Consider the following 57,671-nt stretch of genomic DNA (forward strand, 5'->3'; position numbering starts at 1 on the left):
CCAGCCACATTGCTGCACGGATCAGCGCGCGAACAACGGCTTTGGTTGTGTTGGGGTTTTCTTCAACGAAACCGTCTGTCAGGCCGAACACTTTTTCAGGGTTGTTCTTCCAAAGCTGATAGTCGGTGATGACCGGCACGCCGATCCCTTTGAACACCGCCTGCTGGTTCCACGGTTCGCCTACGCAATATCCGTGAATGGTGCCCGCCTCCAGCGTTGCTGGCATCTGGGGCGGAGGGGTTACGGACAGGAACACATCCGCGCCGATCTGGCCGGAAATATTTTCAGGACTGTAATAGCCCGGATTGATCCCGCCTGCGGCCAGCCAGTAGCGCAGTTCGTAATTGTGGGTGGACACCGGAAAGACCATTCCCATGTTGAAAGACTCGCCCTTGGCGTTGAAATCCTCGATCACCGGAACAAGCGCCTGTGCCGAAATCGGATGCTGCGGGCGGCCGTCTTCCATCGACGGAATATGTGGACGCATCATGTCCCACACTTCGTTCGACACCGTAATGCCGTTGCCGTTCAGGTCCATGGAGAATGGAGTCACGATATGGGCTTCTGTACCATAGCCGATCGTAGCGGCCAGCGGTTGCCCGGCCAGCATATGCGCCCCGTCAAGCTGGCCATCGATCACACCGTCCAGCAGAACTTTCCAGTTGGCCTGCGCCTCCAGCGTTACAAAGAGACCTTCGTCAAGAAAGTAACCCTGTTCGTAGGCCACGGCGAGAGGGGCCATATCTGTCAGCTTGATGAAACCGAATTTCAGCTCGTCCTTTTCAAGGTCCAGAAGCTCGGCAGAGGCCTGGCTGAACAGTGCGGTTGTGGCGGCGAGTCCTAAGAGAAGTCGTCTCATGTTGTATCCTTCGGGGGTTGCCGGTCAAACAGGAGGAAGACCGGTAAAACGCAAAAAAAGGCCGATCACTAACCACCGACATCATCGGTAGAAAGCGAGCGGCCTTGCTCAAAGCATCCCTGTCATTGGGAAAAATTCGTTACGTTCCACACCGTTGTGGACGTAAGGCCGAGTATGCTGCAATGCAGCGGGAACTCAAGAAAAAATTTGGCCTTCGCCGAAATTTCCTAACAAGCCATTGAATAATATCCATAAAAAACCCTACTTGAGTGCGGGGTCGAAGATCTGGCCGTCGAAAAACTGGTTCGGCATGAGGGTGAGCGCGCCTCCGGCAGAGGCCACGGGCATGGCATGGGGAATCGCGCCTTCAACTTTTTCCGAGGCTCCGGGCAGATCGGGGTCCAGCCGGCCAAGATGCATCCGGTGCAGGTCGGTGCGGAACACTTTTGCAACTTCGTCCAAGTCGAAACCGGATTCGGCTGCAAGGGATTTTGACAGGTTTTGTGCGATCCATTTTGCCTGACTGCGCCATGGAAAATTGACCGCTCCCTTGTGAAATTCGAGGAACCTTTCGACGTGTCGCAACTCTCCCTGACCCGACAATGTCAGATGTCCCGAAAGGGCACGGTCAATCAGTTCCGAAGGCACATCAAGATAGGCTTTGCGCGACAGCAGATCGCTGGCAGCGGTGCGGGTGCTCGGATCGGCCAGCCAGCGGCCCGCCTTCCAGACCGCACGCATAAGACGCCCCAGCAAATCCGGTTCGCTGGCGGCCCAGTTGGTGCGCGTGGCCAGAACCTTTTCGGGCGCAAAGCTCCAAATCGCACTGCCCGGAAGAAGCAGCGCACCGGCGCCTTGCTCTACCGAAACAGAGCCCCAGGGTTCGCCTACACAAAACGCATCCACATCACCGTTAGCCAGCGCGCTTGCCATCAGGGGCGGCGGGACTGTGCGGATTGCCACACCTTCGGTGCCGAGCGCCGAGGCCCGTGCCCAGTAGCGAAGCAATTCCACATGCATTGAAAACGGGAAGGGCACGCCAAACACAATCGGCCGCGGGCTGGCCTGCACCAGCGCTGCTGCAGCCGCCATCGGATCGCTGAAGTCAAACCCGTATCCGGTGCGGCGCAATTCTTCTTCCAGCCGTTTGCCCACGCCGATTACGTTGCCGTTCACAGAGAGCACCGACACAGCCGAAATTTCGGTTGTGACACCCCCCAGCCCCATCGCCATTGCAACCGGCATGGGGGAGAGCATATGGGCTGCATCTACGCGGCCAAAGGCCAGCATGTCCCGCACGGAGGACCATGACGGCGCGGCAATCAGGTCAAGGGTCAATCCTTCTGCTTCCGCAAAACCCATCTCTTGTGCAATGACCAGCGGGGCCGCATCCACCAAGGGCATAAAGGCCACGGCGATCGTAACTGTATTCATCCCAACAATCCCGATGCTGTGACCAGTGCTTCGGCCACATCGGCAACCCGCCGCCCCTGATCCATCGCCGCCTTGCGCAGCAGGGCATAGGCTGCACCCTCGTCGAGCCCTTTGGCTTTCATAAGCAGCCCCTTAGCGCGGTCGATGACCTTGCGTTCTTCCAGTGCGCGCCGTGTTTCGGCCAGTTCACTGCGCATCTGGCGTGTCATTGCAAATCGGGCGATGGCCGTGTCCATGACGGCCTTGACCCGATCTGGCGACAGGCCGTCCACGACATAAGCCGAGAAACCTGCTTCGATTGCGGCCTGCGCCAGCCCGCCTGCTGCACCGGATACGAACATGGCTACAGGACGTTCCAACGGGCCGGAGGCCAGTGTCAGTTCTTCCATCATGTCGCGGGTCGGGTTGTCTATGTCGATCAGGACGATGTCCGGCAAACAGGCGGCGATCTTCCGGGCCAGTCCGCTGGAATTGCCGATGATGGAGACATCGCAGGGGCAGGCCTCTTTGAGGGCGTCCACAATTGCTATCGCGCGGTCGCGATCTTCTTCCACAACAACAATGTTCAGCGCTTTGGGCATGGGCGCGAAAAAAACCTCGGAATGATGGGCGACGTGCGGCGAGTCGTTGCTGCAATGCAACACGGGTTTCCGCTCACAGCAACAGATGCGGCGCCTCAACAACAGGAATGGGATCACTTGGTGTTTCGAGCGTCATTCCGATGGCTGTGTGCACATTTTTTCACCACGATAATGACAAGGGGAAGCTGCGCATTGGAACGCCCGCGCTATACCGGTGTCGCGATCGCTTGCGCTGTTTTGCGCGTGAGCGTGTCCATTTCGCGGGATACAAGCCTCATTCCTCAAAATGAAAGCGATCGTTGCCATTTTGCGGGATTGCGCCTATATCTAAAAAAAATGCAAACGATCGCACCCATTGCGGAGGCTCTAATGACCGTATCTACCATAACGGACCCTCAATCGCTCGGGACGGCGATCCGGCGCAGCCGGAAGGCATTGAAGATCACCCAAGAGGATCTTTCGCTTCAGACAGGTATATCCAGAACGACAATCCGGGCAATAGAACAGGGCAAGGAAACGGCCCAGATCGGTCTGGTCCTGCAGCTCTGCCGCGATCTCGGGCTGACGGTTCAGGTGGATGCACCGGATACGGCGGACAGGGTATGACAACGCTTGATGTCTATCTTGAAGCGGTAGAACAGCCAATCGGCCGGCTTTCTTCGGGGCTGGACGGAGAGATGTCTTTTGCCTATGTCACGGATGCCTTGCCCCATCCCGTTTCCGCATCCCTGCCCGTACAGGACGCGCCGTTCGGGGACGTTGCCACGCGGGGGTTCTTTTCCAACCTCCTGTTTGAAAACGAGATGCGCGATCAGGTGATGCAGCGCCACGGCCTGTCAGAACGGGACATTGTCGGGCTGCTGTTCCATCTCGGAGCGGATTGTCCCGGAGCGATCAGTTGTGTGCCGGAAGGCAGCGGGCCGGCGAAACGTCCGGGCGTCCTGTCTACCGACTACGATCCGCTGGGCGGGTCACCTTCCGTTCCGTTGAACCTGTCGGACGTTTCCGGACCGCTGGAGGTCAGCGGAGACCTTGCACGCATTATGGTGTCCCTGCGCGACAACCGCCGCCTTCCGGCCGAAACCGACGATCCGTCGCCCCTTGCGGGCGTACAGGGGAAAATTGCCCTGACACGGCTGGCGGACGGGCGTCTTGCGCTACCGAAACAGGGACGCGGGGCGCCGACCACGCATATTCTGAAGGTTCCCCGCGCCAGCCAGATGCGTACGGTTCAGCGGGAACATCTCGCCACGCAGGTGATGTCTGAAATCCAGTCCCATCCCACGGTGCAGACCTGCGTTCTTGGATCCGGCGATCTTCAGGGACTATTGGTTACACGCTTTGACCGGCGCCTTGAGGGGGATGAAGTGCATCGTATCCACCAAGAGGATTTCTGTCAGGCGCTCGGGCTGGGGGTGCACCTGAAATACGAACGGAACGGCAATCCCCCAAGAGCCTTCTCAGCCGAAGCGGTTGGAAAACTGCTGAATGCCACCCGTCTGCCGGGTGCAGCGCGGATAGCCTTTTTCGAGATGACCATTGCGAATATGCTGCTTGGAAACTCTGACAATCATGCAAAAAACCACGCCCTGCTTTACACCGGTCAGCGTCCTGTTCTGGCACCAGCCTATGACATTGATCCGGTCTTGCTGGAGGACGTGACACATGAGATGTCGTTTCGTATCGGTAAGGCCCAAATGGCAGATGATGTGGGGGCCGCGGATCTGGAGCTGTTTTTAAAGGCAATCGGTGCCAGAGGCTTCGGGCGTCCGCTTGCACAACGCAGCGCAGGCATCATCAAAGCCGCCCTTGCGCGGGCAGCCGCGCTGCCGCGACCTGTCGGGAAGGCGCTGTCTGATGTGATCCGGCAACAGGCACATCACCTGTCACAAAACGCGGGTTTTGATATGGAAGTGCCGGATTTTGATAATGTACCGGTAAACCGCCCTTAAGGCGCGATCAGACACCAAAAGCTTCATCCGTCTAAACGGTGTCTTTCCATTTCGTCTGGGACAGGTAAACGATGCTTTCGTCTACGCTGACCATCACTTCTCCGTCCTGAATGTTGACTTGCAACTTCATCGTGCGATTTGCAAGTTTTGCGAGCTCTTGCGTATCCGCTTCGGAAAAGTGGACAACCCGAAGGTTGTCAAAACGGGTGGTGCTGTTCTTGATCTTCTCCCACCAGACCTCGGCGGTTCTACCATAGCTGTAGATAATTACCTCTTTGGCCTTGCTACAGGACTGGCGCACAATCTTCTCGCTCGGAAGCCCGAGCGCAACCCATAATTCCAGCTCGCCGCTCAGGCTTTTCTGCCAAATGTCCGGCTCGTCATCATCTGACAGGCCCTTGGTCAGCTCCAGCTGTTCACCGGCATTCAGCGCGAAGGCGACAAGACGGACCATCAGCCGTTCATCGGTTTCCGACGGGTGTTTTGCAACGGTCAGCTTGTGGGTCTCGTAATAGTGGCGGTCCATATCGGACACGGAAAGCTCGACTTTATAAATAGTAGATTTTTGCGCCATGACTTTTTCCAGAACAGGGGATGGGCGTGTGTAGAGTGCGGCGCGGTTTTGTGAAAGCCCAAAGCGACGCGTAAAAGTCGTGAGGGCAGGGGCGGGGAGCCAGGCAAAAACCGTGCCTGACACCCCTTGCCGACAAAGCGGCAGTTTCTCTTGCAGAAAGGGGCCGTCTATACTGTCTGTTCAGCGATCCGTTGCGCCCGTTGCCGCAACATATGATGGGCCAGTGCCAGACCGGCCAGCGCCAGTCCGAACAACGTCATACCATGCCAGCCCGCGACGCTCATCACTTTGACGCCAAGCGCAGAGCCCGCTGCCGCAGCAATGTAATAGGCAAGCATATAGACCGCGTTCATCCGGCTTTGTGCGTCGGGATCAATGGAAAAAACCCTTACCTGATTGGGGATTTGTGCGCCGAACACACCGATGTCCAACAGGATGATCCCGACGATGAGTCCGATGAGACTGTCGCCCGATACGGCCAGAACCACAAAGGATGACACCACCAGCCCGAGCGCGACAGTGATAATCCGGGCGGGGCCGAACGTGTCTACCATCCGGCCGGCTAGTTTGGCGCCGATAATTCCCGCCATCCCAACCAGTCCGAACAGACCCGCCTGCTGAACGCTGTAGGAAAACGGGACATCCGTGACATGAATGGCGAGCGTTGCCCAAAGCGCGTTGAAAGCGGCAAACCACAATGCGCCGGTCAGCGCACTTTCCCGTAGGGATCTGTGTTTCCGGATCAGTCCGAACATTGATGCAATAAGGGCCGGATAAGGCAGTGAGACCTTGGGTTTGTTGTCAGGAAGATTCCGGCGCAGAAGAATGCCAAACAGCGCGGCCAAACCGGCAGCGACCAGGAACACTGATCTCCAACCGAAGTATTCCGCGATTGAACCGCTGATAGTACGGGACAACAGGATGCCGATGGTCAAACCTGTCATAAGCGTTCCCATGACAGCCCCTTTGCGGGACGGTTCTGCAAGAGATGCGCCGATGGGCAGTAATTGCTGGGTAATATTCCCGCCCAGACCCACGGCAAAGAACGCGGTTGCCAGAACGAACAAATCGGGTGCAGCGAAAACGGCAAGCAATGCCAGCGTCAGCAGGATCGACAGGTAATCGATCAGACTGCGGCGGCTCATCACATCGCCCAGAGGAGAAATCAACAGGATCGCTGCAGCGTACCCGAGTTGCGTGGCGGCAGGGATTATACCCACAGCTCCGTCCCCGAGGTTGAAGGTCTGCTGTATCGAAGGAAGCAGAGGTTGGTTGTAGTAAAGATTGGCCACAGTGGCGGCGATAGCTGTTGCCATAAGCAGCAGTAAAGGACGCGACAATGGCGTTGGGACAGGGGTTCTGGACAAGAAATTGTCTCCTAAACGGTATCTGGCGGTCACAGGGGCCTGCCTTCAACTGCGATGGGTATTTAAGCTTTTACGGGGGCGTAACAGGGATAAACCAATAAGAGAAATGTTACTTATTGATGATAATTATACAGTATCTGTATAAGTGGTGACATGGAAATCCGAACACTCAAAACCTTTGTCGCCGTCGCAAATCTCAAAGGCTTCTCTGCGGCGGCACGCCAGTTGAACATGGTGCAGCCTGCTGTCAGCCGCCAGATTTCCGAATTGGAAGAGGAACTGGGTGTCAGCCTGTTCTGGCGTTCTACCCGCGAAGTGCGGATCACGGCTGCCGGTGAAACCTTGTTGCGCGAAGCTACAGAGATCCTTGCCCAAGAAGAACGCGCACGCCTTCTGGTGCAAAGGACGGGAACCGGTGAATTGGGGCGGCTGCGTATCGGGTTTCTAGGCTCGGCTGTGCAAGCGTTCTTACCCGCTCTTGTTCGGGAGTTCTCAGCACGTTTTCCACAAATTCAGGTTTCGCTTTTGGAAATGACTGCCGGCGAACTGGCCGAAGCACTGATGGCCGGCCGGCTCGATGTTTCCCTGTCCCGCCCGCTTCCCCCGGCAATGGCGGACCGGTTTGAAAGCTGGGACATTTATTCGGACCGGCTCGTTGCTTTCCTGCCGGACGGTCATGCGCTGGCGTCGGAACCCTGCCTTCCGGTCTCTGCGCTGTCGTCCCATCCCTTCGTTCTGTTCCAACGGGACGGTGCGCCGGATCTGTTCGATCAGGTTGTCAGTGTGTGCAATGCCGCGGGATTTTCGCCCGATATTCTGGCGCAGCCAAACTCCATGCAGGCGGTGCTGATCGCTGTGGGGTCCGGTCTTGGCGTCACACTCGCCCCCGCCTGCATTGCCCAGCTTAACACATCAGGTTGTGTCGAACGCCCCCTGAGCGACCAGACCGTCCCAATCCCCCTGCAACTCCACGTCCGCGCCGACCGCGCCGAAGCCGCAACACAAGCTTTCGCCGCGCTGGTAAAAGAAGAATTGGGTACCATTCGCAAAATCATGGGTGCGGGAGGGTAGCTGTAAGGCAGTCGAGCGTCTATTGGGGCCGGTTCCTAGATCAAACGGGCCTTTTCAGGGCGGCTGTAACCTCAATCAGCACAGGCGCGTTTCTGGGAAGGCTTTTTACTCCGATCACGGACCGGGTGTGCCGCCCCTTGGCCCCGAGGGCGCCAATTAAACAGTTGGACGCTCCGTCCGCCACAGCAGAGATATCTTGAAAAGTATCATCATGGGCAACATAGCAGGTAACGCGCAGCAGTCTGTTCAGGTTCTCCAAACCTCCGGCTGAATGATGTAGCCAGCTCATGGCCTGTTGCGCGCAGATGCGTGCGGCATCCACCGCATCCCGTACTGAAATGCCCGTGCCAACGGCACCGACATATGCCAACCCGCTATCTTTCTTCGGAATTTGCCCCGCCACATAGGCCGTATGTCCTTCTATGGTGACCAAATCGTAGGGGTATTTTGTTCCTTCGGGTTTTGGCAGGTTTTTGATGATTGAATTCAGCTGTGTGTCCGCGGCCGGTTCATGCTGTTTCACATTAGTCATTGAGTGCGGGTTCCTTGATAGAATGTTGCGAACCATAGCGCTGGAGCCCCCAGACTGCGGCAATCACTGCCAGGGCTGCGGCGCTGAGCAACGGGTTCGGTGTAACGAGAAGCCCGGCGGCGAACAGAAGAAGTCCCCGGCTGATCCACCCCAGTGCACGTCCGCCCATCCAGCCAGTCAGCGCAATCGACAGGCAGATGATTGCAATGGCCGAGCGTATCAGCACCAACAACAACGCGCCCCATTCCCCCTGTCCCAACAATTCAGGATTTGCGACAAACAGGAACGGAATGACATAGGCCGGAATGCCCAAGGCAAATGCGCGCCAGCCCACAGATGTGGCACTTGTTCCGGCAATTGGTGCGGCGGCAAAGGCAGCCACCGCGACAGGTGGTGTGATTTGTCCCAGCACAGCATAGTAGAAAACGAACAGGTGCGCAGCGAGCGGATCTGCCCCCAGTTCAACCAGCGCAGGTGCAACCAGGGTTGCCTGAATTATGTAGGCAGGGGTTGTGGGCATGCCCATGCCAAAAATGAATGCTGCAATCATCGCGAGGAACAAGGCAACGTACAGATTGCCGTCAGCAAAGGCGATCACAAGGCTGCTGAAGCGAAAGCCCAGCCCAGAAATCTGAACGATCCCGACGATAATCCCTGCCGAAGCACAGGCTATTGCAACGGTAACGGCGGCCCGTGCCCCGAACTCCAGCCCGTTCGCGATCACGCTTGGCGAGACCATCGTTGAGCGGCGCAGGAACGGCGTTATGATTGTTGCGACAACCCCGTAAAATGCACAGAGGCTCGGGGTGTAGCCCATCAACAGGAACGTCATAATCAGGACCAAAGGCAGCAGGAATGTCCAACCTGCCTTGAATTCCCGCCACGTTGCCCCCTTCTCGTTTTTCGCCAATGGCTGCAACCCGTGTTTGAGTGCTTCCCAATGGACTGCAACGAACAATGACGCGAAGAACAGAAACGCCGGAAGAACGGCAGCGGTGATCACTTCCTGATAGCTGATGCCAAGGATTGCAGCCATCAGGAAGGCGGCGGCACCCATGATCGGCGGGGTGATCTGACCGCCGGTCGAGGCGACAGCCTCAACCGCGCCGGCGAAGTTTTTGGGGTAGCCGAGTTTCTTCATCATCGGGATGGTAATGGCACCGGTGGTCGCAACATTGGCGACCGAACTGCCGGACATGGTGCCCATCAAAGCACTGGCGACAACCGCCATTTTGGCAGGCCCGCCACGGGTGGAACCCGTTGCCGACTTGGTGACATTCACGAAGAAGTCACCGCCGCCGATAACCTGCAGCAGGGCACCAAAGACAACAAACAGAAAGATGAAATCCGTTGAAACACCAAGGGCGACTCCGAAGATACCCTCAAAGCTGAAATACATCTGATCGACAAATTCGTTGATCCCCACACCTTTGTGGGCAAGCGGGCGCAGAAAATCTACGAACCGCAGGTAGGGACCGGCGAAACCGTAAGCGATAAAGAACAGGCATAGCCCCGAGATCGCCATGCCAAGTGACCTGCGGGTCATTTCAAGCACCACGAAGACTGTACCAAGGGCGACGAACAACTCGAACGGTGTTGCCGCGCGGGTCCACGGCGGGCGCACCACAATCGAAGAGTGGTTGACGATCAGATACCCCACACAGATCACCGATAAAGCAATAAGTGCATAGTCGATACAAGCGCGAAATCCACCCCGCGCCGAACGATAGATCAGAAAGCCCAGTACCAGTGAAAAGAGCAGATGCGCCCCGCGCACGATCAGGTCGGGGAACAGAAAAAATGGCGAGGCCACCAACAGGTGAAACAGGGCCATTGTTACCGCAAGGAAGGCTATTATTTTGTCCAGATTGACGGTCATCGGGCCATTTTTCCTGTCATTGAGTGGGGGTTCAATCAGCGATCCAGCGCGCTGATGCTACAGATATAAGGGAACAGGCTCTCGCAAGGCGGGAGGCCCTTGCGAGAGCAAAAGCGCTTATTTCAAAGCCGCTTTATCCATCTCGATGCCTTGTTCTTCATAGAATCTGGCCGCACCGGGGTGGATTGGAACGAGCATGCCGCGGCCCGCTGTATCCGCATCGATGTATTGCAGCAAAGCATGGGTCTTCTGAAATTTGTCCAGATTGTTCCAGATGCTTGATGTCACTTTATATGCAGTGTCGTCTGACATTGCATCAGAAGCAAACAAGAATGTCTTGGTGCCAACAGAGGTCACTGGTTCTGCCTGACCTTTGTAAAGACCTACGGGCAGGGTCACTTTTTCAAAGCCGCCTCCGTATTCGGCAAGATAGGCATCCGCTTTGTCATCGGCAATTTCAAGAACTCGGAGCTCTCTGGCGGCTTCGGTCGCCAGAACTGTGGAATGCGGGTAGAGCGCGACCCACATCACCGCGTCCAACTGGCCGTTGCGCAAACCGTTCTGGGATTCTTTCCAGCTCAGGTGATGGACTTTGCCACCGTCTGCCTCAAGGTCATCGATTGTCATGCCATGAACAGTGAGCAGGTTGTTGAAAGCGTTCCAAGATGTCTGGCCGGGCTGGCCAGCACTGATTTGTTTGCCAACAAGGTCTTCAATAGATTGTATGTCGGATTTTGCATCTACCCAGATCTGGATCGCACTCGGGAAGAAGGTCATGAGCCCGCGCACATTCTGGATCGGATTGTCTGGTGTTGCCGGATCAAGACCCGCCCACGCGTCCGCGGCATTGCTTGCGGATGTGATGCCAAGATCCGCATCGCCTGCGGAAACCCGCAGAAGGTTGGGGCCGGAACCACCGGGTTGCACGCCAATAATACTGTCGGGGAAGGTTTGACGCATCAGATCGCCAAGACCTGTGGCCACAACGTTAAAGGTGCCGCCGCTCGGGCCGCCGCCAATGTTCAGAAAATCGGGATCATCTGCATATGACGCTGTTGCGAAAGTAATTGAAGCCGCTGCAAGAACGCCGGTGGCAGCCATCGCAATACGGTGTCTAAGAGTGTGAGTCATTTGAAGCCTCTCTAGGTTAGACTCAAATCTAAGCCGATGCTGTCCGCATCGGACAACAGAATTTATAACTTTGTCCGATAAAAATCCTATATATATAGACAATGCTTATATTTGGATAGATTTTGGATATTTGATCAGGGGTCAGCGCTGCCAGTTTGGGCGTAATGCATCTTTTATATGCATAACAAATTTTTGTGCTGTCGGTGCAAGGGACCGGCCTTTTCGCGTAATGATCCCCAACTCCCGGAACAGTGGCGGGTCAAGCAGCGTCCGGAATACAACGTCACTTTCGATCGCATTTACCGACATTTGCGGCAGAGCTGCGATTCCGAGGTTCGTTTGAAGAAGTGACAGGACCGTTCCTATGTTGGAGACTTCGATCCAGGGAACAGCGACATTCGCGGGCACCGTTTCAAGAGTGTCCAGAATCGGGCGTATCCCTGTATCCTGCGCAAACGAGATATAGGGGAACCCCTCCAGTTCCGCCCAGGTTATCGGCCTTTTGTCCTGACCCAAAGGATGCGCCTTATGCACCACCACACCAAAAGGGTCACGTAACAGAGGCTCGAACGAAAGGCCGTCAAAAGGCTCTGTCTTGCCCGCCACGCCAAGATCGACTTCCCCGTTGGCCACGCGTTCCTTGATGCCAAACGAATTGTCGTCCCGCAGGGATATGCGAACATCCGGATAGCTTGCCGAAAAGCTTTTAATTGTGTTGGGCAGGATATTGGTCGCAATGGAAGGCAGCACAGCGACAGATACCGTCCCTTGCGTTCCCTCGGCTGCCGAGTGGAGATCGGACAGTGTTGTTTCAAGATCGTTCAGAATCCGCTCAAGTATCGGGAGATACTTTTCACTTGGTTTGGTAAGGCGCAACGTCTTTGTCGTGCGGTCAAACAGGGTCAGGCCAAGCGCTTCTTCGAGTTGTTTGATCGCCGTCGTAACAGAGGGTTGGGACATTTTCAGCACTTCTGCCGCGCGGGTAAAAGACCGCTCACGGGAAACAGCAATAAAGGCGCGGAGTTGGCTAATAGTTACTTTCATTCGGGTTTCATCAAGACCTTTGCTCCGTGAGTGCCTGCCGTTGAGTTGTAAGGCAAAACGCAATGCAAAAACATCTGAATGCGTTCCGGTTTGCAATGCGTTTGTTTCGGAGCTCCGAAACGGGACCGCTGCTGTTTGGGGCCTGCTTTGCGTTCAAACTGGTAGGGCGCCGTGTTTGGCGGCCGTTTTGAAAGTTGTATCAGTAAATTAAAGTATTGACTTTAGTTTAAAGTACGTACTTTATAAATCCATGGTAAAGATTTCGATAGATATTGGCGGCACATTTACTGATGTCGTTGCAGAAACAGAGACGGGGCTGTCCTCGGTCAAGGTTTTGACTACGCCGGATTCCCCCGACAGGGGTGCTCTTGAAGGGGTGAGCCGGTTGTTGACGCAACTGGGCAAGAGCTACGCCGACATTACGGCCGTTATTCACGGTACAACTCTTGCGACAAACGCGCTGATCGAGCGGCGGGGCGCAAAGACGGCGTTTATAACGACAGCAGGGTTTCGGGATGTTCTCGATATGCGTTACGAGAAGCGCTTCGAGCAGTATGACCTGAACATCGAAATGCCGGCAGCACTGGTTGCACGCCCGCTCCGGTTGGGATTGCCGGAACGGATTCTGGCCGACGGATCGGTCTTGCAGGCACCGCAAGACGCTGAGATAGACGCCTTGGCGGCCAAGATCCAAAGCGAAGGCGTAGAGGCGGTTGCGATCGGTTTTTTGCATTCCTACCGCAACCCGTCACATGAAGACTATGTCGCGGACCGTCTGCACAAGACTTTGGGTGACACTGTTACCATCTGTAAAAGTTCCGATGTTGCCTGCGAAATCCGTGAGTTCGAGCGGTTCTCGACAGTTTGTGCAAATGCCTATGTCCGGCCATTGATGTCGAAATATCTGGGCGCGCTGAAGTCGGAACTGAACCAGTTGGGCTTTGATGGATCTTTCCTGATGATGCTGTCCGGTGGCGGGTTGACCACGCTTGAACAGGCCATGCGGTATCCGATCCGATTGGTGGAAAGCGGTCCGGCCGGTGGGGTGGCTCTGGCGGCCCATGTTGCACGGGAGGTCGGTTCTAACAGAACGTTGTCGCTCGATATTGGCGGCACCACGGCCAAAATCTGCTTTATCAGTGACGGCAACCCGCAAACAACGCGGCGCTTTGAAGTGGCCCGTGCGTGGCGGGATGTGAAGGGCAGCGGCCTGCCTGTACGTGTTCCAACAGTAGAACTGGTGGAAATCGGCGCGGGGGGTGGTTCTATCGCGGGCGTGGATTCGCTCGGGCGTTTGAAGGTTGGTCCGCGCAGCGCGGGGTCTGATCCCGGTCCTGCCGCCTATGGCAGGGGCGGCGAAAATGCGACGATTACTGACGCTCATTTGACGGTCGGAAACATTGCCGCGGAAGGGTTTGCTGGCGGTATGATTTCCCTGACGCCCGAAAATGCCCCCGCCGCGATCACGCAGCACGTGCAAAAGCCGATGGGAATTGCGGACACGGCGACTGCAGCAGCAGGGATTGTCGAGCTTGCCGACGAAACCATGGCGAATGCAGCGCGGGTTCATGGCATAGAACTTGGTCATGATATCGCCTCGTTCGACCTTTTGGTGTCTGGCGGTGGCGGTGCGCTTCACGCGGCGCGGATTGCGGAAAAACTGGGTATCAGACGGATCATCGTGCCACAAAATGCGGGTGTCGGATCGGCCGTTGGCTTCTTACGCTCACCTGTAGCATTCGAAAGTGCAATTTCTGTCATGGCGCTATTGCAGAGTGTCGACGCCGCCGGATTGTCGCAAAGAGTTGCGGATCAGCTTTCGGATGTTCGCGCGATCGTGGAGGAAGCCGTACCAGCAGATCGGATTGATACGAGCGTGAAAGTCGAGATGCGATACCAGGGGCAGGGGCTAGAGATTGCTCTGGAAAATGCGGCTGAAAACTTTGAGATGGATGTTGCCGGACTGGAGGCGGAATTTGTCAGCAAATACGAAGCCCTTGTCGGCTTCACGCTGGATAATATCCCGATTGAACTGGTTTCTGTCAGTGTCACCGCACGGGAAAGGGCCGTGCCAAAGTCCCAACCCTTCGAGCCGGAGACGGGGAGCGGCGGTGTTGTCACCCGACAGGTGTTCGATCTGGCCGCGCAGGAACAGGTGACCTACCGGATATTGAAACGGTCATCGCTCGGTAGTGACATCATTCAAGGACCTGCGGTTGTGACCGAAGACCAGACGACCACTTTGGTTCGTCCTGGCTGGAATGTGCGCGCCTCGGATCACGGGCATCTTATTCTGGATCGGAGCGAAGCATGAGCGGCAAGCTGGATATCGTAGCGCAAAACGTGTTGTGGAACCGGTTGGTTTCGGTCTGTGAAGAACAGGCAAACGCGTTGATGCGGGCAGCCTTTGGCGCGATTGTGCGCGAGGCAGGCGATCTTTCTGCCGGTGTTTTTGACGCGAACGGAGATATGCTGGCGCAAGCGGTAACGGGAACACCGGGGCATGTGAACACGATGGCTGCCTCCGTCCGCGCGATGCTGGAATTCGTTCCGGCTGAGAAGCTGAATCCGGGCGATGTGCTGGTGACAAACGATCCCTGGCTCGGGGCCGGACATGTGTTCGACTTTGTTGTCGTCACCCCTGCGTTTCTGGATGGCGAGATTGTGGGCTACCTCGCCTCGACCAGCCACATCGTGGATATTGGCGGCCGCGGTTGGTCTGCCGAGGCACATTCCGTGTACGAGGAAGGCGTGACATTTCCTGTTATGTATCTGCGTCGCGGAAAGTCGCTTAACGAAGACCTTCTTGCGATCGTAACGACAAATTCCCGCGTTCCCCATGAAGCGCGAGGCGACATCCTGTCCCTGTTGTCCTGTAACGATACGGGCGTGAACCGCCTTTTGGATCTGATGGGGGAATACGGGCTTTCAGATTTACGCGCTGTTGCCAGCTTCATCTTTGAACGGTCCGCTATCGGGACAAAGAAGGCATTGGCCCGCGCACCGGCGGGTGTCTATGAAAACACAATGATGCTGGACGGGTATGATGCCCCGATTGAGCTTAAGGCCAAGATGACAATATCCGACGGGTCTATTGCGGTTGACCTTTCGGGGTCTTCACCTGCGGTGGGGCGCGGCATCAACTGTCCGCTGAACTACAGCGCGGCCTATGCGTCTTTCGGTATCCGTGCGCTGCTGACACCTGAAATCCCCAACAATCAGGCTTCGCTTGATGCGATCACGATAACGGCAGAGCCGGGGCTCGTGGTCAGTGCCGAACGGCCCAGCCCCGTGTCCGCGCGCCATGTGATCGGTCAGGCCTTGCCTGATCTGATGCTGGGATGTCTGGAACAAGCCTTGCCCGGAGAAGTTCTTGCAGAAAGTGCGGGCGCCTTATGGACGTTGTCGCTTTCCGGTGCGGGTAAAACGCCCTTCACATCCCTGAACGTCGCCCTTGGCGGCATGGGCGCACGGCCGCACTCTGACGGGTTGTCCACCACAGCCTTCCCCTCTGGTGTAGGCTCTGTGCCGGTAGAGGCTGCCGAAGTGGCATCGCCAGTGATCTATCACTCCAAAGAGTTCATTTGTGACAGTGGCGGAGCCGGTCGCTATCGTGGTGGCTTGGGTCAACGTATCGAAATCGGGTCGCGGATAAACGAGGACATGTTCATGTCTGCGGCTGCATTCGAGCGTCTGCGGGCCGGTCCCGAAGGGCGGCAAGGCGGCAGAAAAGGCGCAACAGGCAAGGTTTCCATCAGCGATGGGACACAGGTGACGGACAAGGGCATGTACAAAATTCCCGCGGGGGAGCGCGTGATTTTGCAGACACCCGGTGGCGGCGGCTTTGGCGACCCGACCACCCGTCCGGATCAGGTACTGGATCAAGATCTAACCAACGGGCTCGTCTCTCTGGAGGCCACCCGAACATTCTATAAGTCGAAGTAACGAAAACCACACAACGGGAGAATTAATAATGACACTTATGACCAGAATTTTTGCCGCTACGGCTGCATGTACAATTGCGGGATCAGCGGCTCTGGCCGAAACCAAATGGGATCTGACGACAGCATGGGGTGCCAACAACTTTCATGCACAAAGCGCGATTGCGTTTGCCGATGCAGTGCGCGAAGCAACAGATGGCAGTGTCGATATCACTGTTCATCTGTCTGGTGAGACAGGGGTGAAGATCACCGAAAAACTGTCCGCTGTAGAAAACGGTATCGTCCAGATGGCCGATATGCTGCTTTTCCTGCAAGCCGGTGAAGAGCCCTTTTTAGGTATCGATACGCTCCCCTACCTGATTCAAGGGCAGGACGAGATGAAGACATGGCTGGAAGTGGCGGGGCCGACTTATGACGCGATATTTGAGCGTCACAATCAGAAGGTTCTCTACTACGTTCCATGGCCGTCCCCCGGTGTTTATACCAAAGATCCGGTTGTCAGCGCCGACGACATGAATGGCCTGCGGATACGGTCGTTTAATGCGACCTCCTTCACCTTCCTTGAAAAGATGGGCGCAGCGCCGGTTGAATTGCCTTTCGAAGAACTGGCAACAGCCGTGGCCGCCGGAACAGTTGACGGTGTGGCGACGTCCACCTCGACCGGGGCAAATTCCAAGCTGTACCAGTTTACAGGCAATTTCAATCCGTTGAACTGGTCCATGTCGCCGGATGCGGTGACGGTGAATCTTGATGCCTGGAACGGGCTGTCCGATCAGGAGCGCGAAACCATCCAGACGCTTGCCGATGAAATGGAAGCGGATTTTTGGGCGGCTTCCGCACAGGAAGATGCGTCGAAAACGGCAGTTCTCGTTGAAAACGGCATGGTGATTAGCGAGGCAGATGACAGCTTGAAGGCCAAAATGGCCGAAGCTGGCAAGGCAATGTGGGCCGACTTCTTCAAGACAGTTCCGGAAGCAGAGGCCATAGTCGAAGCCTATGCTGCAGAGACAGGGAAGTAATCAGATGCTATGGGGCGGGATTACCCGCCCCTGCGCGTTGCGATCATCATGAACCTTTTTCTCACCCTCATAGACCGTTTGTCCAGATTTGCAGAGTTTGCAGCCGTTGCTCTGATTTTCGGGTATTGCACATTGATGCTGACCGAGGTCGTAGCCCGTGCACAAGCGCGCAGTTTCTCTTTCACTTGGGAATTCAGCCAATACGCAATGGCAGCCGTTTTTGCGCTGGCCTGCGGACCTGCGATCCGAACCGCCGTGCACGTGCGGATCACGCTGGTGACCGAGAAGCTGCCTGCAGGGCTGGCAAGATGGGTGGATATTCTGGCGAACCTTGTTGCACTGGTTATTGTCGCTGCAATCGTGGAGGCCATGTGGACGAAAGTTTCTGTTTCGTTTGACCGCAATATTCTTGCCACCTCGGTTTCCAAGACGCCGCTCTGGATACCGCAGGCCGTTATTCTGTGGGGGTTTGCACAGCTTTGGCTGGACCTGCTTGCGCGGGTAATTCGCCGGATTACCAACCGGCAGTTCGAGTGGCGCGGCGAAGACAAGGAACCCGCTGATGTTTGAAATAGCCGTCGTAGCCTGCCTTTTGTTCGTTGTTCTGCTTGCAGGTTCGGTGTGGATCGGCCTGTCCCTGTTCGCGACAGGTTATCTGATGCTGTCGATCTTCAAGCCCAACATTCCGATGGATATTTTCGGCAGTGGGGTGATCTGGGGGGCGATGATCCCGACACCTTTACTATCGCTGCCACTCTTTATTCTGATGAGCGAGGTTCTGGTCAGCGCGGGTTTGGGCCGGTCGTTGTTTTCGGGGCTCGCTCCGTGGGTTGGTCGCTTGCCGGGCGGCTTGCTGCACGTGAATGTGGTCGGCTCGACACTGTTTGCGGCTGTCTCCGGTTCATCTGCTGCCACAACAGCGATTGTGGGCAATGTAAGCCTGCCGGAACTGCAAGCCCGCGGATATGACCGCAATCTCGCCATGGGTTCACTTGCCGGGGCCGGGACGCTTGGGTTTCTAATCCCGCCGTCGATAATCATGATCATCTATGGTGTCGTGGCAGAACAATCCATTCTGGAACTGTTCATCGCTGGCGTGATCCCCGGGTTGACACTGGCTGCGCTTTACATGACCTATATTGCCATCCACCAGACTGTATCGGGGACGCAACCCCTTGCAGAGCGCCCGACGCGGAGCGAGTTGTTGGGCGGGCTGCGTGATATCGGCCCTATCGCCCTGCTGATTGGCACGATCATGGGCGCGCTCTATCTCGGTTTTGCGAGTGTGAGTGAACTTGCAGCTTTAGGTGTGCTTGGGGCGGTTCTGATTTCTGTCGTGATGGGGCGGTTTAGTATCGGTTCGATGATTGCCGCCGGACGCCGCGCTGTGCGCACTTCTGCGATGATCGGGCTGATTGTGATTGGTGCAGCCCTTTTGAATTCCGCGTTCGGTTTCTTGGGAATACCCAAGGCCATTGCAGCCCAGATTGCCGCTTTCGGCCTGTCACCTTTGGCGTTGATCGTGGTCCTGCTGGTGTTTTACGCTGTCTTGGGCATGTTCCTTGATGGAACCTCGATCATTGTGATGACCCTTCCGATCACCTTGCCCCTGATTACAGCGGCAGGGTTTGATCCGATCTGGTTTGGCATCTTTGTTGTGGTGGCCGTTGAAATCAGCCAGATCACACCGCCGATCGGGTTCAACCTGTTTGTGATCCAGTCCCAAACAGGCGAAAGTATCGGTGTGATCGCCAGGGCGGCGTTGCCTTTCTTTGGCATATTGCTTGGCTTTGCTATACTGCTCGCAATATTCCCCGAACTGGCACTCTGGCTGCCCAGGACATTGCAATGACGACCTTACACCAACAACTGTCTGACACACTGTTGCAACAGATACAGGCGGGCAAGCTGCGTGTGGGAGAAAAGCTTCCGCCGGAAGCGGAATATGCAAATGAACTCGGCGTCAGCCGCTCCACGCTCAGGCTTGCCTATACCGAGCTTGAACGTCAGGGCGTCCTGCAACGCAGGAAACGGGCGGGCACGACGATAATTGCAGATCGCCCGCAATCCCGCTTTAACATGAGAACCACCGGTTTACATGAATTGCTGAGTCTAGGTCGGGATACAGAGCTACTGCTAACAGGAACGCAGACCGTTCGCACCGATGCAATTCCCCAACTCCGCGGCTACGAAAGTGAAACCGATCTCTGGCTGGAGATCAGCGGCACGCGCACCCTGCCGGGCGAAAAGCTACCTTTCAACAGCACGCAGATCTACGTGCCCGCGCGCTACGCCGCGATCGAGCATGTTCTTGAACGCAGCGGCCCTTCGGTGTTTCGTACGATAGAAGAGACATTCGGGATTACCGTAGAGCGTGTCAGCCAAACAACGCAGGCGATCCGCTGCCCTGCCGAAATCTCCGGTATCATCGGTCTGGACGTTGACGCGCCAGCCTTGCGGATTGTCGCGCAGCTTTACGATACCAATTCTGTCCTGATGGAAATATCCGTGGCGACCTTTGATCCGGAAAGATTCCAGCTGCAAACGGATGTGGAAATTGACTAAGCCCCCTTTACGAACAATTGTCACCGGCGGCAGCGGTGCTTTGGGGTCGTCCATCATCTCTGCGCTTTTAGCGCGCGGAGACAGTGTGGTGAATCTTGATCGGGCGCCAAGCGATAGCGTTCCTTGGATCGAAACCGATTTCGCGGATGGTCTGTCTGTAGCAAATGCGATTGAAAGCGCCGAAGAAATTCTCGGGGGAATTGACGTTTTGGTCCATTCGGCCGGAATTTTTCGCGCCAGTGAACTTCTGTCCATGACGGAGGCAGAGTTTTCAGAAGTCCTGAATGTGAACCTGCTGGGCAGCTTTCGGGTGGGGCAGCTTGTTGCGGCCAAGATGGTCGAAACCGGTGGCCGGATCCTGTTCATTTCCTCGATCCATGCAAAATACGGCGTCAGGGGGCGGCTGGCTTACGGGGCATCCAAAGCCGGAATAGAGGCCATGACACGGGTTATGGCAACGGAACTGTCCGAATACGGGATCAGGGTAAATGCCCTGGCGCCCGGTGCCGTTTCGGCAGGGATGGTCCCTGACCCCGAACACGTGTCAGACTGGACCCGCGTCACGCCTGCGCGGCGCAAAGTCACCCCGCAAGAGGTCGCCGGAATGGCGATGCTTTTGACATGCGACGATGCAAGCTTTGTGTCGGGGCAGGTCGTGTCGCAGGATGGCGGAGCGAGCATCTCGCATATTTTCTGATCGGATTGCCGTCGGAACGGCCCGCCACTCTGCGTCGCGAAAGCCGCACATTTCAGTCTGTGTCGTTTCCGATCTAGGAACGCGGTTCTTGGAACAGCACGATCAGTCCGTCCAGCGGCCCCGTGCGCTGGACGTTAACCTGCCTCGCGCCGTTGCACATCCCGCACCAGGGCTGCCATCCTGTAAAACCCGTGGGCCATCTTGGTGAAAGGGGTCAGCAGGAAGAAGGCCAGCACCGCGCCCAGATGGATCGCCAGCAGGGCCGGCATCCAGCCGGAATTTCCCCCTGCATAAAGCAAGAGCCCGCTCAGCCCGACAAATCCCAGCAGCCCTGTGAAGGTGATCTCGCCGCCAAACGCATTGGTCGCGCCAAGGGATGTGTCCGCGCGCAGCTTCAGCCAGATCATCTTGCCACAGCCCAGTACCAACAGAGTACCACCGGACAGGCCAAGAACCTTTGGCGCAGAGAACAGACCGTAGGGGGCGGGCATATCTAGCAGATAATGCATCAGAGTCGCCACGCTGGTCGAAGCAAAGCACAAAAGGAACCCGTACATGATCGCCTGATGAGCATAGCGCCGGGCATGGGTGAAACGGTCCTCATCTTCAAAGTTGCAGCCGTCGCCGTGGCCGCCTTTGAGATTGCGCATATTGGCAGCAGAGGAGATGGCCCCGCTCAAGTGCGACAGGCGGACAGGGGCACCGCCCACCGTTTGCCAATACCGGCGCAGACCGATAGCGATGCTGAGCAGCGGAAACAGAAAGGCGGGCAGGAAGATCGCCACCATCGCATTATGGGACAGCACCGCATAGAAACCCTCGCCCCCTGTAGTGGCCAGCGCACGGGCCGCCCAGAACAGCAGGGCAAAACCCAACACAGTGGCGAGCACAATAGCGAAGCCGTTTTTCTGGAAGGCTTTCCCGGCTGCGCGGGGAAAGGCGAATTCCTCCCAACTGTCCTGACGCACGTCGGCAAGGGCTTGCGGCAGGTTCAGCGCGAATTCGTGCGGGGCGGTGTACTGGCAGGCGTAATAGCAGCCGCGACAGTTGTGACAGAGGTTCGCCAGTTGCGTCAGATCCCCGTCAGAGAAGGCACGTTCGGCCTGCAGAGCGGGGAAGACAGAGCAATAGCCCTCGCAATAGCGGCAGGCATTGCAGATTTCGGCCTGACGGCGGGCTTCCTGAAGGAAATCAGTTTGCATGGGTTGCGGCCTCCTTGCCTGCGATACGTCCGAAAACGGTGCCGATGGTCATGCCAAAACCGGCGAGATACCCCTGACCGAGGATCGAGCCGGCCATGGTTTCGCCCGCCGCCCAAAGATTACTGACCAGCCGGTCGCCGATGGAACATTGCGCGTTTTCGTCCACCTTCAGCCCGAGATAGGTAAAGGTGACGCCGGTGCGGAGTGAATAGCCGTAGAACGGCGGCTCTGTTATGGGTCGCGCCCAGTTGGTCTTGGGCGGGGTGATTCCGCTGGTCGCCACACCGTCAAGTTCGGTCGGGTGGAAGCCGCTTTGTTCGCCGCAGGCGGCATTGAATTCGGCCACTGTCTTGTCCAGCGCATCAGCCGGCAGGCCCATCTTTTTGGCCAGTTCTGCCAGCGTATCGGCTTTGATTGGCGGGAAAACCGAAGGCATGAACAGGTTCAGCGATTTAGCGTCAATGATGACATAACCGACCTGATCCGGCTGCGCGGCCACCAGACGGCCCCAGATGGCATAGCGTTTGGGCCAGACGTCTTCGCCCTCGTCATAAAATCGCTGCGCGTCCTTGTTTACGACGATGGAGAAGGGCACACAATCGAGCCGCGTTACGATCCCGCCGTCGAACTTTGGCGCGCGCCCGTCGATGGCGACGGCGTGGCATTGTGTGGGGTCGCCCACCTGTGCGATGCCTTGGTCCAGCAGATCCGCCAGTACTACGCCGCGATTGTAGGGCGTGCCACGAATAAGGAAATTCTTCGCCGCTGGCCCCCATGCGCGCGCCAGCCAGTCGGTATCGGCCTGAAAGCCGCCGGAAGCGACAACAACGGATTTGGGCGAAAGGCTCTTTGCCTTGCCCTCGTGGGTATAATCCACCCGCGCCACCCGGTCGCCGTCAAGTTCCAGATGGGTTACGGCAGCTTCGTAAAGCACGTCCACCCCCAACTGTTCAGCGGTGCGGTAATAGGCGTTCACAAGGCTTTTGCCGCCACCGCGGAAGAAGGCATTGGTACGTGCAAGCGACAAGGTGCCAGAGAGCGAGGGCTGGAACCGCACGCCATGTTCTTCCATCCACGGCAGACATTCCTCGGACGTGCGGATAGCGAGGCGCGCGAGCTGTTCGTCGGTCTTGCCGCCCGTCACTTTCATCAGATCGGCGAGGTATTCATCTTCGGTGTAGCTTTCCACCAAAGGGCCTAGCGGGCCATGATGCATACAGCGGAAGTTGCGTGTATGGCGGGAATTGCCACCCCGATAAGGTTTCGGTGCGGTCTCTAGGATCAGCACACGGGCGCCTTTTTCGGCGGCGGTGATCGCTGCACAAAGCGCGGCATTTCCACCGCCGATGACAACAATATCGGGCGTGTCGGTCACAACAGGTCTCCGTCATAGGTTTCGGTACGGGATGGTTGCGCGCGCAAGGCACGGACCCGCACCCGTTGAGCCGCTTCGATATGCGCCCGCATGGCCGCCTCGGCGAGGGCCGCATCGCGGGCCTTGATCGCGTCAAGAATGCCAAAGTGTTCTTCCACCGCCAGTTCGGCGCGGGCTGGGTCGGTCAGTGTCGTCGGCCCAAGGATCATCAGCGTCTTTTGCAGTGTATGGATTGATCGGGTCAGAAAGCGGTTCTTGGCTGCGTCCAGCAGGGCAGCATGGAACTGACGGTTAAGGGTAAAAGCCTCGGGCGCATTGCCCAAAGTAGCGAGGGACTGGTTCATGTCCTGCAATTCTTCGATTTCAATGTCCGAGGCAGCACGGGCAGCCAGCCGTGCGGCGGTGCCCTCCAGCACGGCACGCATTTCGTAAAGTTCCATCACCTCGGCATAATCCAGCGCGCGGATGCTCGCCCCCTGACGTGGAATATGGGCAACGACCCCATCCGCCTCTAGCTGGCGGATCGCCTCGCGCACAGGGGTGCGGGAGACGCCCAGACGTTCGGCCAGTTCTGTCTCAAGCAGCCTGTCACCCGGATTCAAACGTCCGGCGCGAAGCTCTTCCATCAGGCGTGCATAGACGGAGTTGCCCTGCGGTGTACGGTTTTCGTCACTCATGAAATGTCTCTCCCAGCCTATTGCATACATTTGGATACAAGAGTATGCAATAATGAGTCAAGACCGGAAGGACAGGTAATGTTGGCCTCTCTAGATTTCTCGCAAGCAAGCCGCCGTCGCGCGTTGACCCTGATCCTCGCCAGTGCAGGTACGGGGCTGTTCTGGTGGCTCGGACTGCCGCTTCCATTCCTTTTCGGCCCCATGGCGGCCTGTCTTGTTGCGGCACTGTCCCATGTGCCGATCAAAGGTTTCGGGCAGGTCTCGGTCGCGGCACGTACGATCCTTGGCGTGGCGGTCGGGGCCTCGATAACGCCTGCACTTTTCCACCAACTCCCCCAGATGGCGCTGTCCGTGGCGCTGGTGCCGGTATTTATCGCGCTGATCGGGCTAATCGGGGTGCCGTTTTTTCGGCATGTCTGGGGGTTCGACGTGCCGACGGCCTTTTACGCCGCGATGCCGGGTGGCTTGCAGGATATGGTGATCTTTGGCGCAGAAGCAGGGGGCGACCCGCGTGCGCTGTCGCTGATCCATGCCACACGGGTGCTGATTATCGTCACCCTTGCGCCTGCTTTTCTGACGCTGGCCTACGGGGCAGGGCTGACCAATCCCATCGGTGCGCCAATGGTCGAATTACCGCCGGGTGAGATGGTCCTGATGGTCGCCGCAGCCCTGATCGGCTGGAAAGGGGGGGAGCGGATCGGCCTGTTCGGTGCGTCCATCCTTGGCCCCATGATTGTCACTGCTGTGCTGTCGCTGTCCGGTCTGATCCACACCCGTCCACCGGCCGAAGCCATCCTTGCTGCACAGTTCTTTATCGGCTGCGGGATCGGCGTACATTTTCTGGGAGTAACATGGGGCGAGCTGACTAGGGTGGTGCTGGCGGGTATCGCCTATGTGCTGGTGCTGGCAATTCTGGCCGCAGGTTTCACGGCGTTTGTCACTGCTGCGGGATTGGGTGAACCGGTCGAGGCCTTCCTTGCCTTTGCGCCGGGCGGGCAGGCCGAAATGACGGTTCTGGCCATTGTAACCGGCGCTGATCTGGGTTTTGTCATTACCCACCATTTGACCCGCATCGTGCTGGTCATCGTCGGCGCGCCACTGGTTGCGAGCTTTATTGCCCGTAGACGGAAGGGTTGATCATGTGGATCGGCGCACCGTCCGCGTAGGCGTTTACCTGTGCAAAGATGTCAGCGAACTGCTTGTCGAATTCGTCTTCGGTTACAAAGCCGATATGGGGCGTTGCGATCAGTTTGGGGTGCGACAGCAGCGGATCAGACGGGTCGGTCAACGGCTCTGCGTCAAAAACATCCACCGCTGCCCCACCCAATTGGCCGGTGTTGAGCGCTTGCAACAAAGCACCCTCGGCAATCAGTCCGGCGCGCGAGGTGTTCACAAGGACCGATCGGGGTGGCATGGCGTTAAGGTCTTCCGCAGTGACGCTGCCCCGAGTCTCTGGCGTCAGCCGCAGATGCAGCGAAACCACGTCGCATGACCCGAAAAACGCCGCACGGCTTTCGGCAACAGTCTCGCCGTCGGCTTGTGCCCGCGCGCGCCCCGCATCGGAACTCCACCAGATGACCTCCATCCCGAAGGCGCGGGCGTAGTCAGCTACAACACGTCCGATGCGCCCATAGCCGTAAAGCCCCAGCCGCCGCCCGCGCAAGCTGCGCCCGACGCCCATTTGCCAGTTGCCCGCCTTGGCGCTGGCCATTTGCTGCGGCAGTTGCCGCATGGCCGAAAGGATCAGCGCGAACGTCAGCTCTGCCGCTGCATGGTTTGCCCCGTCTGCGCCTTTGTTGGAACAGAGCAGCACGCCCTGATCGGTGCAGGCCGCGACATCCACATGGGGATAGGCACCGCGTTGCGAAATCAGACGCAGGTTCGGCAGCCGTTCGAGTAACCCGCGCGTAACCTTGGTGCGTTCGCGAAACAGCACCACGCAATCGGCATCCTGCAAGCGGTCGGCGAGGATGGCTTCGTCGGGCTGATGGTCCGTCCAGACAGTCACATCGTGACCTGCCAGCAGATCAAAACACGGCAGCCCGCGCAGGGTGTCGAACCAGTCGTCGAGAATATGGACTTTCATTGCAGTACCCTATGGTAAAATTCGTTAACCGCTTTGCCGATCTGTTCGTGCGGGAAGAACAGGTCAGGGTGCGCGGTATCACATCTTTGGCAGGTGGTCGCCATTTCATTCAGTGGGACAACAGTACAGGAATCCTGATCTTATCCAGCACTTCGCCGGTCACCCCGCCAAGAAAATCTTCGCGGAACTTGGAATGCTCATAAGCACCGAGGACCAGCAGTGAAGGATCATTGCGTTCGCAATAAGACAGCAGTGTCTGCGCCACAGAATGGGTGGCGGGGAAGTTTTCATGCACCGCTTCGACGCCGTGGCGGTCAAGATGAGTCATTAGATCGCTGATCGGTCGTGTTGTCCGTTTCCCGACCGTCAGAACACTGACCCGGCCTTCGGCTTCAAGCAGCCGCAGGCTGTCGGACAGCGCCCGCGCGGCGGCGCGCCCGCCGTCCCAAGCCAATGCTGCGTGACTGTGTTGCGCGCCCGCATCATAACCCGCCGGAACTACGATCACCGGACGCCCGGATTGTAACGCAATGCGATCCGGGTGGTGGGTCACATGGGCGTCATCGGTTTCGGCGCGGGCGCCGACGATCAGCATGTCATAGTAGCGCGCGCCTTCTGACAGCAATGTGTCAACACGGCCTGTCTCGTCGCGAAAATCCAACGCGTCACCCAGGCCAAGCGCGGGGCGCAGGTCTTCGAACTGGCGTGTGACCTCGGCCACGATTTCGCTGTTGGCATCCGCCAGCAACTTTCGGGCCTCTTCGGGGATCCAGCGCGAGCGGCGGTCAATCACTTCGTGTGCGGCATGGGCGAGGACCGCAGTCACATGGGCCCCGCGCCGATTGGCCAGTGACGCGGCATAACGCAGCGCTGCGATGGAGGCATCGGAACCGTTAAAGGCGACAAGCAGGTTCATCACAGGCATATCAGTGACCCTCCCAAATACGCGAGGGGATAAAGACACAGCCATCCGCCAGCTTGCGCGCCGTCCGCACCAGCCCCGCAGAGTTCAGCGCGAACCCTTTCGAAGTGTCGTAATCCACCAGCACGTCAATCGAACCAGAGGCGTGTTCAAGCACCACTTCGGCAGGGCTTTGGGTGGGGCGTTCGAGCAGACCATCCGCCACACTACCGGGTGTCAGCGCGCAGGATGCAAGGCACTGCGCACCAGTCACGGCCATGGAAGGATGCGTGTTCCACGGCATGAAATAGCGGGTTGCGATGGTGCCACCGCCCTGTGCAGGGGCCAGCATGCCGAATTTTGGCGTGACGGATTTCATCACGTCGCCCATGCCCATGGCGGCACCGGCCTGAAGGCGAATTGCCTCCATTCGCGCAAAGAAATCCGTGTTCGCGTCAAGTTCGGCAACGCTTTCATAACCGGTCAGGCCGAAGTCCGCGGCGCGGGCGATAACCATCGGCATGGCCACATCCATGCAGGTGACTTCGATCCCGTCAAAGGTATCGCGGATGTTGCCAGTGGGTAAAAACGCCCCTGTTGAAGACCCGACAACCCCCATGAAGTTCAGCGCCACGGCAGCGCCAGCACCGGGCACGCCAGCGATCTCTGTGTTGCCGTCATAGGTCAACACACCGTTAGGGGTTTGCACTTTGGACAATACTTTTGCGCCTGTATTAACGGCGTGAATTTTCACCTCCGTTACATCGCCCGCAGGCTGGACAAGGCCCAATTCGATTGCTGCCGGACCAACGCCCGACAGGATATTTCCGCAGGTCGGTTTGAAATCGACCAGCCGATCCTCGACCGAGACTTGGGCAAAGAAATAGTCCACATCGGCCCAGTCATCGTCCGAAGGCGAGAGCATGGCCACCTTGGTGGTCACCGCCGCGCCGCCGCCGATACCGTCAATGTTCAGCGGATGGCCGGAGCCGACAACGGCGAGCAGTACTTCGGCCAGAGTTTCACGATCCTCGGGCAGAACCGCGCGATTGAAATATGGCCCACGCGAAGTGCCGCCGCGCATGAAGAGAAAGGGAATTGCTGTCTGTGTCATTTCCATACTCCTCAGTTCAGTGGCCAAGGCAGATCGACTGCGCCCTGCAACAGACCGGGTGGGAAGTCGCGGTTGAGCGCACCGGCCATGACGCACATCAGCGCAATGCCACAGGCTGTCAGGATCAGGGTTTTTGGCCAATGGGCCTGCGCGCGGACCCGCAGGAAGCTGACCAGAAAGCCCAAGAGTGCGAGGATAAATCCGACGAAGTATGTGGCGACGATCAGACCTACAAACCACGCCAGCGTGCTCCACAACCCGTAGGGCGCATCCGCGTCCTCGCCCGAGACTTCCTTGTCTGCAAAGATCGGGTCACTTTCGGGGCGCAGGATCATCTGAACCAGCAGGATCAGCAATGCGGTCAGCGCGATGCCCCCTACTACCAGCGGTACGATCTTGTCGGTCATATTGTAGTCGGGGATCAGCGAGGCGTTGACCAGCGCAGTTACGACATAGCCCATGATCAGCAGTAGAAAGACAAGCGGCGCGCGTTTGGAGCCGGATTGCACATCGCCTTCGGCCATGATCGATTTGGCCTGACGCAGACCCAGCACAACCGACACCACGGTGACGATCAACAGCACGATGACGATCGGGGAGAAAATATACTCCATCCCTTCCTCAAAGGATTTCCGAAACCGGAAAGAGGCGATCTGGAAGGCTTGGTTCGAGAATTTCTCGACCGGATTGGACAGAACGAAGCCGATCAGGAAGGCAGGGCGCGACCAGTCGAAACGGCGCAGGAAGATACCGATGAGGCCGATCACGAACAGCGCAAGGATGTCTTCGAAGTTCTGGCCGGACTGGAACGCCGCGAAGGAGATCAGCATGAAGAGGAACGGCGCAAGGTAGGTAAAGCGGATCGTGGTCAGCTTGGCGATGCCGCCCGAGGCCGCGATGCACAGCAGCGTGCCCACAACATTGGCCAGCGCCAGAAGCCAGACGATGGAATAGGTGATGTCGAGGTTGTCGCGCAGCATTGAGGGGCCGACTTCGATTTCGCCCGACCCGAGCAGGGCAATAGCCCCGATGAAGATCGCCATAGAGCCGGAACCGGGAATACCAAAGAGCAGGGTCGGAACCAGGCCGCCGCCCTCTTTCGCGTTGTTCGAGCTTTCCGGCCCGATCACGCCGCGCACTTCGCCTTTGCCGAAGTTCGACTTGTCTTTCGTGGTTTGAACCGCGTGCCCGTAGGCGATCCAGTCAACGACTGACCCACCAAGGCCGGGTATGACGCCAACCACAACGCCGATCAACGAGCAGCGCACCGAAAGCCATTTGTTCGCAACCCAATCGCGCACACCTTCACCCCAGCCCGCGCCAAGCTTGGCTTCTTTTGAAATGGCACGGTCTTGACGCAGGAGCGATACGATCTCTGGCACGGCGAAGATGCCCAAGCCAACAATCACCAGTTTCAGCCCGTCAGTCAGGTATGGGATGTCATAGGTCGCCATCCGCAATGAGCCGCCCGCGTCGGCTTCGCCGATGGTGCCGATCAGCAGGCCAAGGCCCGCCGCAGCCAGTCCCTTGAGCGCGACGCGCCCTGCCAAAACCGCCACCATCGACAGGCCAAGGATCGAGATCATCAGCATCTCGGGCAGGCCGAAGGACAACACGATAGGCCGCGCCACGACGATAAACATTGTCAGGAAAGCCGCGCCGACCAGCCCGCCAAAAAGAGAGGAGGTGAACGCCGCAGAAAGCGCCCGCGCGGCTTGGCCCTTTTTGGCCATCGGAAAGCCGTCAAGCACCGTGGCCTGGCTGGCCGAGGAGCCGGGAATACCCATAAGAACGGAGGCAAATGTATCCGATGTCGGAACCACTGCGACCATGCCGATCATCAGCGCCAGACCCAGCACCGGATCCATGCCGAACATAAAGGGCAAAAGCAGGGATAGTCCCGCGATCCCACCGAGGCCGGGAAAAACCCCGACCGCTAAGCCCATAACCACGCCTAGCACCAGATATCCCAGGACCATAGGTTGCAGAATTAGAGCCCATGCCTGACCAAGCGCAGGCAGAGCGGTTGCGAGCAGATCCATCGCACCGACCTCAAAATGTTAGATTAAAGGGAAGGCCCCGGGATTGCCCGGGGCCGGGAGGGTTCCGCTTATTTCAGCGAGACGCCATATGCTTCTTGCAGCCAGTTGGTCACAAAGGCCTTCGCCTCTGCAGAAACTGTCGTGCCGCGTTGTGTCGCTTTGGCCGCGCCTTCGCCTACGAAGACAGGGTATTTCCCGACACGTTTTTCAGCGATCTTGGCAAAATCGTCGCGGTTGCGCACTGCGTCAAAAGCCGCTGTGTAGGTCGCGATTACATCTTCAGGCGTACCTGCTGGCAGGAAGGCGATTTTCTGCACCGGAAAACCGGCGATGAAAAAGGCTTTCCAAGCGTCCCATGCCTCGCCAGAGGTTTCGCAGCCGTCGGTGGCTTCACAAACTTCCTTGAATGTCGGGATGTCCGGGAAGGTGGGGTCACGAACGATGTTGCCATCTTCGTCCAGCGCGCCCCATGTCATCATCGGTACGGCCTGACCTTTTTCAACCAGATCGGCAGAAGCCCCGAGGTAGCTTGACGAAGTCTGATAGTCGATCGTGGCCTCGCCGCGTTCAAACATCAGACGGCCATCGCCACGTCCCTTGATGCCGAAAACCGGCTCTACGTTCATGCCGAGCATTTCCCATGCCAGCAACGGAACGAGATCAAGACGTGTTGCGCCCTGCGAGCCGTAGATGAAGTTGATGTCTTTGAGGTTATTGGCTGTCCCGTCGAATTTCTCGCCATCTGTGGGGTTCAGATACGCAACCCCGCCAGTGCCTGACGCCATCACAGGATGCCAGTCGCTGTATTCGTAACGCACACGCGGATCGTCCAGCAGGTAGGGGAACTGGGTAGAGCCGGAGGTGCCAAACAGAACTGTGCCCTCGTCATGCTTTTGCTCCTGGAACCAGTTGGCGCCTTTTGTCGAACCGGCACCCGGCATGAACTTTACGACGACAGTGGGTTTGCCCGGCAGTTCTTCGGACAGAAGAGGCGCAAAAAAGTTTGCCCATTTGGCGGAGCCGCCGGTTTCCGAGAAGGGGATAACCCACTCGATTGTCTTGCCTGAAAAATCAACTTCAGCCAGCGCCGGAGCGGCGAGACAGACTGCGGATACCGCGGAAGCGGCGAAATACTTGATAGTCATAGGTGTCCTCCCGTAGACATACTGTAGCGGTCAGACGTTTAAGTCTGCCGTAATTCGGATTTGTGTTAGGGAACGAATCCCTCCTCCAACGCGGGCATACTGCCTCTTCAACCTTGCGCGAAACTTGCGCATAAGGATTAATTGTTAATCATGCGCATCACAGTCATCGAAGACAATGAAACCCTTGCACAGGGGATCGCCCACCGGCTGCGGGATCGCGGCCATGCGGTGGACCTGCTGCATGACGGGGAAGATGCCGATACTTTTCTACGCCACGAAGGCGCGGACCTGATCGTGCTTGACTGCAACCTGCCCGGATGTGACGGGCTGGAGGTTCTGCGCCGACTGCGCCGTCGCGGCGACGGGACGCCGGTGATCCTGCTGACAGCGCGGGCAGAAACGTCAGAGCGGGTGGCAGGGCTGGATGCTGGGGCGGATGATTACCTGACCAAGCCGTTTGAAATGGATGAACTGGAGGCACGGTTGCGCGCCATGGCGCGACGTAAGAACCTTGAATTTGCCGCCCGCGAAGTGATCGGCCCGTTGGTTTTTGACCGCACAAACCGTCAAGTGTTGTTGGATGAACAGCCATTGGCATTTCCACGCAAAGAGATGTCTACGCTGGAGTGCCTGTTGGAACGACGCGGGCGTCTTGTTTCGAAATCCCAGTTGATCACCCATGTCTATGGCACCGGAGCAGAGCAGGAAGACAGCGCAATAGAGCCGCATGTGTCCCGACTTCGTAAGAGGTTGGAGCCTTTCGGCATACGTATCAAGGTCGCGCGCGGTTTGGGATACATGCTTGAGGTCGATAGCCTATGACCGCAATGTCGCTGCGCACGCGGCTGTTCATGATGATCCTGCCCCCCCTGTTGCTGCTCTCTATAATTTTGGGGGTCTGGCGTTACGAGGCGGCGCAGCGCACTTCTGAAACCCTGTTTGATCGCAGCCTGTTGGCCGCCGCTCTCGCGATTTCCCGCGATGTCGCTATTTCGGGGGGCGATGCGCTGCTGCCCAGCACGCGGGATTTTGTTTCCGACGCCGGAGGCGGAGAGCTGTTTTATCATGTCACCGGTCCCGGCGGCATCTACATCACCGGTTACGCTTACCCACCGGTTTCCGGAGACCGAAAGGACGATAACAGGCTGAACTACACGAATGCCGAGTACAGGGGCGAGCCTGTGCGCGTCCTGCGGATGACGGAAAGTACAACTATCGGCAATCTGACCGGCGATACGATAGTGACTGTCTGGCAAAGGGACAGTGATCGAAATGCCTTTGCCGCTTCGCTGGCGCGGCGGGCTGCTGCATTGATCGCCAGCCTGATGGCGGCGCTTGCCTTGGTGGTGTGGTTCGGGGTGAAGATCGGCTTGCGGCCCCTGAACGATTTGCAAGACGCTATCCGCGATCGGTCTCCAGACGATCTGGGCGATATACGCCGCGCCGTGCCAGCAGAGGTTTCTGGCATTGTCGCCACGTTGAACCGGCTGTTCGGGCAGGTGCGCCAGAGCATTGAGGATCATCAGGTCTTTATCTCCAATGCCGCACACCAGCTGCGTAATCCCGCTTCTGCGCTTCTGTCGATGGCTGAGGTTTTGCCAGAGGTCAGCGATCCGCAAGAACGCCGTCTGAGAGAACGGGAATTGATTATGGCGGCGCGTAAATCTGCACGGCTTGCCAACCAGTTGTTGTCTCTCGAGCGGTTGCGATACGATGAAGTGCCGACATTCGAGACGCTTGAGCTCAACGCCATTGCTGCCGAAGTGTGTGGGGATTTCGCGCCAACGATCCTGTCACGGGACATAGGTTTCGATTTCGAACGGTATCCCGACCCCCTGCCGATCAAGGGCGACGCGGTTCTGCTTGGTGAGGTGATCACCAACCTTCTGGAGAACGCCCTGACCCATGGCGGTGCAGGGTTTTCCATGATTAAAGTGAAGACAATGATGGACGCGCAGTTTGCTGTTCTGACTGTGGAAGACGACGGGGTCGGCATTCCCGAAGACAGCGCTCAAGCGGCCTTTCAAAGGTTTGGTCAGTTGAGCGAAGGGGATGGCAGCGGCCTCGGTCTTGCAATCGTAAGGGATGTCATGCGCCGTCACGGGGGCGAAGCCGAGCTGGTACCGCAAGAGAAGGGGCTCGTCGTAAAAATCAAAATTCCAACGGCGCCGCCGCTCGTAAATTCCTAATTCAAATCCCGCTGTATGTTCTGGCACGGTGTCTCACCTTTACGGATTCCGGCTTCTTGCCCTTGGCATAGCGGGCAGACAAGAGTTTCAGTATCTTTGACAGGTGGAAATCTCGTTCCTCGTTCGCGTGCACTCGATCCGAATACCTCATGGATTGTATACGTGGAAAATGGGCAGAGAAATTTTGAGGATAAGGTTGCGTGGCATCACCGATCAAACGGGCTCCTGCTGCTTGAAAATGCTGCAACTGGAACTTTGAGAAGGCCGTCGGTTTTTAAAAAAATGTCTGAGCAAATGACCCTCAGAAAACATCAAAGTCATTCGCGATAGTGATTTCGCCATCAAAGGTTGAGGCGATTTTTTCAACGTAGGTGGGGGCAGTTGCGGCGTTAATTGTATCAAGGGGGATGTGGACAGCCACAACCTGTCTGACACCGGCGCGAGCAGCCAGTTCACCCAATTGTTCTGACACCAGATGATGTTCTGCCATATGTTTGGCCATCAGTTCCATGCGTTCCGCTGGCATATTCGGGTTTTGCAAACGCGTCCGCTCCATCGTTTTTTCGATGTCCATCAACTCCCCGACAAGGACATCAACGCCCTTGGCCATAGTTTCTAAGGCTGAACAGGGCCCAGTGTCACCTGTGAACACAAAGGAGCGGTCTGGCGCATCAATGCGGTACGACAAAGACACTGGCCCTTCCTGACCAAAGTGTTCCTCTGATCTGAAATGCGTGTTTTCGCAGCAGGTGAAACAGATATCTTCAATTTCAACTTTATTACCGGGCGACAATTCCTGCACGCGCACGAAGTCACGGGGGTGGACACCATTCTGACCGGCAAAACCAAGACCAATTTCCCATGTCACATCACATGCCGTCAGCAGCGCGTCGATGATCCGTTGTGTGCCGACGGGCCCATAAATATTGAGCGGCTCTTTACTTTGCATCATCATCAGTTTTCCAAGACAGGCAAACAGACTGCCAATGTGATCAAAGTGATGATGGGTTATAAAGATATCGCGCACTTTACGAAAATCTGTGCCAGAGCGTTGCAATTGATCCATCGCCCCTTCGCCACAATCAATAAGGATGCGAAGATCCCCCCTTGAGATAAGATGCGCCGGTTGTGCCCGTTTAAGTTTCGGGACAGGGCCGCCGGCAGTTCCTAGCGTTGTGAACGTGGTTTTCAGGGTCATGGGGTCTCTTTCAATTGGATCAAAAGCAGTTGGTCACAAGTCGAGGGTGACGACACCGTCTTTGTTTGCGGCACGTGACTGGCAGGTGATGATCGCGCCGTGCCTTTGATCGTTTGACAATACAAAATCACGATGCTCCACGTCGCCTTCAATCAGGCCACATTTACAAACCCCACAAATGCCGTCAGCGCATTTTACGTCCACATGGACATTGTTTTCCAACAGAACGTCCGAGATCGATTTGTTCTCGGGGATTGTGAATTCCTTGCCGGATCGGGCCAGTTTAACGGTAAAGGTATGGTTCACATAATCCGGCTGTTCGGGGACCGAGAAATATTCAAGATGCCGTGCCTCTTCCGGAAATCCCTGCCGCTCGGCGGCGTCCATAACGCTGGTCATGTAGCGTTCAGGCCCGCAGGTGTAGACATGCCAACCCTGTTGGTAATCGGCCAGAATTGCATCCAGATCAGCGCGGTTTCCCTGATCCGAAAAATGGGTGCGAACCCGATCCGCCCAAGGCACTTGCGCCAATGCATCAATGAAACCGGCGTCTGCCTTGCGGCTTGCGGAATAGTGTACTTCGAAATCGGCCCCCAGATGATGCAGCCGGTGGGCAAATGCAATCATCGGCGTAATTCCGATACCGCCACCCATTAAAAAGGTTTTAGTGGCATCTTCGACCAGTTCGAAATGGTTTATCGGTTTGGAGATAAAGACCCGCCGCCCTTCGTTGAAAATCCGGTGCAGCATTTTGGATCCGCCCCTGCCTTCGTCCTCGCGCAATACGCCGATTTGGTAGGATGTCGGGTCATTAGGATCACCGCACATTGAATACTGCCGCACGAGTTCCGGAGTCACCACAACATCCAGATGGGCCCCGGCAGTCCATGCGGGCAAAGGTGCGCCATCGAATGTTGTGAATTCATATGCCGTGACACCGGCCGTCATCTGGTCAACCTTTGAAATCTTGGCCATGATAACCGGCGCATCCCCGAAATCAGGGCGTTCGTGGGCGAGACCTTGGGTTTCGCCGCGTGCCAGACGGTCTTTGTATTCGCTCGGGGTTATCATCGCCTGATAGGCAGCGATTCCCGCCTCTCGATCCGCTGGAAACGGGTAGGGCCACGGCCATGGCGCAAGATTTGCGGGGTAAACTGCCAGTGTCTGGTCTTCGTATTTCAGGTCCAGATCGGGTTGGAGGTCGCGTCTATTGACGGGTTTGGCGGGCTCTTGATAACTGCCGTTTTCTTTCAGTTCGAGATCCCACCACCATTTTTTTGTGTCGTTCAGCCCACCATTGCCAAGCATGTCGTCCAGTTTGGCCAGCGCAGGTGCAGCTTTGGGAAAATTGGATGCCATCCAGCGGAACGGCTTTTCGGCAAAGAGCCCTTCCAGATTCCAAGGACAGGTTTTCATGCACCTTCCGCACATGGCACCGCCTTCGGTTCCGATCCGGTAAGTCGTGCATTTCTGGCTGTCGGATTTCCAGGTTTCATAGCCGTTAAACATCAGCTTAGGTCCGGCAGTAATCGCACCGGACGGGCATTCGCGTGCGCATTTCTTGCAAGAATTGCAAAATTCCTGCAATCCGAAATCAATAGGCTTGTCATGGGCCATCGGCATATCAGTTGTGACAACACCCGATTTAAGCCTTGGCCCCAGCAGCGGATTCAAGATTACTTCACCGATGCGGCTGACTTCGCCAAGTCCCGACAAAAGCAGCAAGGGGGGTTGCAGTACTTCGCCGTCCATCACGGTATGTGCTTTGGCGCTATACCCCATGTTGCGAATTTGCTTTGCGATCACGCCCCCGAGCAGGGAAAACCGCAAATAGGCGCGCATGGATTGGGACACGGCGATCCAGTCGTCACCCGAGGCACCTTCCATTGTTTCAAAGCCCTGATCTATGACCATGCTGATTGCCTGATCATGGGGGGGGATCAATTCCGCGCCGGTTGCGTCATGGCTGTACCACGTCCAATCGGGACAACGGGAAATGCCAACAGCATCCACGCCCAGAAAGTAACTGGCTGCTTTCACGTTCGCTGCGTTACGTTCCGCATCCGTCGGTTTCGGGCCATTCGCTTCGGGCAACCCGTCCTGTAGCAGGATAAACGCGCCAAGTGCGCCACGCTGTGCACTCGCGTGGGAGCTTTTGCGTACGAACCAGCCACCTGATGTGTCTTTTTGCTGTTTCTTTCCGAAATCGCCAAACTGGGCGCGCGCGAACATATCGGTGCGTTTGGGGACCCGTGGTACGCGGGCTTCATCAATAAACGTTGTGGGGTTGTCGACCCTTTTGAGTTTCTCAAAAGGATGCGCGCCCATAGCGTAATCACGCTTTGCATAAGGGTCGCGGTTCAACGCGCCTTTTGAAGACCCCTTGCCAAGCCACCACGCCGGACCTGCAGTTTTGAATCTGGGCTGTTCCCGCATCGGGGCGATAGGCTGATCGACGGCCATATCCATATCAGTTGTCACAACCGCAACTGAAAATCCTTCGCCAATCCACGGGGCGACGATCCGGCCAGCCTCTGACGAGGCAAGACCCGCTGCTACCGCCACTTTGTTCAGATCAACATCCGAAGACGTTGCCGTATGCGCCCGTGCATTAAACCCGAGCAGGCGCAGAAAACTTGCGAGAATTATAGCCGTTTCGGTGGCGCGGAGTGCGGAGCGATAGTCCATTGCGCCTTTGATCCAGTCGCCGCCAGGTTCGTCCGGGCTGGGATCCCGTGTGTGTTCCACAAGACAGGCGATTGCGTGGGTGTGTCCGGTAATCGGTGTTGCGGGCCGTGCAAGCGCTTCTTTTAATCCTGCCATGACAGCATCAATGCCCGCCGCAAGCGATTTGATTTGCTTGGTCTGGATTTCTTGCGCCAACCGGTCGATATCGGGGTTGGTGACGGGGCTGTCCAGATGCATCGCAGGGGTTAGATCACAAATGCCGATCATCGAGGCGTCTTGAAAATACCCGAAAGATTTCATGTGATTGGCACGTTCGACAGGGTCGGCTGGCGCGCCGCTTGTCTGTGGATTGACAAGGCCGTCCCGCAACACATCCATCATCGCCTGATATTCGCCCATTGCATTGACCAGTGAATGCGGCGTCTTCAGGTTCTTGAAACTTAGCGCGGCGTGAGCAGGAATATCCGACAGATCACTCCTCGCAGAGGTCTTTTGAAGACGCTCCAAAGGGTAGGGCCCAAGATGCATAGGACGATCTTTGGTAGAGAAGAATCGTGTGTTCACTGAATTTGCCTTTCGGGTTTCTGGTCAGCTGGTTGATCGGAATCAAATGGCGTGCTGACGCAGGTCTTCGATCAAAATGGAACGTAGATCTTTGGTTGCTTTGCCCGGCTTGCCATCGCCGATGACTTTGCCATCCACTTCGACAACGGGCAGCGCAAAGATCGGCGATGCCGTGATGAACACTTCTTGTGCATCTTGGGCTTCGGCAATTGTGAAGGGTCTTTCTTCAACTGCCAGCCCGGCTTTTTCTGCCACCTTCAGAATGCCTTTGCGGGTGACGCCGTGCAGCAGGTCTGCCGACAGATCGCGGGTAATGATGGTGTTATCACGGATGATAAAGGCATTGGCGGACGTTGCCTCGGTCACATAGCCGTCCTTTACAAAGAAGGCGTCATTGGCCCCTGCTTTAATGGCCTGTGTTTTGACCATTGATGTGTAAAGCAGTTGAACGGATTTGATATCGCGGCGCAGCCAGCGCCCATCCTCGGCAGAGACGACCTTCAGCCCTTTCTTCGCGGCCGGATGTTCCAGCAGATTCATTTGTTGCGTGAAGGCCATGATGGTTGGTGCAACATCCACTGGAATAGCAAAGTCACGTTCCGCCACACCGCGCGAAACTTGCAGATAGACACCGCCAAACCCCAGATCGTTGCGCGCAACCAATTGCCGGTGCATCTCCAACAGATCGTCGCGGTCAACGGTAAATTCGAAATCCAGTTCATTCAGCGAACGCTGCAGCCGCTGGTAGTGGCCTTCAAAGTCCAGAAGCTTGTTGTCGACGACTGCGGTGAATTCATAGACCGCATCGGCCATAAGATAACCGCGGTCAAAAATCGATACCTTCGCTTCAGCGGCGGGTAGATATTGACCATCGAGATAAACCGTTCGTTCCGGTGAGAATTGCATGGGAATTCCTATTCTGTTCACGTTATGCAGGTTTTTGTTTTTTCCGATTGCGAAAGCCGAGCCAGTAGACAACCAAGGCTGACATCACGAGGAAGAGGATTGCGACCGGATGGTTAACAAGCCGGGTCACTTCGCCCCTGAGAATGATCGAGGTTTGGACCAGCGACAGTTCAAATCGCGGTCCTAAAAAGAAGGCGATGATGAAGACAACAACGGGGATGTCCATTGCCATCATCAAAAGCCCGAGCAGAGCGAATAACAGCATCACCCAGATGCCCGCGAAACCGCCCGAGGCGATATAGACGCCTGCAACGCACAACGAGAGCGCACTGGCAAACACGATCGAACTTGGCGCTGTTGCGATGATCGACCAAAGCCGCAGGCCCAGAAGGCCAACAAGAAGGTTCATGCCATTGGCCATCACCATGGCGCAGAACAGGCCGTAAACCAGACGCCCTTGTTCGGTAAACAACAGCGGGCCAGGTTGAATGCCCTGGATAATGAACGCGCCGATCATGATGGCTGCTGCGGCACTTCCGGGCAGGCCGAGTGTTAGGAGTGGGATGAAATCGGCTCCGGCGACTGAGCTGTTTGCGGATTCCGTTGCTGCGATGCCTTTCAGCTCTCCGGTTCCGAATTTTTCCGGCTCCTTGGAGGCTTGTCTGGTTGACGCATAGCTCATGAAAGCCGCAGCGGTGGATCCCATACCGGGAATGGCACCAACAGTGGTTCCGATCAGTGCCCCTCTGAGCAATACAAATTTGCACGACAGATACTCGGACAGAGAGACGCGGCGATCTTCACGCAACTGGTTCTTCGGAATGGTAACAGCGGGACGCGACGCAAGACCGGGGGTCGCAACCCGCGCCAGTATTTCGGACACTGCCAGCGAGCCAATCGCCACGGCACCGATGGGAAAACCATCGTAGAGATCAAAGAAGCCAAAGATCAAACGCGGGGTGGCATGTTGGGGGTCAAGGCCAACCGTGGCACACAACAGACCCAAGGCTGCTGCAAGTATACCGCGTGAAACCGAACTGCCGATCATACCTGAAATAACGGCAAAGGCGAAAACCATGACCGAAAAGATTTCAACCGGACCCATTTTCAGCGCGATTATGGCAAGTGGAGCCGACACAGTGATCAGCACCAGATCGCTGAACGTATCCCCCGTGACCGAAGAATAGAGCGCCATTTTAAGCGCCTTTACGGGTTTACCTTTTCGCGCCAGTGGATAGCCGTCCAGCGCAGTCGCTGCGGCATCGGGTGTTCCGGGGGTGTTGATAAGAATTGCGGGGATCGCGCCACCGATAAGGCCGCCTTTGTTCACACCAACCAGAAAGCTGATTGCGCTGAGCGGGCTGAGGACGAATGTGAAAGGGATTGCAATCGCCATGGCCATAATGGGGCCTATGCCCGGCATAGCGCCAACGATTTGGCCAAGAACAACGCCCGCAACCACGAAAAACAGGTTCGTAAGGGTCAGTGCGTCCTGAAATCCAGCGATGATTGTTGGGAAATCCATGAGTATACCTTTTGTGGCGCGCCTAGGGGAGAGGGCGACCAAGAACGATTTCGATGAGAAGCCAAACGAATACCGGAACCAGAGTTCCGGCAGTTAGCCAGTACCAACGCCGCTCGCCGATCTGCACCATTGTCAAAAGGGCGAAGACTGGCATGACATATTGGAAAGGGAGATAATTCAGTGTGATCAGCGCGCAGAGTAACCATGCTATGATAAGGGCCAGTCTGATCAGAAACTCTGCTTCAGTATCTTTTTCTTTTACCGGCTCAAAGAACATCACCACCGCGCAAACTGCCATCAAAGTCAGGGTCGCGGTCGGGATAGTCGCCGGTCTGATGATACCGCTTGCAAACGGGTCCACTTGCGCGGGAAGCACAAACAACAGGCACAGGATGCTGACTAGAGCTATCACAGCCGAAGCTATCCGGTATATGCTCATGATTTCCTCTCCATCCGGATGAAAAGGCCCGCCCACAGGGACGAGGCGGGCCGGAATGCGGGTTTACTTACCCGCCTCGATCAGCGCCAAAATCGAAGGCAGTCCATCAAACATCAGATGTTTTGTCCCTTCGGGGCCTTCGTTGCGCGGTGGCACGTGCATCATGTTGGAAACCAGCTTTGTCACTGCCGGTGAATTGATCGCATCATCCAGCATTTTCGCAATCGCAGCATGCACGTCTTCGGGCAGCCCGGCTGGCGCCGCGATATAGAAGACAGGGGCCACGGAGATCGGGTAACCCTGTTCAATCAAGCTTGTTGTGTCCTGCGAATAGGGTTGGCGGTGTTCGGTCGCTACGGCCAGCATTTTCAGATCGCCGGATTCGAGGTACTGGATATGCGCGCCCCCCATATAGGCCGCGCCAAGGTTCCCGCCCAACAAACCTTGAACCAGCTCTGCACCACTATTGTGTGGTACTGCGACAAAGCCAGCATCGTCAGCCTTGTTCAGTGCGTTGATCAACATCAGTTGGGTCGAGGCATCATATCCAAAGACCACGCCGTCATTTTCTTTGCTGTATGCAGCCATCTCGGGCACGGTGTTATAGGGCGCGTTACCTGGTGCCACGATTGCCCCCGGTCCGGTTACGACAGTTGCCATGTAGTCAAAACTATCAATTTTGAATGGCAGGGAGTCTCCACGTGTAGCAAGCCCCATCAAAACCGGAGTATTCACGCCCATCGCAAGAGTGTATCCATCCGGTTTCGCATTGACCAAACGGGAGAACATGGCAACACCGCCGCCGCCCGGAACGTTTTCGACGATGATGTTCCAACCGTTTGATTCTTCAATGCTTGCAGCAATTGCACGCCCTAGCGTGTCTGTGCCACCGCCAGCGCCAAAGCCGATTTGCAAGGTGATCGGTTGTTTGGGGGTCCAATCCTGTGCAGTGGCGGAAGTCGCCCCGAGTGAAAGTGCCGCGATACCGGCGGCTGCGAGTAATTTTTTGATCATTTTTTTCCTCTGTTGGTTTTAGTGTTCGATACAGTGCTAATGCGCCATCAGGACCGGGATATTGGTGTGGGTCATGAGGTCTTTGGTAACTCCGCCAAACAAGTCTTCGGCAACCCGCTTGTGTCCATAAGCGCCGCTAACCAGAAGCCCCGCATCGACCTCTTGGCAAAATTGAACGATCGCCTTGGAAATGGAGTGTCTTACAGGGTCGAGCGTAACAAAGCTGGCGTCTATACCATGCCGTAAAAGCTGGTTTCTGAGCGCTTCGTCTGCTTGTGTCTTCTGCGGTTTGCTGGCACGCACCGTGACGACGTGCACAGATTTTTTGGTTTTCAAATAGGGTATGCTGGACATGGCGGCTTTGGCTGCTGAATCCCCGCCATCCCAAGCCAGAACAGCGCAATCATTGATGTAATCCTGAGCGTAATGCGTCGGCGTTAACAGCAAAGGGCGCCCGCTCCGCTCTGCAATTTTATCAGGATGCAACATGAATTCGCTCGCTTGGGGCAGCTGTTCGTATTGTCCAAGCACTAGAACATCAAAGAGGCGCGAATGCTGGATGACCAGCCGGTCGGCATCACCCTGATCGTCGATCCAGTGTACCTTGGCTTGAGGCAATGACTGTGTGGCCAAGGACATGAAGCTTTCGTGGATCTCTAGAGTCTTTGCCTCGGTAATCTCTGCGATACTGGCGCGCATCGTGTCAGGAAACCAACCCGGCAGATTACGCTCGATCTCTGCACGGGAGTAAGCCAGCAAACCAGTGAGATGCGCATCATATTTTTTGGACATGTTAACCGCAGCGCGAACAGCAGCACGCGAAGCCCGTCCGCCATTAAAGGCGACCAAAACATTATTTATCACTGCACTTTCCAAAATGACTCAAACCCTCGCTTCAGAAATTTGATAAACCGTACTCACGAATTTTCCATCTGTAAATAATTTTTTTCGTTTAGGAAAAAATAGACAACTCGTGATTAGCTTGTTAGATGTTTGGGAGCGGGTTAGCAGAAGTCGTTAAGGGCGCAGTATGACGAACAATGTATCATCACAAACGCAGATGGGTCAGAGGATCAGAGACCTGCGCAAAAAGAGAAAACTGACACTGCAAGAAGTGGCGGACAAAACGCGCCTTGCTGTTTCGACTATGTCCAAGATCGAACGGGGGCTACTGGCTCCGACGTATGACAAGTTTTCTAGAATTGCTGCTGCGCTCGACGTTGACATCATCTCGTTGTACGCGACGGACTCAAGGGAGTTGGAAGAGGGCGAGTTCCTGATTGCACGCGCTGGTGAAACTGTTGCCCAAAAAAATGAGACCTATACCTACGAGATGTTGTTTTCCCAGTCTTTTGGGAAAGCAATGTTGCCTGCGATGTGTGATCTGCGTCCGATAGAAGAAATGAATGTGGAAACCCACATACGCCACCCCGGCCAAGAGTTTGTTTATGTTCTTGAAGGAACTGCGATTATTCATCTTGAAAACCGGCCACCGGCGATTTTGAAAGTGGGTGACAGTGCCTATTTTGACAGCAACCAAGGCCATATCTATTCCGCTGCGGGGAAAGAAGGCGCACGTGTATTGTTTTTGACAGCACCGCCTTCGAATGCGCGCGAACGTGAGGAAATACGGCATAACGGCGAATAGTTCGCAGACAGCCTTTGGGGATGAGGCACCGTGGAGAATAACGAGGTTCCGGCGCGGCAATGTAAGAAGAGACTGTGAACCTTAGCCACCAAATCCGTCTGTGTTAAATTGATTGCAACCGCTCGCGTACAGCTAAAACCGACGAATACGTCGAAACACAAAATGGCACGAGAAATGTCAAAGTAATCTTAAACAGCATCGCAATACTGAAAGCACCTACAACCAGTTGGTCGCCGTGGTTAATGAGTGCGAGCACCACACCAACGATTGCAGCGATGCGAAGTGCCCTTGTGACGACACTTCGCTGTCTCGCAATTGCGAAGAACCCGAGATCTTTTTCGTGGATCATAGCACCTGCCCCAAGCACGAAACGGTTAAAGCCGAACAACTTTTAATTTTGTCTTAAGATCTGTTTTGCAAAAGGCATGCAGAAAGCAAGTCTTTTCGGAAATATCCAGCATCTCTTGGGCGGTTTCGTCGGATTCCGTGGTTTCCAGATACACATGGGTCTCAATAGGATCCGCTTCACCGGCTTTGCCGGTACCGCCGGAGGCTCCGCCAAGACTGAAATGGGTGTCCTGCACGATGCGGTAATCCGGCAGGTCCAGTTTTAGCATGGATACGAAGCGTCCGAACTGCGTCATGAAGCAGAAACCGATGCCGGCACTGATCAGTGTATTTGCGTCCGGCGCACGCCCGTCTTCCGAACTGAGCAGTTTGAAAGATGTGCCGTAGGGCGAATATTGCATCTGCTGGATTTCTTTGATGCCGTCTTCGCGCAACACTGCCACAGCACCGATATTAAGCCGGCGGTTTTGTTCGTCGGACAGCGATGATGCGTTGGTCGCAGTTCCACCGGATACGTTTTTCTTGGGGGTCGGGCCGACCTTTGACATGAATTCCAGATCACCGGGTTCAGCGACGGCTTTGGCAAAATGGTTGCCGGGATCGGGGAATAGGGGGGTATCCAGTTCAAGGGCATGTGCTGTCGGTAGCTCTGTGCCGTTCTTGCCAAGTTTGAAGTAACTTTCAATCTGGCCGCGCATCAGACCATTGAGCGGAGAAGCGTAGGTCGCTTCTATCAAAAACTGGTGAAGGGCTGCATCATCCAGATCGCAATCAATCTCTACCCGAAGCTCGATATTCTCGGCGCCGCCGACCATGGTCCGCTTCATCATTGATCCGGTCATTGTGTAGTAGTTATCCTGGACCAGCTTGAGTTTGCGTATCTCGATACCGCGAATTTCTGCCAGAGCGATGATCTCGTTCATATAGCTGGCAACCATTCCGCAGGACAAAAAGGCCAGCGGGCAACAGGCAGCGTCGTGGCCATTCAAGTAGGGGCCTTCGTCAGAAACAAAGCGCCATGTATCACCTGTTCTGGCGGATCGAACCAGCGCCTCTTTCTGAAAACCGCTGAGGGAGCGGACCCAGGTGCGCAATGCGTCGCCCTTGCGGTTCTCGGGCGCGTCAATTGACACGTCATCCGCGTTTGCCACTTTGAAAAAAGGGGGAAGATTGCTGGCTGCGATCATGTCTTCGCCTAGTTTAGCCATTGAAATTTCTTCCTTTCATAATTTTAAACCCTCGCGGGGATAACTTTGATTGCTTTCGGGTGTGCAGTTTATTTCGGTGAATTATCGCGCTTTGTCAGCCAAGCTCTTCAAGTTCGCGGGCCGAAAGCAGGTAGTAGTTTCGCGTTGGCGCATTGATGGTTGCATCAGCGACTGTGCGAAGGGCGTTTATCTTGATCGCGCGTGCCGGTTTGACGTTCTTTTCCGCTGCAATCAGACGGTCGCACAGCTCCATCGCCCATTGGGCATCTGTGTTTTCAAGTGCGCTTTGCGCGGCGTCCAGAACCGCATCGGGGCCTCCCGCAAGCGCGATAAACCTTTCAGCTTCCTGTGCCGCAGGCAGGCGCCCCAAACTTGTCGGGTTGCCGTCAAACCATCCCAAGGTTCCTGCAAAATAGGCCTGAGAGGCATAGCCGATATGTCCGTAAAACTCTTGCAGGTAGGGTTTTTGCGCCAGTTCCTCGGGGAGTTTCAAAGCCGCAGCGATTGTAATCGGATCCAGACCGGCGTTCATCCCTTTCACTGTTTCGGACACCACGAAGCGGATTGCGTCACGGTAATCAGTGAGCGCCGTTTTGATCACCTCTGCGCCGAACACAGGTTGCGTATGTCCGGGTGCGAGTATTTCAGGCGCATAAGCCATCAGTTGATCCATCGCATCCGCCCAAGTATCGAAGTCGCGATAGGGTGTGCCACGGATTGCGTAGAGGTTTGGAAAGGCGTGGTAGAAGTTGTCACCGCTGAACAGGATACGCTCGGCTGCCCACCAAACGATCAAGTGATCGGGCGTTTCGCCCGGGGCTTTTGCCAGTTCCAGTTCAAACCCTTCGCGGGCTAGTTTTGTGGTTTTGCTGACGCGCAACGTAGGCTCGATATAACCGGCCCCCATTCCTTTCATCGGTCGATCTCCGGGACCAAGGCCAAGGTTGACCCGCTCGTTGTCGTTCAGGGTGATGCCGAATTGCCGTTTTGTGCGCGCCATAAGTGCCGCGTTCGGGGCAGGACGGGTTTCATCCAAACCAACAAGGTCAGACGAGAAATTGTCGGCGGCAATGATCTCTACATCCCGTCCTTCGGCAAAGACAGCAGCGCCTGAAATGTGATCGCGGTGGGAGTGGGTGTAGATGATGGTGTTAACCGGAAGATCGCTGATTTCGCGGAAATCAGTGAGAATATTTGTCGCTGCCTGTGTGGTCTCGGTTGTGTCAATGACGACAACCCCCGTTTCACCAACAAGGAAGTGAACATTTGATGCAGCGTAACCCACAGCAGAGTAAACATTATCTGCAAGCTTGTGGATTTTCTTCATAAATTGCGCATTTTGGGCGGTAAGATCAGGATGTGCTGGCATGGGTTCCTCAGTTCTTTGGTAGACCGACATCTGCTGCCGAATAGGCGATGAGGTCAGATACTGTTAACTGGCTGTCGCGTTTTTCAAATGTTTCGATGTATTCTACCATCGTATGAGAGTGTTCACTCATCATCCGCTCGGCACGGACGGGATCCGAGCTTTTGATCGCATCGTAAATGACTTGATGCTGCGCATTCCCGAGCCGGAGGCGAAACAAACCGCGTTCCAGATGTTCGGGTGTTTCGTGTACTCCACGGTCAAAAACCATCGAACCCGGTGCGAGCATGGGCAGATGACTGATCTGGCTACAGGTGAAACGCACGTAGTCATTGCCGCAGGCATCAAGGATGGAGGTGTGAAAAACTTCGTTCGCCGCCTGCATCTGCTTGATCGCCGGTTCGTCCAGACGCCCCTGTGACACATATTCTTCAATCGTGCCGATGGCATTTGCCATTTTGGGCAGGTAGTCGCCTTTGTTCGGCGATTGAGCCATGAGTCGGGCTGCAAGGCTTTCCAGATGCCCGCGAACCTGAATGGCCTGTAGAATATCTTCAATCGTGGGGTTTTGAATTCGATAACCGCGCCCCTCTCCGCGGAAGATCAGACCTTCGCGCTCTAATATGCGCAAGGCAAGGCGCACAGGTGTGCGGGATACATTATGTGTTTCGCAAAGTGTCGCTTCGGACAGTCGGGCGCCCTCGTCGTAGACACCATGAATGATGTCATTACGGATGCGGGCGGCGAGTTCTGTGTCAATTGAATCCATGCTGCATTCATCGCATTCGGGATCCCAAAGTCAAGATAAAATCGGATAGATCTGAAGTTTTTCAAACAAATTGCTTGATTTGGGATCCTAAACTATGCCTATCTTGCAACGAGAGTCGACCAATGGAGGATTTCGGGATCCCGAAATGCGGTTGGCCTCGGAGATTTTCTTGGGAGAGAACAATGGGAATTATACGATTTAGCCTTGCTCTGGCACTTGCAGCCACATTCGGCCTGTCTGCGCAAAATGCATCCGGCGAAGAACTTTCTGTCGCAACGTTTGTACCGCCACAGCATCACACCAACACAGTAATGTTCAAATGGTTTGGCGAGGAGCTTGAAAAACGTTCCGGCGGTACGCTGACAATGAAATTGTTCCCTGCAGGGCAGCTTGGTGCCGGTCCGGTCCAACAATACAAGCGTGCGGTCGAAGGTGTGGCGGATATCACATTTGGTGTGTCGGCCTATACGCCGACGCTGTTCCCCAAAACAATGCTGGCAATACCGCCCGGCAAGGCAGAAAATTCCGCTGAAGCGACCCAGCGTATTCTGTCTGTTTTCGATGAATACCTTGCCGATGAATATACTGATGTGAAGGTTATAGGCCTGACAACAGCAGCAGGTATCGGCATTGCCGCAACACGGGATGTATCGACGCTGGATGGTATGAAAGGTGCCAAGATCGTACCTTATGCGGCGCTGACGACCCCGATCATCGAAGCGATGGGCGCGGTTCCGGTGCAGATGCCGGTGACTGAAATGTACACGGGCCTGTCGACGGGCACGATCGACGGAGCTTATGCCACCTATAACAATATGACGGCACCGTGGAACTTCTGGGATGTGGCTTCGCATTTTGTGACCAACGTTCCCGTGCAGCACGCTGTTGTTTTCGTGGTGATGAACCGTGAACGCTACGAGGGGCTGAGCGACGAACACCGGGCGATCATTGACGATCTGGCGGGCGAGGCAGCATCAATGAAGCTGGCCGAAAGCTTTGATGGTGCCGATGCTAAGTCACTAAAGATTATGGGTGAAACCACGGGCAAGAACTATGCGTTAGTCGAGGTTAGCGCAGAAGAACGTGCCAAGATGGATGCGGCTGTAGCGGAAGGTATGAAGGCAATCTATGCCGACTATGCATCACGCGGAATAGCCAACGCCGAAGAAATCTACAACGCAATCAATAAATAAAACCAGCATGCCAGGGCAGGTGCCCTGGCATGTGTCTTGGGGGGATTTGATGCCGAAATCGCAAGAAATACCAAACGTGATTGTTTTTCTTGATCGCGTGCTGACCTGGGCGTCGCTGGTCTGTGGGGGGGCTACATTGATCTTTATGACTGTATTTTCCGTCTGGAACGTCTTGATTATGCGCAAGGCCTTTAATGCGCCGATTGTGGGTGCGGAAGACCTGCTCATCCTGTCGCTTGTTGTGATTGTGGCGCTTTCAATCCCGCTTGGCGCGCGCACCGGTGCCCATATCGAAATTGAAGTTCTGGAAACCAGCATGTCAGCGCGTTTTGCGAAATGGTCGATGATCGTGGTCAAGGTAGTCTGTGCGGTGCTGCTGGCTGTAATGGCGCGGCAATTGTGGCATGCCGGACTAAGCGCGGAGCGGTTCGGTGAAACCACCCAACAGCTTTTGATTTCTTACGAGCCATTCTACTATCTGCTGTCCCTCTCGATGGCGATATACGCTGTGGTCCTTATCCTCGACATCTGGCAGTTGATCCGGTCCGGAAAGGTTGCCGCACTTAAGATCGATGGTGACATGCTATGATAAGCATGACGCTTTTAGGGATACTTGGGCTGGTAACGCTATTTATTCTGCTGGCGCTGCGGATGCCGGTTGCCCTTTCGATGTTGGGCGTCGGGCTGGTGGGTACCGTAATCGCAAATGCTAATAAATTCATGGCTGTTGGCATGTCATCCGATCAGGCCTGGGCGCGCGGCTTCAAGATTGCCTATTCCAATCTGTCCGGCGAAACCTTCGAGGCAGCTTCAAATTTTAACCTGCTGGTCATTCCGATGTTTGTGCTGATGGGCACGCTTGCCGGAGTTTCGGGAATGTCCAACGATCTGTTTTCTATGGCGTATCGCTGGATGGGTCATTTGCGTGGGGGTCTGGCCTCTGCAACGATTGCTGCGTGCGCGGGGTTTGCTGCGCTTTCCGGATCCTCACTGGCCTCGGCCGTTACAATGGGCCGTGTCGCACTGCCCGAAATGAAAAGATACAAATACTCCGACAGTCTTGCGACGGGATCGGTGGCTGCCGGTGGCACGCTCGGCTTTCTTATCCCACCGTCAGGCGGCATGATCATCTATGCTGTTTTGACCGAGCAATCTATCGGGCGGCTGTTTATGGCCGGGGTGTTTCCGGGCATTATTCTGACGCTGCTGTTCATCGGGTCGATTTACTTTGTGGTTCTGCGCAACCCCGATGCGGGCCCCCGAGGTGAACGATCCGCCTGGCCTGAACGCAAGGAATCCCTTGTCCGTGCTGCCCCGATTTTAGGCGTTGTGGTTCTGACAATCGGTGGCATGTACACAGGGTTTTTCACCCCTGTCGAGGCTTCCGGTGTCGGTGCTTTCTTTACCTTCGTGATTGCCGCTTGGCGTCGTAGCCTGAACTTCGAGGCAAGCAAGACAGTCATCCTGCAAACGATGAACGCCACGGCAACGGTGTTTCTGATTATCATCGGTGCCTTCGTCTTTATTCCATTTATGTCGATGACCGAGGTTCCTGCAAATCTGGTGATTTTGCTGACATCACTACCTATCGGGGATCTAGGCGTTCTGCTGATTATCATCCTTGTCTACATCTTCCTTGGTATGTTTCTGGAATCGATGGCGATGCTGGTGCTGACTATTCCGGTTGTGATCCCCATCGCCATTGGCCTTGACTGGGATCTGATCTGGTTCGGCATCATCGTTGTGATCGTGCTTGAGATGGGGATGATCAGCCCGCCCGTCGGTATCAACGTTTTCATCGTAAAATCCATCGCGCCGGATGTTCCTATGGGCAAGATCTTTCGCGGCATCTGGCCTTTCTGGTTCTCAATGGCGCTGATGATCGCCCTCATTATCATTTTTCCGCAAATCGCCCTGTTCCTCCCCGAAACTCTAGTCGGCGGATAGCCAAGGAGACGCTCTATGACCGTACAATCAGATATCAAAACCTTGCAGCATTTTATCAACGGCCAGTGGACCGATGCCAGTGACGGAGAAACCTTTGAGGTTCTTAATCCGCTAGACGACAGTCTTTATGCCTATGGTGCCAAGGGCAGCCGGGATGACATGCAGGCAGCTGTAGCCGCTGCCAAAGCAGCGTTTCGCGAGTATAAGGAAACCACACCGACGCAGCGCGAACGCTGGTTGCTGCGCGTGGCCGAGTTGATGGAAGAGCGCCAGAAAGAATTGATCGATTGTTTGATCGATGAAATCGGATCGCCGATCCAGAAGGCGATGTTCGAGTTCACCAAAGGCCTGACGATGATCCGTGCCGCTGCAGGCATGTGCCGCAACGTGCGCGGCGAGACGATCCCGTCTGATGCGCCGGGCAAGTTTTCGATGTCGATCCGAGAACCTTTGGGGGTGGTTGCTGTCATCACGCCGTTTAATGTGCCGCTGATCAAGACGACACGGCTCGTTGCGAATGCGCTGGCGGTCGGGAATACAGTGGTGCATCTGCCTTCGGAAATGGCGCCTCATTTGACGTTGATTTTTGCCGAAATTATCGCAAAAGCAGGTTTTCCCGATGGTACGTATAACGTTGTGACGGGATTGGGACACGAGATCGGCGACGATCTGACCGGTCACAAAGACGTGGACTTTGTAACGTTTACAGGCTCTTCGGTTGTGGGCCAGCACATCAACGAGATCTGCGCTCGGAACAAAACGCCGGCAACGCTTGAATTAGGGGGCAAAAGCCCGACCCTGATCATGGCAGATGCAGATCTTGAGAAGACAATGCCGTTGGTTGCGCGTTCGATCTTTATGTTCGGGGGTCAGGCGTGTATCGGGTCCAGCCGCTTTTACGTCGAACGCCCTATCTTTGACGAGTTCGTCAAACGGTTTTCGATGATCGCCGGTAAAGTCGGGATGGGTGATTTGCGTGATCCGAACACAGTCATCGCGCCAATCATTTCGGACAGGCAGCGCCAGCGGGTCAAAGATCATATCGCCGACGCAGTTGCCAAAGGGGCAACCGTTGCCGCAGGGGGCGCGTTTGTCGGCAACCGGTGCCAGCCGACTTTGCTGACAGGCGTTACCGAAGAAATGACGGTTTGCCGTGCTGAAACTTTTGGCCCCGTCACTTCGATCTATCCGATCGACAGCTACGAAGAAGGTTTGGCAAAGGCCAACGACACTGAATACGGGTTGTCCTCGGCAATCTTTACCAAAGACATCGACCGCGCGTTTCACTTTGCCCGCAATATTGGCGCAGGCATGTGCCACATCAACGGGCCGACCATCCACGACGAAGCCCATGTGCCCTTCGGAGGCAATGGTGAAAGCGGTGTCGGACGTGAAGGCACAGACGCGGATATGGAAGCTATGACAGAACTTAAATGGGTAACGGTGCAGCTATGACGTTCACACTTTATCATCACGGATCATCCGTCTGTGCCGCCAAGGTGCGGTTTGCCTTGGCGCAAAAAGGGATCAAATGGGACGGTGTTTATATCGACATTCTCGCGGGCGAGCAGTTTGCGCCTGAATATCTGAAGCTGAATGCAAAAGGGGTTGTGCCAACGTTGGTGCACGACGATCTGGTGATCCCTGACAGTACGGTGATCATAGAATACCTTGATCAGATAGAGCCTAAAACAAGCGTGCATCCGAAGGATCCTTGGGGACGTGCGCAAGCACGCTACTGGACCAAAGCCGTTGACGAAGATTTGCACCCAGCCTGCGGCGCAGTGACGTTTGTTTGCTCTCACCGCCATACTGTGTTGAAGAAACTGGGTGAGGAGGGTGTTAAGAAGTTTCTTGCCTCTACCCCTTCCATGTCTGTGACCTCGGATTGGAAAAGCCAGAAGGACGGCTTCACGCGGTTCGGTTTTGACGCGCCGGGTGCCGCAGAGAAGGTTATGTTGTATGATAAATACCTTCATAAAATGGAAGACGCACTTAGTGGTGGTGATGACTGGTTGGTCGCCAACAGCTTTTCCATCGCAGACATATCGCTGACGCCCTACGTCAATCGTCTTGCGATGATGTCGATGCGCGGCATGTGGGAAAACGGGCGCCTGCCCAACGTCGAAAAATGGTTCGCACGGATCGAAGCACATCCGCATTTTAAGACGTGTTTTCTGGATTGGGTTCCTGAAGACCTGACCAACGACCTGCGCGAGAACGGCGCCAAAAGCTGGCCCGAAGTCGCTAAAATTCTGGAAATTGAAATCTGAAACTGGGAGGACATCATGGGCCGTCTTGAAGGTAAAACAGCAATTATTACCGGTGCCGCGCAAGGTATCGGGGCGCTTATGGCCAAGGCGATGGCACAAGAGGGCGCGCAGGTACTGGTGACGGACGTGCAGGATACCGCAAAAGCGGTAGAGGCTATCGTAAGTGGCGGTGGCAAAGCGCAAGGCATGAAGGTCGATGTGACAAACAACGACGACCTTGCAGCGATGGTTGAAACCGCTACCAGCATGGGCGGCATTGATATTATGGTGAACAACGCGTCGATTTTTGCGACGCTAACACCCAAGCCGTTCTTCGAAATAAGCGACGAAGAGTTTGATACCATCATGCGCGTCAACGCACGGGGGATCCATCAGGTCATGCGGGCGATCGTGCCTACGATGATCAAAGCAGGTGGCGGTAAAGTTGTGAATATCGCTTCGGGTACGTTCTATTACGGCCCTCCGGGTCTTTCGCACTACACCGCATCCAAAGGCGCGGTCATTGCGTTGACCCGCTGCCACGGGCGTGAACTGGGCGACAAGAACATTCAGGTGAATGCGATCGCTCCGGGGCTGACGGAAAGCGAAGGCATTGCAAACAATTCCGGTTTTGACATGGCACGCGCGCCAACGGTTGCATCACGTTCGATCAAGCGTGAAATGCTGCCCGAAGACCTGTTGGGTACATTGCTATATCTTACGTCGTCCGACAGCAATTTCGTTACGGGTCAGACGCTGAATGTCGACGGTGGCAAAGTCAACATTTGATCGGGTAGGGGACTGCAAGATGGCAAGTAATCGCAACATACTTTTTATCATGTGTGACCAACTGCGTTGGGATTACCTGTCCTGCGCGGGGCATAAGACACTGCATACGCCAAACATCGACGCGTTGGCTGCGCGGGGTGTGCGGTTTGAGAACGCCTATGTACAGTCCCCTATTTGCGGCCCCAGCCGGATGAGCACTTACACCGGTAAGTATATGTCCTCCCACGGGGCCACGGCAAATTTTGTACCGCTACGGGTCGGTCAGCGTAATATCGGCGACCACCTGAAACCACTGGGAGTGCGGCCAGTTCTTGTGGGTAAAACCCATATGAAAGCCGACACTGAAGGCATGCAGCGCTTGGGCGTCGATCCCGATAGCATGATCGGCGTGCATCATCGCGAGATCGGCTTTGAACCCTTTGAACGGGATGATGGTATCTTTCCGGACAAGATCGTCGAAAAGATCGGCCAGCCGAAGTACCATGATTACTTGCGCAAGAAAGGCTATGAGGGTGGCAATCCCTGGCATTGGGCGGCAAATTCAGTTGAAACCAGGGACGGGATGCGTTCGGGGTTTTATAACGACATCGCAGACCAACCTGCAGCTGTTGCAGAAGAGGACAGCGAAACGCCCTATATGACCCGCCGTGCAATGGAGTTCATGGCACAAGACGATGGCGGAGCGCCATGGCTTTTGCATCTTTCCTACATTAAGCCCCATTGGCCCTATATTGCACCTGCACCCTACAACAGCATGTATTCAGCGGAAGATGTGCAAGAGACCGTGCGCTCCGAAGCGGAGTTGAAGGACACCAATCCGCTAATGAAGAAATTCATGGACCGGATCGCGGGGGAAACCTTTCGCCGCGATGAGGCCATCCGGAAGATCATACCGACCTATATGGGTTTGATTAAACAGATCGACGATCAATTGGGCGTACTCTTTGAATTTATGAAAGAGCGCGGATTGTTGGAGACCACGACAATTGTCCTGACCGCCGATCACGGCGACTATCTGGGGGACCATTGGATGGGGGACAAGGACTATTTCCACGATCCATCCGTTAAGGTGCCGTTGATCATTGCGGATCCTTCGCCCGAAATGGACGCAACACGGGGCAGCGTTTCGCAGGCACTTGTCCAGTCCATCGACTTGCTGCCGACGTTCATCGAGCACTTTGGTGCAGTTCCGCCTGCGCACCATCTTGATGGCACTTCCTTGCGTCCGCTGATGACAGGTGAAGCGCAGACTGTGAATGACTTTGTTATCAGCGAGTACGATTACCACCAGCAGAATTTCGCACCCGAAACGAAACGTGGCCCGCGCGATTGCCGCATTTACATGGTCGTCACCGAAGACTGGAAATATATCCATGCGCCGGGTTTCGAGCCTGTACTGTTTAATCGCAAAACCGATCCGCAGGAGTTTACGGATCTTGGTCGTTCCGCGGCTCATGCAGAGGTACGGGCCAAACTGCACGGGATATTGGCCGATTGGGCGCTGCAATACCGTCAACGGGAAACCTACGATGATGAAACAGCCGCGCGCTTTACAGCTTTCGAAGAAAAAGCTGGCGTTCTGATCGGCTACTGGGACGAGGACGATCTGATTGATCCGGCCAACGCGATGGATCAGTCAAAACAACCGAAACTGTAAAATCATAAACTTCTGGGAGGAAACTATGAAATTAAAGCATCTTATGGCAACCGCGCTTGGCTCATTTCTGGCGTTCGGGAACATTGCGTCTGCTGAAACCGTCATTAACTACAACAACTTTCTGCCACCTACGCATTTTACTTGGGATGTAATGCGCGAGTGGGCTGCACAGGTTGAGGAAAAATCGGAAGGCCGGCTGAAGATTGCGTTCACTGCAAAATCCGTGGCGCCACCGCCCAAGATTTTGGATGCCGTGCGCAAGGGGGCGGCTGACGCGGGTTTTATGGCCAATGTGTTCGCGCAAAAACAGGCACCGGGCACAGGATTTTCCATGCAGCCCTGGGTCCATCGGGGCGATGCTGAAGCGGCCGGTGTTGCGGCTTGGGAAGTGTATACCAAATACTTCAAGGAGCATGACAGCTGGAAAGGCGTCGAATTGTTGGGGCTGTTCCATTTCGCAGCTTCAAACCTCTGTTCTGTTGATGGCGCACCGCTTGAAACTGTAGATGACTTGAAGGCACGTAAAATCTGGGCGCTGCCCGGGACAACCGCAAATCTTATGAAAGAACTGGGGGTTTCCGTATCTTCAGGACCTGCCGTGCAAATTCAGGAGTTGGTATCGCGTAATGTCGTGGATGCCTATGGTGGCCTGACCTACGATTCACTCGATAAATTCGGTGCAGGTCCTTACACAAAATACTGCATAGAATTTGAAACCGCGCCAACCAGTACGAATTTTTCGCACTTCATATCTTCGAAAGTCTGGAAGAGGTTGAGCGAAGCAGACCAGCAGGTGTTGCGGGATCTTTCCGGCGCACATCTGGCACGTATGATTGGCAGAGCGATCAATGAAGCTCAGGCGAAATCACTCAAAAAGCTCGAAGCAGAAGGTCTTAAGGTGGTGGATGTCCCTGCGGGCTTGCTCGCTGGTCTTGAAGGCGCGTCGGTGGCCGTTATCGAACAGTGGAAAGCATCGGTTGCGGACTACGGTGTTGATGCGGATGCAGCCCTTGCAGAGGTCCGCGCGCGGACCAAGGAATTGACCGAAGAATACGCAAAATCCAACTGATACAAAACGAAGTCTGGCCGGCCTTGTCCGGCCAGTTCACCCCTTTGATATTAGAGGTTCTGCTATGAACAGAAGTTCCACCCGGATTATTGCCAGTCTGTCCCTGTGGCTGGGCGGGATAAGCATAGCTCTTATGGCGCTTATGACTGTTGCGGATGTCATCTTGCGATATGTTTTCCTGTCACCGTTTCCTGGCACCAGCGAGCACACCCAGCTGCTGATGGCTGTGATTGTTTTCAGCGGCCTTGTTCTTGTTACGCGGGAAGGTACGCACATTGTGGTCTCCCTGTTTGAGGGGGCCATAAACCGCATTGCTCCAAAACTTTATGACCGGATCTATGTTGCGGCAAATGTGCTGGGGCTGGGGCTGATTATCTACGCGATGTTTGTCGGCACCCGCGATATGTACGAATATGAGGAAGAGACACTGGTGATGGAATATCCGCTGGTGTACCTCGGCGGATTTATTGTCCTTCTCCTTGTTCTCGCTTTTTTTCAACTGAAGCATCTTGCTATGCACGGACCTTCGGGTCACGAGCAGATAGATTAGGATCGCCCCATGACTCTTGCACTTATCGGCATCGGTGCTGTTCTCTTCCTTAGCGTGATTGGCGTACCTCTTGCTTTTGCAACTTTGTTTGTAGGTGTGGCAGGCATTACCTATCTGCGCAGCTTTGATGCGGCGATCGGGATCACCGGTCAATGGATCATGGAAAGCTCTATGAGTTACGGCCTGTCGGTCGTGCCATTGTTTATCCTGATGGGGGCCTTTATTCACCGCTCTGGCATTTCGGAAGAACTTTACGATGCGTCCTATGCATGGCTTGGGCATTTTCGCGGGGGTCTTGCCATGTCCACTGTCTTTGCCTGCGCCGGATTTGCCGCGGTATGCGGGTCATCCCTTGCAACGGCGGCTACGATGGGGCGGGTAGCAATGCCGCCAATGCGCAAGTTCAATTATGATGACGGTTTGTCGACTGGCACGATTGCAGCGGGGGGCACATTGGGCATTATGATCCCGCCGTCAGTGCCGATGGTGATCTATGCGATCATTGTTTCGGAAGATATAGGCGCGTTGTTCATCGGAGGTATTGTGCCCGGTTTGCTGCTGGTGTCCCTGTTTTTGGTCGCAATCGCAATCCTTGTGCGGCTCAAGCCCGGTTTGGGTCCAGCGGGCGAACGGCTCCCGATTAAGGAGAGGTTCAGAAAGTCACTGGGGGTCTACCCCATTATCGGACTATTTATGATTGTGCTTGGCGGGATTTATTCGGGTATCTTCACTCCGACCGAAAGTGCAGCAGTTGGTGCTGTGGGCGCTTATCTGTTTGCCCTTGCACGGGGACACATGCGCAGTTTCAAGGAACTGGCAGGGGTTCTTGGCGAAACCGTGCGCACGACTGCTATGATTTTCGCAATCCTGTTCTGCGGCCTGATCATGGCCCAGTTCGTAAACCTTACAGGGCTACCATTCGAACTGGTGGACATTGTGACCGGCGACAATGCAGCCATCAGTGCAACAGCCTTGATTATCGGGATCTGCGTAATCTGTGTGGTCATGGGTATGATATTCGAAGCGCTCGGGATCCTGCTTTTGGTGGTGCCGGTATTTCTGCCCTCACTTGAAGCATTGGACGTTGATATGATCTGGTTCGGTATCATTATCATTCTGGTGGTCGAATTGGGACTGATTACACCACCGATCGGGATGAATGTG

General features: G+C 55.7%; 52 protein-coding genes (2 of these 52 cut by a window edge). 24 read left to right on the forward strand and 28 right to left on the reverse strand.

Going from position 1 to position 57,671, the window contains the following annotated elements:
- From C0U40_RS12730 to C0U40_RS12740, 3 genes are all read right to left on the reverse strand, one after another.
- On the reverse strand, positions 1–859 hold the 5' portion of the coding sequence (locus C0U40_RS12730) for a CmpA/NrtA family ABC transporter substrate-binding protein (RefSeq protein ID WP_101656179.1). Its footprint begins 509 nt before the window's first position; only the first 859 of its 1,368 coding nucleotides appear in the window; it begins with the start codon at positions 857–859; the stop codon falls past the left edge of the window.
- Between the two features lie 261 nt (positions 860–1,120).
- Positions 1,121–2,293, reverse strand: a complete 1,173-nt coding sequence (locus C0U40_RS12735) for an ABC transporter substrate-binding protein (protein WP_101656180.1) — start codon at positions 2,291–2,293, stop codon at positions 1,121–1,123.
- Positions 2,290–2,874 carry an ANTAR domain-containing response regulator gene (locus C0U40_RS12740; RefSeq protein WP_101656181.1) on the reverse strand — a complete coding sequence of 195 codons (585 nt, stop codon included), beginning with the start codon at positions 2,872–2,874 and terminating at the stop codon, positions 2,290–2,292. The genes C0U40_RS12735 and C0U40_RS12740 overlap by 4 nt, the downstream gene beginning before the upstream one ends.
- 369 nt (positions 2,875–3,243) lie before the next feature.
- Between C0U40_RS12740 and C0U40_RS20210 the strand changes: the two genes are divergently transcribed.
- Both C0U40_RS20210 and C0U40_RS12750 read left to right on the forward strand, forming a co-directional pair.
- A complete protein-coding gene (locus C0U40_RS20210; RefSeq protein WP_180957692.1) occupies positions 3,244–3,480 on the forward strand; it encodes a helix-turn-helix domain-containing protein in 237 nt (78 codons plus the stop codon).
- Entirely contained in the window at positions 3,477–4,826 is a 1,350-nt protein-coding gene (locus C0U40_RS12750) for a HipA domain-containing protein (RefSeq protein ID WP_101656183.1), read from the forward strand. Before C0U40_RS20210 ends, C0U40_RS12750 begins: the two co-directional genes overlap by 4 nt.
- A 31-nt stretch (positions 4,827–4,857) precedes the next feature.
- Here C0U40_RS12750 and C0U40_RS12755 read toward each other — a convergent pair whose 3' ends face one another.
- Together C0U40_RS12755 and C0U40_RS12760 are read right to left on the reverse strand one after the other, a co-directional pair.
- Positions 4,858–5,400: a YaeQ family protein gene (locus tag C0U40_RS12755; protein ID WP_101656184.1), complete on the reverse strand. Its 543-nt coding sequence runs from the start codon at positions 5,398–5,400 to the stop codon at positions 4,858–4,860.
- Between the two features lie 167 nt (positions 5,401–5,567).
- A complete protein-coding gene (locus C0U40_RS12760) occupies positions 5,568–6,767 on the reverse strand; it encodes an MFS transporter (RefSeq protein WP_219619797.1) in 1,200 nt (399 codons plus the stop codon).
- A 153-nt stretch (positions 6,768–6,920) separates the two neighbouring features.
- On the opposite strand from C0U40_RS12760, the gene C0U40_RS12765 reads away from it, so the two are divergent.
- Positions 6,921–7,838, forward strand: a complete 918-nt coding sequence (locus C0U40_RS12765) for a LysR family transcriptional regulator (RefSeq protein ID WP_101656185.1) — start codon at positions 6,921–6,923, stop codon at positions 7,836–7,838.
- A 40-nt stretch (positions 7,839–7,878) separates the two neighbouring features.
- Here the strand turns inward: C0U40_RS12765 and C0U40_RS12770 are convergent, their stop codons facing one another.
- From C0U40_RS12770 to C0U40_RS12785, 4 genes are all read right to left on the reverse strand, one after another.
- Positions 7,879–8,370 carry a RidA family protein gene (locus C0U40_RS12770; protein WP_180957693.1) on the reverse strand — a complete coding sequence of 164 codons (492 nt, stop codon included), beginning with the start codon at positions 8,368–8,370 and terminating at the stop codon, positions 7,879–7,881.
- The gene (locus C0U40_RS12775; protein WP_101656187.1) at positions 8,363–10,249 is read right to left on the reverse strand and encodes a TRAP transporter permease; all 1,887 of its coding nucleotides are present in this window, start codon (positions 10,247–10,249) and stop codon (positions 8,363–8,365) included. Before C0U40_RS12775 ends, C0U40_RS12770 begins: the two co-directional genes overlap by 8 nt.
- Positions 10,250–10,366: 117 nt before the next feature.
- Positions 10,367–11,380 (reverse strand): TAXI family TRAP transporter solute-binding subunit, encoded by a 1,014-nt coding sequence (locus tag C0U40_RS12780; protein ID WP_101656188.1) that lies wholly within the window; start codon positions 11,378–11,380, stop codon positions 10,367–10,369.
- Between the two features lie 141 nt (positions 11,381–11,521).
- A complete protein-coding gene (locus C0U40_RS12785) occupies positions 11,522–12,424 on the reverse strand; it encodes a LysR family transcriptional regulator (protein WP_101656189.1) in 903 nt (300 codons plus the stop codon).
- 250 nt (positions 12,425–12,674) lie between these two features.
- On the opposite strand from C0U40_RS12785, the gene C0U40_RS12790 reads away from it, so the two are divergent.
- Genes C0U40_RS12790 through C0U40_RS12820 form a run of 7 tightly spaced genes read left to right on the forward strand, consistent with a single transcriptional unit; the run spans position 12,675 to position 20,646 of the window.
- Positions 12,675–14,738: a hydantoinase/oxoprolinase family protein gene (locus tag C0U40_RS12790; RefSeq protein ID WP_101656190.1), complete on the forward strand. Its 2,064-nt coding sequence runs from the start codon at positions 12,675–12,677 to the stop codon at positions 14,736–14,738.
- Positions 14,735–16,369 (forward strand): hydantoinase B/oxoprolinase family protein, encoded by a 1,635-nt coding sequence (locus C0U40_RS12795; RefSeq protein ID WP_101656191.1) that lies wholly within the window; start codon positions 14,735–14,737, stop codon positions 16,367–16,369. The genes C0U40_RS12790 and C0U40_RS12795 overlap by 4 nt, the downstream gene beginning before the upstream one ends.
- A gap of 28 nt (positions 16,370–16,397) precedes the next feature.
- The gene (locus C0U40_RS12800; RefSeq protein WP_101656192.1) at positions 16,398–17,384 is read left to right on the forward strand and encodes a TRAP transporter substrate-binding protein; all 987 of its coding nucleotides are present in this window, start codon (positions 16,398–16,400) and stop codon (positions 17,382–17,384) included.
- A 9-nt stretch (positions 17,385–17,393) separates the two neighbouring features.
- Positions 17,394–17,954: a TRAP transporter small permease subunit gene (locus C0U40_RS12805; RefSeq protein ID WP_101656193.1), complete on the forward strand. Its 561-nt coding sequence runs from the start codon at positions 17,394–17,396 to the stop codon at positions 17,952–17,954.
- Positions 17,947–19,236 (forward strand): TRAP transporter large permease, encoded by a 1,290-nt coding sequence (locus C0U40_RS12810; protein WP_101656194.1) that lies wholly within the window; start codon positions 17,947–17,949, stop codon positions 19,234–19,236. The genes C0U40_RS12805 and C0U40_RS12810 overlap by 8 nt, the downstream gene beginning before the upstream one ends.
- Positions 19,233–19,949, forward strand: a complete 717-nt coding sequence (locus tag C0U40_RS12815) for a GntR family transcriptional regulator (RefSeq protein WP_101656195.1) — start codon at positions 19,233–19,235, stop codon at positions 19,947–19,949. The genes C0U40_RS12810 and C0U40_RS12815 overlap by 4 nt, the downstream gene beginning before the upstream one ends.
- Positions 19,942–20,646 (forward strand): SDR family NAD(P)-dependent oxidoreductase, encoded by a 705-nt coding sequence (locus C0U40_RS12820; protein WP_180957695.1) that lies wholly within the window; start codon positions 19,942–19,944, stop codon positions 20,644–20,646. Before C0U40_RS12815 ends, C0U40_RS12820 begins: the two co-directional genes overlap by 8 nt.
- Positions 20,647–20,780: 134 nt before the next feature.
- Here C0U40_RS12820 and tcuB read toward each other — a convergent pair whose 3' ends face one another.
- Genes tcuB through C0U40_RS12835 form a run of 3 tightly spaced genes read right to left on the reverse strand, consistent with a single transcriptional unit; the run spans position 20,781 to position 23,900 of the window.
- The gene (gene tcuB, locus C0U40_RS12825) at positions 20,781–21,848 is read right to left on the reverse strand and encodes a tricarballylate utilization 4Fe-4S protein TcuB (protein WP_101656197.1); all 1,068 of its coding nucleotides are present in this window, start codon (positions 21,846–21,848) and stop codon (positions 20,781–20,783) included.
- Complete coding sequence (gene tcuA / locus C0U40_RS12830; RefSeq protein ID WP_101656198.1) at positions 21,838–23,223, reverse strand: FAD-dependent tricarballylate dehydrogenase TcuA; 1,386 nt, start codon at positions 23,221–23,223, stop codon at positions 21,838–21,840. The genes tcuB and tcuA overlap by 11 nt, the downstream gene beginning before the upstream one ends.
- Entirely contained in the window at positions 23,220–23,900 is a 681-nt protein-coding gene (locus C0U40_RS12835) for a GntR family transcriptional regulator (protein WP_101656199.1), read from the reverse strand. The genes tcuA and C0U40_RS12835 overlap by 4 nt, the downstream gene beginning before the upstream one ends.
- Positions 23,901–23,978: 78 nt before the next feature.
- Here C0U40_RS12835 and C0U40_RS12840 point away from each other — a divergent pair, with 78 nt between their 5' ends.
- Entirely contained in the window at positions 23,979–25,037 is a 1,059-nt protein-coding gene (locus C0U40_RS12840; RefSeq protein WP_101656200.1) for an AbrB family transcriptional regulator, read from the forward strand.
- Here C0U40_RS12840 and C0U40_RS12845 read toward each other — a convergent pair.
- From C0U40_RS12845 to C0U40_RS12865, 5 genes are all read right to left on the reverse strand, one after another.
- The gene (locus C0U40_RS12845) at positions 25,012–25,986 is read right to left on the reverse strand and encodes a D-2-hydroxyacid dehydrogenase family protein (RefSeq protein ID WP_101656201.1); all 975 of its coding nucleotides are present in this window, start codon (positions 25,984–25,986) and stop codon (positions 25,012–25,014) included. The genes C0U40_RS12840 and C0U40_RS12845 overlap by 26 nt on opposite strands.
- A 109-nt stretch (positions 25,987–26,095) precedes the next feature.
- Complete coding sequence (locus C0U40_RS12850) at positions 26,096–26,911, reverse strand: universal stress protein (RefSeq protein ID WP_101656202.1); 816 nt, start codon at positions 26,909–26,911, stop codon at positions 26,096–26,098.
- Position 26,912: 1 nt separating this feature from the next.
- On the reverse strand, positions 26,913–28,001 hold the full coding sequence (locus C0U40_RS12855; RefSeq protein WP_101656203.1) for a 4-oxalomesaconate tautomerase: 1,089 nt from the start codon (positions 27,999–28,001) through the stop codon (positions 26,913–26,915).
- A gap of 11 nt (positions 28,002–28,012) precedes the next feature.
- Positions 28,013–30,043 carry a tripartite tricarboxylate transporter permease gene (locus C0U40_RS12860; protein ID WP_101656204.1) on the reverse strand — a complete coding sequence of 677 codons (2,031 nt, stop codon included), beginning with the start codon at positions 30,041–30,043 and terminating at the stop codon, positions 28,013–28,015.
- A gap of 68 nt (positions 30,044–30,111) precedes the next feature.
- A complete protein-coding gene (locus C0U40_RS12865) occupies positions 30,112–31,188 on the reverse strand; it encodes a tricarboxylate transporter (RefSeq protein ID WP_101656205.1) in 1,077 nt (358 codons plus the stop codon).
- A 150-nt stretch (positions 31,189–31,338) separates the two neighbouring features.
- Here C0U40_RS12865 and C0U40_RS12870 point away from each other — a divergent pair, with 150 nt between their 5' ends.
- The gene (locus C0U40_RS12870) at positions 31,339–32,010 is read left to right on the forward strand and encodes a response regulator transcription factor (RefSeq protein ID WP_101656206.1); all 672 of its coding nucleotides are present in this window, start codon (positions 31,339–31,341) and stop codon (positions 32,008–32,010) included.
- The gene (locus C0U40_RS12875; protein WP_101656207.1) at positions 32,007–33,377 is read left to right on the forward strand and encodes a sensor histidine kinase; all 1,371 of its coding nucleotides are present in this window, start codon (positions 32,007–32,009) and stop codon (positions 33,375–33,377) included. Before C0U40_RS12870 ends, C0U40_RS12875 begins: the two co-directional genes overlap by 4 nt.
- A gap of 301 nt (positions 33,378–33,678) precedes the next feature.
- Here C0U40_RS12875 and C0U40_RS12880 read toward each other — a convergent pair whose 3' ends face one another.
- The 7 genes from C0U40_RS12880 to C0U40_RS12910 form a co-directional block, all read right to left on the reverse strand.
- A complete protein-coding gene (locus tag C0U40_RS12880) occupies positions 33,679–34,575 on the reverse strand; it encodes an MBL fold metallo-hydrolase (RefSeq protein WP_101656208.1) in 897 nt (298 codons plus the stop codon).
- A gap of 33 nt (positions 34,576–34,608) precedes the next feature.
- Entirely contained in the window at positions 34,609–37,827 is a 3,219-nt protein-coding gene (locus C0U40_RS12885; protein ID WP_286134965.1) for a reductive dehalogenase, read from the reverse strand.
- A 42-nt stretch (positions 37,828–37,869) separates the two neighbouring features.
- A complete protein-coding gene (locus tag C0U40_RS12890) occupies positions 37,870–38,733 on the reverse strand; it encodes a D-amino-acid transaminase (RefSeq protein WP_101656210.1) in 864 nt (287 codons plus the stop codon).
- Between the two features lie 22 nt (positions 38,734–38,755).
- A complete protein-coding gene (locus C0U40_RS12895) occupies positions 38,756–40,258 on the reverse strand; it encodes a tripartite tricarboxylate transporter permease (RefSeq protein ID WP_101656211.1) in 1,503 nt (500 codons plus the stop codon).
- A 22-nt stretch (positions 40,259–40,280) separates the two neighbouring features.
- The gene (locus C0U40_RS12900; RefSeq protein ID WP_101656212.1) at positions 40,281–40,697 is read right to left on the reverse strand and encodes a tripartite tricarboxylate transporter TctB family protein; all 417 of its coding nucleotides are present in this window, start codon (positions 40,695–40,697) and stop codon (positions 40,281–40,283) included.
- Positions 40,698–40,760: 63 nt separating this feature from the next.
- Complete coding sequence (locus C0U40_RS12905) at positions 40,761–41,711, reverse strand: tripartite tricarboxylate transporter substrate binding protein (protein WP_101656213.1); 951 nt, start codon at positions 41,709–41,711, stop codon at positions 40,761–40,763.
- Between the two features lie 36 nt (positions 41,712–41,747).
- On the reverse strand, positions 41,748–42,575 hold the full coding sequence (locus C0U40_RS12910; protein ID WP_145991935.1) for a universal stress protein: 828 nt from the start codon (positions 42,573–42,575) through the stop codon (positions 41,748–41,750).
- 166 nt (positions 42,576–42,741) lie between these two features.
- Between C0U40_RS12910 and C0U40_RS12915 the strand changes: the two genes are divergently transcribed.
- A complete protein-coding gene (locus C0U40_RS12915) occupies positions 42,742–43,359 on the forward strand; it encodes a helix-turn-helix domain-containing protein (protein ID WP_101656215.1) in 618 nt (205 codons plus the stop codon).
- A 103-nt stretch (positions 43,360–43,462) separates the two neighbouring features.
- On the opposite strand, the gene nrtS is transcribed toward C0U40_RS12915, so the two are convergent.
- The 4 genes from nrtS to C0U40_RS12935 all read right to left on the reverse strand — a co-directional run bounded on the left by nrtS (position 43,463) and on the right by C0U40_RS12935 (position 47,050).
- Complete coding sequence (gene nrtS / locus C0U40_RS12920; protein ID WP_101656413.1) at positions 43,463–43,708, reverse strand: nitrate/nitrite transporter NrtS; 246 nt, start codon at positions 43,706–43,708, stop codon at positions 43,463–43,465.
- Positions 43,709–43,733: 25 nt separating this feature from the next.
- Positions 43,734–44,915: an OsmC family protein gene (locus C0U40_RS12925; RefSeq protein WP_101656216.1), complete on the reverse strand. Its 1,182-nt coding sequence runs from the start codon at positions 44,913–44,915 to the stop codon at positions 43,734–43,736.
- 94 nt (positions 44,916–45,009) lie between these two features.
- Positions 45,010–46,284, reverse strand: a complete 1,275-nt coding sequence (locus tag C0U40_RS12930; protein WP_180957696.1) for an alkyl/aryl-sulfatase — start codon at positions 46,282–46,284, stop codon at positions 45,010–45,012.
- A 7-nt stretch (positions 46,285–46,291) separates the two neighbouring features.
- Positions 46,292–47,050: a GntR family transcriptional regulator gene (locus C0U40_RS12935; RefSeq protein WP_101656218.1), complete on the reverse strand. Its 759-nt coding sequence runs from the start codon at positions 47,048–47,050 to the stop codon at positions 46,292–46,294.
- Positions 47,051–47,232: 182 nt separating this feature from the next.
- Between C0U40_RS12935 and C0U40_RS12940 the strand changes: the two genes are divergently transcribed.
- The 10 genes from C0U40_RS12940 to C0U40_RS12985 all read left to right on the forward strand — a co-directional run.
- Positions 47,233–48,243 carry a TRAP transporter substrate-binding protein gene (locus tag C0U40_RS12940; RefSeq protein WP_180957697.1) on the forward strand — a complete coding sequence of 337 codons (1,011 nt, stop codon included), beginning with the start codon at positions 47,233–47,235 and terminating at the stop codon, positions 48,241–48,243.
- A gap of 49 nt (positions 48,244–48,292) precedes the next feature.
- Positions 48,293–48,832 carry a TRAP transporter small permease gene (locus tag C0U40_RS12945; RefSeq protein WP_180957698.1) on the forward strand — a complete coding sequence of 180 codons (540 nt, stop codon included), beginning with the start codon at positions 48,293–48,295 and terminating at the stop codon, positions 48,830–48,832.
- Positions 48,829–50,190 carry a TRAP transporter large permease gene (locus C0U40_RS12950; RefSeq protein WP_101656221.1) on the forward strand — a complete coding sequence of 454 codons (1,362 nt, stop codon included), beginning with the start codon at positions 48,829–48,831 and terminating at the stop codon, positions 50,188–50,190. The genes C0U40_RS12945 and C0U40_RS12950 overlap by 4 nt, the downstream gene beginning before the upstream one ends.
- A 15-nt stretch (positions 50,191–50,205) precedes the next feature.
- A complete protein-coding gene (locus tag C0U40_RS12955) occupies positions 50,206–51,645 on the forward strand; it encodes an aldehyde dehydrogenase family protein (RefSeq protein ID WP_101656222.1) in 1,440 nt (479 codons plus the stop codon).
- On the forward strand, positions 51,642–52,463 hold the full coding sequence (locus C0U40_RS12960) for a glutathione S-transferase family protein (RefSeq protein ID WP_286134967.1): 822 nt from the start codon (positions 51,642–51,644) through the stop codon (positions 52,461–52,463). Before C0U40_RS12955 ends, C0U40_RS12960 begins: the two co-directional genes overlap by 4 nt.
- 15 nt (positions 52,464–52,478) lie before the next feature.
- Positions 52,479–53,231 carry an SDR family NAD(P)-dependent oxidoreductase gene (locus C0U40_RS12965; RefSeq protein ID WP_101656224.1) on the forward strand — a complete coding sequence of 251 codons (753 nt, stop codon included), beginning with the start codon at positions 52,479–52,481 and terminating at the stop codon, positions 53,229–53,231.
- Between the two features lie 19 nt (positions 53,232–53,250).
- The gene (locus tag C0U40_RS12970) at positions 53,251–54,888 is read left to right on the forward strand and encodes a sulfatase-like hydrolase/transferase (protein ID WP_101656225.1); all 1,638 of its coding nucleotides are present in this window, start codon (positions 53,251–53,253) and stop codon (positions 54,886–54,888) included.
- A 25-nt stretch (positions 54,889–54,913) separates the two neighbouring features.
- Entirely contained in the window at positions 54,914–55,957 is a 1,044-nt protein-coding gene (gene dctP, locus C0U40_RS12975; RefSeq protein WP_101656226.1) for a TRAP transporter substrate-binding protein DctP, read from the forward strand.
- 64 nt (positions 55,958–56,021) lie between these two features.
- Entirely contained in the window at positions 56,022–56,507 is a 486-nt protein-coding gene (locus C0U40_RS12980) for a TRAP transporter small permease (RefSeq protein ID WP_101656227.1), read from the forward strand.
- A 9-nt stretch (positions 56,508–56,516) separates the two neighbouring features.
- Positions 56,517–57,671, forward strand: the 5' portion of a protein-coding gene (locus C0U40_RS12985) for a TRAP transporter large permease (protein WP_101656228.1). The gene runs 147 nt beyond the window's last position; the window shows 1,155 of its 1,302 coding nt (coding positions 1–1,155); the start codon lies at positions 56,517–56,519; its stop codon lies beyond the right edge, outside the window.

Origin of the sequence: Neptunicoccus cionae, from assembly GCF_002860325.1 — a bacterium.
Lineage (GTDB): Bacteria > Pseudomonadota > Alphaproteobacteria > Rhodobacterales > Rhodobacteraceae > Amylibacter > Amylibacter lutimaris.

Coding starts and splice junctions, on each gene's coding strand:
- C0U40_RS12735 (WP_101656180.1), bottom strand. CDS start 2,293: ATGAATACAGTTACGATCGCCGTGGCCTTTATGCCCTTGGTGGATGCG.
- C0U40_RS12740 (WP_101656181.1), bottom strand. CDS start 2,874: ATGCCCAAAGCGCTGAACATTGTTGTTGTGGAAGAAGATCGCGACCGC.
- C0U40_RS20210 (WP_180957692.1), top strand. CDS start 3,244: ATGACCGTATCTACCATAACGGACCCTCAATCGCTCGGGACGGCGATC.
- C0U40_RS12750 (WP_101656183.1), top strand. CDS start 3,477: ATGACAACGCTTGATGTCTATCTTGAAGCGGTAGAACAGCCAATCGGC.
- C0U40_RS12755 (WP_101656184.1), bottom strand. CDS start 5,400: ATGGCGCAAAAATCTACTATTTATAAAGTCGAGCTTTCCGTGTCCGAT.
- C0U40_RS12765 (WP_101656185.1), top strand. CDS start 6,921: ATGGAAATCCGAACACTCAAAACCTTTGTCGCCGTCGCAAATCTCAAA.
- C0U40_RS12770 (WP_180957693.1), bottom strand. CDS start 8,370: ATGACTAATGTGAAACAGCATGAACCGGCCGCGGACACACAGCTGAAT.
- C0U40_RS12775 (WP_101656187.1), bottom strand. CDS start 10,249: ATGACCGTCAATCTGGACAAAATAATAGCCTTCCTTGCGGTAACAATG.
- C0U40_RS12780 (WP_101656188.1), bottom strand. CDS start 11,380: ATGACTCACACTCTTAGACACCGTATTGCGATGGCTGCCACCGGCGTT.
- C0U40_RS12785 (WP_101656189.1), bottom strand. CDS start 12,424: ATGAAAGTAACTATTAGCCAACTCCGCGCCTTTATTGCTGTTTCCCGT.
- C0U40_RS12790 (WP_101656190.1), top strand. CDS start 12,675: ATGGTAAAGATTTCGATAGATATTGGCGGCACATTTACTGATGTCGTT.
- C0U40_RS12795 (WP_101656191.1), top strand. CDS start 14,735: ATGAGCGGCAAGCTGGATATCGTAGCGCAAAACGTGTTGTGGAACCGG.
- C0U40_RS12800 (WP_101656192.1), top strand. CDS start 16,398: ATGACACTTATGACCAGAATTTTTGCCGCTACGGCTGCATGTACAATT.
- C0U40_RS12805 (WP_101656193.1), top strand. CDS start 17,394: ATGGGGCGGGATTACCCGCCCCTGCGCGTTGCGATCATCATGAACCTT.
- C0U40_RS12810 (WP_101656194.1), top strand. CDS start 17,947: ATGTTTGAAATAGCCGTCGTAGCCTGCCTTTTGTTCGTTGTTCTGCTT.
- C0U40_RS12815 (WP_101656195.1), top strand. CDS start 19,233: ATGACGACCTTACACCAACAACTGTCTGACACACTGTTGCAACAGATA.
- tcuB (WP_101656197.1), bottom strand. CDS start 21,848: ATGCAAACTGATTTCCTTCAGGAAGCCCGCCGTCAGGCCGAAATCTGC.
- C0U40_RS12835 (WP_101656199.1), bottom strand. CDS start 23,900: ATGAGTGACGAAAACCGTACACCGCAGGGCAACTCCGTCTATGCACGC.
- C0U40_RS12840 (WP_101656200.1), top strand. CDS start 23,979: ATGTTGGCCTCTCTAGATTTCTCGCAAGCAAGCCGCCGTCGCGCGTTG.
- C0U40_RS12845 (WP_101656201.1), bottom strand. CDS start 25,986: ATGAAAGTCCATATTCTCGACGACTGGTTCGACACCCTGCGCGGGCTG.
- C0U40_RS12850 (WP_101656202.1), bottom strand. CDS start 26,911: ATGCCTGTGATGAACCTGCTTGTCGCCTTTAACGGTTCCGATGCCTCC.
- C0U40_RS12855 (WP_101656203.1), bottom strand. CDS start 28,001: ATGACACAGACAGCAATTCCCTTTCTCTTCATGCGCGGCGGCACTTCG.
- C0U40_RS12860 (WP_101656204.1), bottom strand. CDS start 30,043: ATGGATCTGCTCGCAACCGCTCTGCCTGCGCTTGGTCAGGCATGGGCT.
- C0U40_RS12865 (WP_101656205.1), bottom strand. CDS start 31,188: ATGACTATCAAGTATTTCGCCGCTTCCGCGGTATCCGCAGTCTGTCTC.
- C0U40_RS12870 (WP_101656206.1), top strand. CDS start 31,339: ATGCGCATCACAGTCATCGAAGACAATGAAACCCTTGCACAGGGGATC.
- C0U40_RS12875 (WP_101656207.1), top strand. CDS start 32,007: ATGACCGCAATGTCGCTGCGCACGCGGCTGTTCATGATGATCCTGCCC.
- C0U40_RS12880 (WP_101656208.1), bottom strand. CDS start 34,575: ATGACCCTGAAAACCACGTTCACAACGCTAGGAACTGCCGGCGGCCCT.
- C0U40_RS12890 (WP_101656210.1), bottom strand. CDS start 38,733: ATGCAATTCTCACCGGAACGAACGGTTTATCTCGATGGTCAATATCTA.
- C0U40_RS12895 (WP_101656211.1), bottom strand. CDS start 40,258: ATGGATTTCCCAACAATCATCGCTGGATTTCAGGACGCACTGACCCTT.
- C0U40_RS12900 (WP_101656212.1), bottom strand. CDS start 40,697: ATGAGCATATACCGGATAGCTTCGGCTGTGATAGCTCTAGTCAGCATC.
- C0U40_RS12905 (WP_101656213.1), bottom strand. CDS start 41,711: ATGATCAAAAAATTACTCGCAGCCGCCGGTATCGCGGCACTTTCACTC.
- C0U40_RS12915 (WP_101656215.1), top strand. CDS start 42,742: ATGACGAACAATGTATCATCACAAACGCAGATGGGTCAGAGGATCAGA.
- nrtS (WP_101656413.1), bottom strand. CDS start 43,708: ATGATCCACGAAAAAGATCTCGGGTTCTTCGCAATTGCGAGACAGCGA.
- C0U40_RS12925 (WP_101656216.1), bottom strand. CDS start 44,915: ATGGCTAAACTAGGCGAAGACATGATCGCAGCCAGCAATCTTCCCCCT.
- C0U40_RS12930 (WP_180957696.1), bottom strand. CDS start 46,284: ATGCCAGCACATCCTGATCTTACCGCCCAAAATGCGCAATTTATGAAG.
- C0U40_RS12935 (WP_101656218.1), bottom strand. CDS start 47,050: ATGGATTCAATTGACACAGAACTCGCCGCCCGCATCCGTAATGACATC.
- C0U40_RS12940 (WP_180957697.1), top strand. CDS start 47,233: ATGGGAATTATACGATTTAGCCTTGCTCTGGCACTTGCAGCCACATTC.
- C0U40_RS12945 (WP_180957698.1), top strand. CDS start 48,293: ATGCCGAAATCGCAAGAAATACCAAACGTGATTGTTTTTCTTGATCGC.
- C0U40_RS12950 (WP_101656221.1), top strand. CDS start 48,829: ATGATAAGCATGACGCTTTTAGGGATACTTGGGCTGGTAACGCTATTT.
- C0U40_RS12955 (WP_101656222.1), top strand. CDS start 50,206: ATGACCGTACAATCAGATATCAAAACCTTGCAGCATTTTATCAACGGC.
- C0U40_RS12960 (WP_286134967.1), top strand. CDS start 51,642: ATGACGTTCACACTTTATCATCACGGATCATCCGTCTGTGCCGCCAAG.
- C0U40_RS12965 (WP_101656224.1), top strand. CDS start 52,479: ATGGGCCGTCTTGAAGGTAAAACAGCAATTATTACCGGTGCCGCGCAA.
- C0U40_RS12970 (WP_101656225.1), top strand. CDS start 53,251: ATGGCAAGTAATCGCAACATACTTTTTATCATGTGTGACCAACTGCGT.
- dctP (WP_101656226.1), top strand. CDS start 54,914: ATGAAATTAAAGCATCTTATGGCAACCGCGCTTGGCTCATTTCTGGCG.
- C0U40_RS12980 (WP_101656227.1), top strand. CDS start 56,022: ATGAACAGAAGTTCCACCCGGATTATTGCCAGTCTGTCCCTGTGGCTG.